This is a genomic window from Rhodobacter sp. SGA-6-6 (assembly GCF_011043545.1).
Classification (GTDB): Bacteria; Pseudomonadota; Alphaproteobacteria; order Rhodobacterales; family Rhodobacteraceae; genus Pseudogemmobacter.
Genome location: NZ_JAAKGP010000001.1, coordinates 278,176 through 331,031 on the forward strand (window position 1 = coordinate 278,176; position 52,856 = coordinate 331,031).

Sequence of the window (52,856 nt, forward strand, 5' to 3'; positions counted from 1 at the left end):
TCGGCGGCCCCTCGACGTAGCGGGCGGCATCCACCTCGGCCTGGGGCGCGAAGGTATGGTCCGCCCCGCAGGCGGCCAGGCCCAGAAGGGCCATCAGGGCAAGAGCCAGGCGCAGCATCGGATCAGGCGTTCGACAGCGCCAGCAGGATCAGCAGGAAGAGGATGACCACCACCGACCAGACGATCCAGCGGATGAAGCCCGCGAAGGTCCTTTCCTGCACACGGATATCCATCGTGCCGTGCTGATGAGTGCTGTGGGAATGGTCGGCCATCTGTCTTCGCGTCCCGTCTGCTGTTCGCTTTCGTCCTGCGATAGCCGATTCACGCCGCGGTGTCACGAGGGGTTGGCGCCCGTCAGACCGAGCCGTCGCCGGATTCGCCGCCGACCCAGCCCGAGTTCAGGGCAAAGCCGATCCGCCGCGGCGGCTCCTCCTCGCGCACCTTGGGCACGGCGCGCAGGATCACCGAAAGCTGGCTGACATGCTGGACCAGCTGGGTCTTCACCCCGTCCTCGTCGCGGCCGTAGAAGGTCACGATGTCGGGATCGAAATAGCCCAGGCCCTCGATCTGCAGCACGCCGGCATCGCTGCCGGCGAAGCCCATGGCGATCTCCTGGCTGGCATCCAGCTGCGACTCGAAGTTGCGGATGTAGAGGACCAGCCGCTCATAGGCCCATTCGGCGGGGCTTTTCGGCCGGTCGGCCGCGGGGGCGACGGCGGTGCCGGTCTTCGGTTTGCGCTTCTTCGCCGGCGCTGCCGCCCGCGTTCCTGCCCTTGCCTTCGCCGTCTCCGCCATCCGTCACAGCCTTTCCCAGAGATATGCGCCTGTTTCCCCAAGGGAACGGGAAACCTGCCCCCGGCGCAAGAGGCAGTTGAGATGCGCCATGGCCTCGACCAGCGCCAGCCCCTCCTCCGCCGGGCCGATGGGGCGCTTGAAGAGGACCGGGAAGCACTCCACCGCGGTGCGGGACGTGGCCAGGTGATCCAGCAGCCGGTCGAGGGCCGAGACATGGTTGTCGATCATCTGCTCCAGCCGGAACGGCAGGCCGGTGAAGGGCAGCTTGTGGCCCGGCAGGATCAGGTCGCCGTCGCGGGCATGGGGACGGAAGGCGGCGCAGCTGGCCAGCCATTCCGACAGCGGGTCGGCCTCGGGCTCGGTCGGGTAGACGCCGATGTTGGCCGAGATGCCGGGCAAAAGCTGGTCGCCGCCGAGGACGAGGCCCTGGGTCCAGAGCGTGGCATGGTCGGGCGCATGGCCTTGGCCCAGCCGGACGGTCCAGTCGCGGCCGGCAAGGTGCAGGCGGCCACCCTCCTGCATCCGGGTGAAGCCCTGCGGCATCGGATGGACCACATCGGCGAAGTTGAACGGCCGCTCGGCGGCGCGGGCGGCCAGCCTGTCGGGCGGCAACCCGGCGCGGGTCCAGAAGGCCATCGCCTCGGGCGTGGCCTGCGGCTGCAGGTCGAGGGTCAGCATCCTTGCATAGAGCCAGGCAGTGCGGGTGGCGTGCAGTTCCGCGCCCCGGGCCTGGAACCAGCCTGCCATGCCGACATGGTCGGGATGGTGGTGGGTCAGGATCACCCGCGTCACCGGCCGGCCGCGCAGCGGGCCTTGCAGGAGGCTTTCCCACAGCGCCTCGCCCCGGCGCGACTTCAGCCCGGTGTCGACGATGGCCCAGCCGGACCCGTCCTCCAGCGCGTAGATGTTCACATGGTCCAGCGCCATCGGCAGCGGCAGGCGCAGCCAGAGGATGCCAGGCACGACCTCACGCGCCTCGCCAAGGGCGGGAGGTTCGGGAAAAGGGTGGTGGATGGCGTCGGTCATGGGGCAGTCCTCGCCGGTTCTGCCGCCGGTTTCAAGCCGGAGACGGGCGCGCCTGTCCCCAAGGTCGATTGGGCGCTTCGCCCCCGGTGCGGCATCAGCCGGCAAGCGCCTCGGGCGGCAGGGCATAGAGGTCGGCCGCGCCTTGGCGGGAGCGGGCCAGCAGCGCGGCGTGTTCCGGCAGCAGCCGGCGGATCATCACCCGGGCCAGCGGCGCGCGCGCAGGGTCGGCCAGCGCAGCCTTCAAATGGAAGGCGCTGCCGAGGACCAGGGCGAAGGCGCGCAGGTAGGGCACGGCGCCGGCGAAGCGGTCGTTCAGGTCCTGGGCCAGCAGCGCCTCGGTCGCCTCGCGCAGGGTCTCGGCGGCCTGCCAGAGGTCGTTCGCCAGGTCGGGCAGGCGGGCGCGGGCGGCGGCGGCAAGGGTCTCGACCTCGCCGATCAGGCGGAAGGCGGCCTCGCCTCCGTCGGCCAGCTTGCGGCCCACCAGGTCCATCGCCTGGATGCCGTTGGTGCCCTCGTAGATCGCGGTGATGCGGGCGTCGCGCAGGAATTGCGCCGCGCCGGTCTCCTCGATGAAGCCCATGCCGCCGTGGACCTGCACGCCGGTATCCGCCACCCGGCAGCCGGTGTCGGTGCCGTAGGCCTTGGCGATGGGGGTCAGGAAGGCGGCGCGGACCTGCCATGCCGCATCCCCGGTCGCGTTGCCCATGTCGATCGCCACCGCACAGGCCAGCGCGATGGCGCGGGCGGCGAAGACCTCGGCCCGGGCCTCGGCCAGCATCCGGCGCACATCGGCATGGCCGATGATGCCGGGCACGCCCTCGGCCGTCGGCCCCTGCACCCGGTCCTGCGCATAGGCCACCGCCTTCTGCAGCGCGGCCTCGGCCACGCCCACGCCCTGCGCGCCGACGCCGAGGCGGGCGTTGTTCATCATGGTGAACATCGCCGCCATCCCCTTGTGCGGCCCGCCCACCAGCCAGCCCTTCGCGCCGTCGAACTGCATCACACAGGTCGGGCTGCCGTGGATGCCCAGCTTGTGTTCCAGGCTGACCACCTTCAGGCTGTTCGCCTGCCCTGGGTTGCCATCGGCATCGGGCAGCAGCTTCGGCACCATGAAGAGGGAAATCCCCTTCGTCCCCGGCGCGGCGTCGGGCAGGCGGGCCAGCACCAGGTGGCAGACATTGGCGGTGATGTCGCTGTCGCCCCAGGTGATGAAGATCTTCTGGCCGGTGATGGCATAGGTGCCGTCGCCCAGGGGCTCTGCCTTCGTGCGCAGTGCGCCCACGTCCGAGCCCGCCTGCGGCTCGGTCAGGTTCATCGTGCCGGACCATTCGCCCGAGATCAGCTTCGGCAGGTAGAGCGCCTTCAACTCGTCGGAAGCGTGATGCTCCAGCGCCTCGATCTGGCCCTGGGTCAAGAGCGGCTTCAACTGCAAGGCCAGGCAGGCGCCCGAGACCATCTCGTTCACCGCGGTGTTCAGCGCCATGGGCAGGCCCATGCCGCCGTGATCCGGGCTGGCGGCCAGGCCGATCCAGCCGCCCGCCGCGATGGCGCGGTAGCCCTCGGCGAAGCCGGGGGAGGTGCGGACCACGCCGTTCTCCAGCCGGGAGGGGTGCAGGTCGCCGGCCTGGTTCAACGGCGCCAGAACGTCGTCGCAGAGCTTCGCCGCCTCCGACAGGATGGCGGCGGCGGTGTCGGGGGTGGCCTCGGCGAAGCGGTCGGTTCCGGCGACGGCCGCGAAATCCACCACATGTTCCAGGATGAACCGATGGTCTTCGGCGGGGGCGCGGTAGGTCATGGGGGCTCCGGGCGATGCGAGATGCGGCTTGTGAAACGGGGCTTCTTGCGACTAAGGGCAGGCTAGCGCAAGCTGCAACCCCTTCAAGACGGACGCTGCGTCAGATGGACCGCACCGAGACCCTGCCCGCCGACGATGCCGGCATCGCCCGCGCGGCGGCGCTGCTGCGCGAGGGGCGGCTGGTCGCCTTCCCGACCGAGACGGTCTACGGCCTCGGCGGCGATGCCACCGACGACCGGGCGGTGGCGCGGATCTTCGAGGCCAAGGGGCGGCCGCGCTTCAACCCGCTGATCGTGCACCTGCCGGGGCTGGAGGAGGCCGAGGTGGTCGCCGTCTTCGACCATCGGGCGCGGGCGGTGGCCGGGGCGTTCTGGCCCGGGCCGCTGACGCTGGTGCTGCCCCTGCGCGAGGGCGCGGGGATTTCGCCGCTGGTCACCGCGGGCCTGCCGACGGTGGCGATAAGGGTGCCGGCGCATCCGGTGGCGCGGGCGCTGTTGCGTGCCGCGGGGAGGCCGGTGGCGGCGCCTTCCGCCAACCCTTCGGGCCGGGTGTCGCCGACGCGGGCGGCGCATGTGCTGGACGGGCTGGCCGGGCGGATCGCTGCGGTGGTGGACGGCGGCGCCTGCGCGGTGGGGGTGGAGTCGACGATCCTCGGGCTGGACGGGGAGCCGCGGCTGCTGCGCCCCGGCGGCATTCCGGCCGAGGCGCTGGAGGCCGCCTTGGGGCAGCCCCTGACCACCGGCGGCAGCGCGGCGAAGCCGAATGCGCCGGGCCAGCTCGCCTCGCATTACGCGCCGGGGGCAATGGTGCGGCTGAATGCGCGGGCGGCGGAGACCGGGGAGATTCTGGTCGGCTTCGGCCCGGTGAAGGGCGATCTGACGCTTTCGCCCGGCGGCGATCTGGTCGAGGCGGCGGCCAACCTGTTCCACATCCTGCGCGAGGCCGATGCGCTGGCGGGCCCGCAGGGCCGCATCGCCTTCGCCCCCATCCCCGGCCACGGCCTCGGCCGCGCGATCAACGACAGGCTGAGCCGGGCGGCGGCCCCGCGGGGGTAAGGCAACCGACATTTTGCACGGCGAGGCCGGGCGGGATCAGGCGAGGCACTGCCTCGCCCCCGCCCGTGCGCGGCGGGTCAACCGGAGACGGCAGTCACGAGAACCCCGGGAGGCCAGCGCCCGACCCGGCGGGCGAGAAGCGCCTGGCCCAAGGGCGGGGCGGGCGCTGGCCGGGCCTTGAGGGCCCGGCCGGACAAGGGGAGCCGTTGCACGGTGGCGAAGGCACGCGGCTTCGCCAAGGAAACCGGGTGGAACGGCGCGAAATGCTGCCCCCCGGTCCGGCATCCCGCAGCAGCGCCGCGACTTTTCCCCGTTAAATCATCGGGAATTCTATGCGATGATTCCCCCGCGCAGCGGAGCGCGGGCAAGGCCACCGCCCGGCAAGAGGCGGGCCGAGAAAGGGAACCTGGAGATGCTTAACGAATTCAAGACTTTCATCGCACGCGGCAACGTGTTGGATCTGGCCGTCGGTATCATCATCGGCGCGGCCTTCACCGCCATCGTCACCTCGCTGGTGGACGACCTGATCAACCCGCTGATCGGCCTGGTCATCGGCGGCGTCGATTTCAGCGCGCTCAGCTTCGGCCTCGGCGATGCCCAGTTCATGTATGGCAACTTCATCAACGCGGTGATCAAGTTCCTGATCGTGGCCTGGGTGGTGTTCCTGCTGGTCAAGGCGGTGAACCGGCTGCTGCCGAAGAAGGAAGAGGCCCCGGCGGCGCCTGCCGGCCCCTCGGACAACGACCTGCTGAAAGAGATCCTGATCGAGCTGAAGAAGAAATAGCCAGGGAAGAACGGCCCGCAGTCCCGGCTGCGGGCCGCCGATATCAGGCCGCGGCGGCCGGGCGCGGCCGGAAGTTCCAATACCAGATCCGATAGGCCCAGAGGGCGAGCAGAGGGCCGAAGTGGATCAGGGCAGGGGTCCAGCCGCCCCAGTCGTGAAGGGCAGCCCAGTGGATCAGCACCAGCACGGCCGCCGGCCAGGCCAGGCGCTGCAGCCCCTTCCATCCCCCGCGCAGCCAGCGCTGCGACAGGCCGTTCGAGGTCAGCCCCAGCGGCAGGAACAGCAGCATCGCCAGCCAGCCGGTCCAGATGAAGGTTTCGGGCAGGGCGGCGACGATCCGGTCGAGCGAGCCGCGGTCGATGACATAGACCGCCGTATGCAGCGCAGCGTAGAGGAAGGCCGCCACCTCGATGTCGCGGCGGTGGTGCATCAGCCAGCGCGGCCACTGGCGGCCCCGGAACAGCAGCATCAGGCCGGAGGCCATCATGCCGACGATCATGAAGCGCGCAGCCCATTCGCCGGTGGGATGCAGCAGGCGGTGGAAGGCCCGCGCGTCGTCGCCCGTCAACGGGCCGATCATCGACATCGCCGGCAGCGCAAGGACGACCCACAGCACGAGGGTCGACGGACTGTAACCAAGAATTTTCATGGGGCACCTTCGGTCTGGTGCCCCATATACGCCGCGGCGCGGCGGTTCCGTCGTTCAGAGCGCCAGCGCCTCGGCCGCGGGGATCGAGGGCAGGTTCAGCGCCGCGCCCACCGCCTCGTAGGTCAGCTTGCCGGCATGGACGTTCAGCCCGGCCAGCAGGTGCCGGTCCTCGGCGCAGGCGCGTTTCCAGCCCTTGTCGGCCAGGGCCAGCATGAAGGGCATGGTGGCGTTGCCCAGCGCCTGGGTCGAGGTGCGGGCCACCGCGCCGGGCATGTTGGCGACGCAGTAGTGCATCACCCCGTCGACCTCGTAGATCGGGTCCTGGTGGGTGGTGGCGCGGCTGGTCTCGAAACAGCCGCCCTGGTCGATCGCCACGTCGACCAGCGCCGAGCCCGGCTTCATCTCCTTCAGCTGCGCCCGGGTGACCAACTTGGGCGCCGCCGCGCCGGGGATCAGCACCGCGCCGACCACCATGTCGGCCGTCCTGATCAGTTCGGCCAGCGCGCCGGCGCTGGAATATTGCGTCACCAGCTTGCCGTGGAAGATGTCGTCCAGATAGCTCAGCCGGGGGACCGAGCGGTCCAGCACCGTCACCCGCGCGCCCATGCCGACGGCGACCCGCGCCGCCGCGGTGCCGACCACGCCGCCGCCGACGATCACCACATTGGCCGGCGCCACGCCGGGCACCCCGCCCAGCAGGACGCCGGAGCCGCCGTTGGCCTTCTGCAAGGTCCAGGCGCCGACCTGCGGCGCCAGCCGGCCCGCCACCTCGGACATCGGCGCCAGAAGGGGCAGGCCGCCGCGGGCATCGGTCACCGTCTCGTAGGCGATGCAGGTCGCGCCCGAGGCCAGCAGGTCGCGGGTCTGGTCGGGGTCCGGCGCAAGGTGCAGGTAGGTGAACAGCACCTGCCCCTCGCGCAGGCGCTTGCGCTCCGCCGCCTGCGGCTCCTTCACCTTCACGATCATCTCCGACCGCGAGAACACCTCCTCGGCGGTATCGACGATCCGCGCCCCGGCGGCGATGTAATCGGCATCGGTGAAGCCCGCGCCGAGACCGGCGTTCTTCTCGATCACCACCTCATGGCCATGGGCGATGGCCTCGCGCGCCGCGTCGGGAGTCATCCCGACGCGGAACTCCTGCGGTTTGATTTCTTTCGGACATCCGATCTTCATTCTTCTCTCCCTGTCGGCCTTCGCGGCCTGTGGGGGCAGGGTGCGGCAGAATCGCCGCCGATGTTTTGATTTTTGTCTGGCGCAGGGTCCGCGATGCGGTAGAAATTTCGCAGAAACCTTGCCCGTGCAGGAAAAATCGCCGTGGACAGTGCCCTTGACGCGACCGACCGCAGGATTCTTGCAGCCTTACAGAAGGAAGGCCGCATCACCAATGCCGAGTTGAGCGAGCGGGTGAACCTCTCCCCCTCCGCCTGCCACCGCCGGGTGCAGCGGCTGGAGGAAGAGGGCTTCATCGCCGGCTACGTGGCGCTGGTCGATGCCCGGAGGCTGGGCAAGCCGACCACCGTCTTCGTCGAGATCACGCTGGAATCCCAGGCCGAGGAACTGCTGGACGCCTTCGAGCGGGCGGTGGCGAAGGTGCCGGACATCCTGGAATGCCACCTGATGGCGGGGACGGCCGACTATCTGCTGAAGATCGTCGCCGAGGACACCGAGGATTTCGCCCGCATCCACCGCCAGCGCCTCAGCCGCCTGCCCGGGGTGCGGCAGATGCAGTCCAGCTTCGCCCTGCGCGAGGTGGTGCGGACCACGGCGCTGCCGGTGTAGGACGGGTTGCGGCCGAGGGCCGGCCGGCCTATCTTTCGCCCGTGCCGCAAGGCACGCATGGAGTGTGGATGTCCGAGCTTGCATGACAGGGCTCTCCGGAACCCGGAGAGCCGCGTGAACCGTTAGTCGCCCGCCGCATTGCGGTCGGGTGGGGTTTTCGTCTGTCATCCACGAGCATCCATGAACATCTCGCGTTCCGAACAGCGTGCCCTGCACGTTCTGGCCCTTGGCGGCCATATCCTCCACAGCCGCAGCAAGGGCCGCAAGGTCACCGAAATCCTCTGCCTGACACGCGAGGGGCTGGTCCTGTCGGACTGCACCCTGAGCATCTTCCAGTCGCTGCGCCGCAAGGGGTTGATCGAATCCCGCGCGGGATCGCCCTACCGGATCTCGCTTGCGGGCCGCCGGGCGGTGCGGGCGCAACTGGACAACCAAGGCTGAGCGCGCAGCGGAGCGGCAGTTGCCCCCTTGAACTTGCCGCGCCGCCGCGACAGGTTCTGCAACCGCCGTCGCGTGGACGGGCATATCGGGCGGTCGGCCCGGGAAAGGTCGGGGATGGAGGCGGGGCGCAAACTGCTGGCCGAAGGTCTGGGGACGGCGTTTCTGGCCGCGGCGGTGATCGGCGCCGGGATCATGGCGGGCGGGCTGACCGACAATGCCGCGCTGGCGCTGCTGGTGACGGCGGCGACATCGGCGCTGGCGCTCTACGTGATGATCACGGTGATGATGCCGGTCTCGGGCGGGCATCTGAACCCGGCGGTGACGCTGGCCTTCGCCCTGCGGCGCGAGATCGCCCCCGCGCAGGCGGTGGCCTATGTCGCGGCGCAGGTTGCGGGCGGGATGGCCGGCATCCTGCTGACCCATGCGATGTTCGGGCTGCCGCTGGCGCAGGTGTCGCAGACCGCGCGGAGCGGCGGCGGGCTCTGGCTGGCCGAGGGGGTGGCGACGTTCGGGCTGATCCTCGTCATCCTCGGCGCGCTGAACGCGCGGGCGAACGTGGCCGCCATCGTCGCCGCCTTCATCGGCGCGGCCTACTGGTTCACCGCCTCCAGCGGCTTCGCCAATCCCGCGCTGACGCTGGTGCGCGCCTTCACCGACACGCCGGGCGGCATCCGGCCGGCCGACGTGCCGGGCTTCCTGATCGGCGAGACCCTGGGGGCGCTGCTTGCCGTCGCCCTTGGCGGCTGGCTGTTCAGCAGGACTGGCGCCGCTAGGGAAAGCTGACCCTTCGGCCTTGCGCGAAACGCAGGGCGGGCTTGCGGCGCCGGGACTTGTCGGCAGGGCACCGCAGGCCCAGCTTGGGGACGAGCAGGACATGCCTGCCCGGCAACCGGGAGGTTCCCATGGAACGCAACTTCACCCCCCTGTCCACCCTGCGCCGGATCGCGGCGAATGTCGCCGAGGCGCTGGACCTGATGTTCAACGCCGGCCCCCGCCTGGCCGAGCTTCGCCATCTGGCCACCGCCAGCGACAACCGGCTGTCCGCCCGCGGGCTGACCCGGCAGGGCGAACTGGCGCGCATCCTCGGCCGCCGCTGATCCCCTCTGCACCCAAAGGAAAACCCCCGGCCGATGGCGCGGGGGTTGACCTTGTATGGACCTCGCGGTCCCAGCTTCGCTAACGCCTCAGAGTGCGCCTTCGCGTTGAGCCTTCTTGCGGGCGAGTTTACGGGCGCGGCGGATCGCCTCGGCCTGTTCGCGCGCTTTCTTGACCGACGGTTTCTCGAAATGCTGCTTGAGCTTCATTTCGCGGAACACGCCTTCACGCTGAAGTTTCTTCTTCAGGGCCCGGAGGGCCTGTTCGACGTTGTTGTCGCGGACGCTGACCTGCATGTGGTTGTCACCACCTTCCTAAGCTAGAGTTGCACTGATGTGCAGGCTGGCGGCCTATAGCAAAGGCCGCCGGTCCTGTCCACCGTTCCGGCGGAAAGGAGGTCGACATGCCCGAAGACGCAACGCGCAAGGCGATTTTGCAGGCCGCATTGGCCCATGTGCCCTTCGACGGCTGGTCCGAGGCCACGCTGCGGGCGGCGGCCACCGATTCGGCCGTGCCCCTCGCGCTGGCCCGGGCGCTGTTCCCGCGCGGCGGGCTGGACCTGGCGCTGGACTACCACCGGGCCGGCGACCGGGCGATGGCAGAGGCGCTGGCGGCCGATGACCTGTCGGCCCTGCGCTTCCGCGACCGGGTGGCGCGGGCGGTGATGCTGCGGCTGGAAGGCGCCGACCGCGAACTGGTCCGCCGCGGCGCCGCGCTCTTCGCCCTGCCGCAGAATGCCGCCGCCGGGGCGCGGGCGGTCTGGGGCACCGCGGATGCGATCTGGGCCGCGCTCGGCGATACCGCCGACGACATCAACTGGTATTCCAAGCGCGCCAGCCTCTCGGCCGTCTACGGCGCCACGGTGCTGTTCTGGCTGGGCGACGAATCGACCGGCCATCAGGCCACCCGCGATTTCCTCGACCGCCGCATCGAGGGGGTGATGCGGTTCGAGAAGGCCAAGGCCGCCTTTGCCGCCAATCCGCTGGGCAAGGCCTTGCTTTCCGGGCCGTTCAAGGTTCTGGAAAGGATTCATGCGCCAAAAGCCGCGGACGACCTGCCGGGCCGGAACTGAGGGGAAGAGATGACACTTTCGCATTCGATGCTGGCGATGGAGATCGTCGCCCCCGGCGGGCCGGACGTGCTGAAACCCTGCTCGATGCCGGTGCCGGTGCCGGGCCATGGCCAGATCGTGATCCGGGTGGCCTTTGCCGGGGTGAACCGCCCCGACGCCCTGCAACGCGCCGGGGCCTATGCGCCGCCGCCCGACGCCTCGCCGCTGCCGGGGCTGGAATGTTCCGGCACGGTGGTGGAATGCGGGCCGGGGGTGACGCGCTGGTCGATCGGCGACAAGGTCTGCGCCCTGCTGCCGGGCGGCGGCTATGCCGAATATGCGGTGACGCACGAAAGCCACGCCCTGCCGCTGCCCGACGGGATGTCGCTGAAGGAGGCCGCCTGCCTGCCGGAGACCTGCTTCACCGTCTGGTCCAACGTGGTGATGCGCGGGCGGCTGGAGGCGGGGCAGAAGCTCTTGGTCCATGGCGGCACCAGCGGCATCGGCACCACGGCAATCCAGATCGCCAAGGCGCTCGGCGCAAGGGTCTTCGCCACCGCGGGGTCGGACGACAAGGTGAAGTTCTGCAAGGATCTGGGCGCCGAGGAGGCCTGGAACTACCGCGACCGCGACTGGTCGCAACTGATGGCGCAGGCCGGCGGGGCGGATGTGATCCTCGACATGGTGGGCGGGTCCTATATCCCGCGCAACATCAAGGCGCTGGCCAATGACGGCCGGTTGGTGCAGATCGCCTTCCTGCAAGGCGCGAAGGCCGAGCTGAACTTCGCCGAGGTGATGACCCGGCGGCTGACCATCACCGGCTCGACCCTGCGGCCGCAGAGCGAGCAGGCCAAGGCCCGGATCGCCGCGCAGGTGGAGGCGCAGGTCTGGCCGATGATCGCCCGCGGCGCGCTGAAGGTGGTGCTGGACAGCGAATTCGCCCTGACCGAGGCCCCGCAGGCGCATTGGCGGATCGAATCCTCCGGCCATATCGGCAAGATCGTGCTGAAGGTGGAGGAATAGAGGCGGCGAGTGGCGGGGTGAACCCCGCCACTCCTTCGGTATCCGCGGGCGGGAGAAGGCGAGGCACTGCCTCGCCCCTGCCCGTGCGGACGGGTTCAACCGGAGACCTGTCGGCACGAGACCGGATGAGGCCAGCGCCCGACCCGGCGGGCGAGAAGCGCCCGCCGAGGGCGGGGCGGGCGCTGGCCGGGCCTTGGGGGCCCGGCCGGTCCCGGTTGATCCGTTACGCCATGGCGAAGGCACGCGCCTTCGCCAAATCATGCCGGAAAAAACGGACCCGCCTACCGCACCGCCTCCAACACCGCGTCCTGCAGCTTGCAGTCGCGGATCGTGTCGGCGCCGCAGCGGCGGGGCTCCAGGTCTTTCGTCAGGCACAACCGGACCTCCTGGATCATCCCGTCCTGGCAGGTGACGGTGATCTGGTCGCGCTTCAGCCCGGGGTTCGACTCGAGGAACGCCCCCTCGATCACCGAGGCCGGAACCTCCAGCGTCTTCGACATCCGGGCGAAGACCGGCGGGATGACGATGCCCTCATAAGCCCGCCGGGCGGTGCGGAAATAGTCCTCCGGCGCCAGGCCCGAACAGCGGCCGTGCTTCTTCCACTGGTAGAAGGCCAGCCCTGCGCCGCCCATCACATCGGCCATCGCCGCGGTCTCGCCCCTTGTCGGATCGCGCTCGGCCGTGCGGCAATACTGCGGCCAGCCCCTTTCGTGCTGCGGCCAGAGGCCGTGCAGCACGAAGGTCAGCCCCCTGCCCCGGTTGCATTGCGGATCGTCGCGGGCATCGCCCTCCAGCGCGCACCAGGCCGAGGACCAGGACAGCGACAGGACATAATAGTCGAAGTCCCCCGCCCGCTCGCCATCGGCCTGCACCGGCCCGGCCAGCAGCGCCGCGAGGAACGCGAAAGCCCAACGCATTTTGACTTTTCCTTCACCCGGATTGGCACTATATGGACGGGGAATTCCCCGACATGGAGAACTCGCGGGCCAGGCCCGCAGCCGTTTTCCCGGCCCGGGAGAGATTTGTAAAGGAGCCAGAGATGAACAAGCCGATCATGGCGCGCGCGACCGCTGTCTGGCTGGTGGACAACACCACGCTGACCTTCCGGCAGATCGCCGAATTCTGCGGGATGCACGAGCTGGAAGTGCAGGGCATCGCCGACGGCGACGTGGGCGGCGGGGTGAAGGGCTTCGATCCCATCGCCAACAACCAGCTGGACCCGATCGAGATCGAACGCGGCCAGGCCGATCCGCTCTACAAGCTGAAGCTGAAATACAACGCCGCCGCCGTGGGCGAGGACAAGCGCCGCGGCCCGCGCTACACGCCGCTCTCCAAGCGGCAGGACCGGCCGAACGCCATCCTCTGGCTGGTCAAGTTCCACCCCGAGCTGTCGGACGGCGCCATCGGCAAGCTGGTCGGCACCACCAAGCCCACCATCCAGTCGATCCGCGAGCGCACGCACTGGAACATCCAGAGCATGACGCCGATCGACCCGGTGGCGCTCGGCCTGTGCAAGCAGTCGGAGCTGGACGCCGCGGTGCAGGCCGCCGCCCGCAAGAAGGCCGCCGAGGGCACGGTGATGAGCGACGACGAACGCCGCAAGCTGGTGTCGACCGAACAGTCGCTGGGCATGGCGCCGGAAGAACCGAAGATGCCCTCGGGCCTGACGGGGCTGGAGGTCTTCGGCGACGAGGAGAAGGACGACAGCCCGGCCTCGGACTTCTCGGACGCCGACAGCTTCTTCAACCTGCCCGGCGGGCAGGACGACGACGAGGACGAGGAAGACCACCGCCGCTGAGCGCCGGCTCGATTGCCGAGACGAAGACCCCGGGACCGCCAGTCCCGGGGTTTTTCCTTGATGACGGGCTTTGTCATTGGACCCGGGCGCCGGGGCCGGGCATGATCAGCGGCATCGAAAGACCTTTCAACCCTCTGATCCTACGGTCCTTTTTCATCACGCTGGCGGCGATTGCCGCCGACCAGGTTCCTCCCGGTGCCTCCGCCCCGGTCCGGCAAGTCCCCCGCCGGACCGGGGTTTTTCCTTTCGTGGCACCGCTTGCAAAATCCGATAGCATCGCTAGATTGCTTGCATGAACAGCAAGCATCGCCGCACACTGGAGACCGTCTTCACCGATCCGGTCTCGGGCACGATCAACTGGTCGGATGTGGAGGCGCTGCTGATCTGGGCCGGGGCGACGCTGGTCTAAGGGCGCGGCTCGCGCGTCCGCTTCGTCTGCGGGCAGGAGGTGGAGACCTTCCACCGCCCGCATCCGGCGAAGGAGGCGAAACGCTATCAGGTCCGCGCGGCGCGGGACTTTCTGGAACGCATCGGGGTAAGGCCATGAATTCCATGAGCTACAAGGGCTATTCGGCCCGCATCGACTATGACGACGAGGACGGCCTCTTCGTCGGCCGGATCGCCGGCATCCGCGACGGGGTAGGCTTCCACGCCGACACGGTGGAGGGGCTGCGCGAAGCCTTTCACGAAGCCGTCGAGGATTATCTGGAGACCTGCGTCAGGGTGGGGAAGGAGCCGCAGCGGTCCTTCTCGGGCCAGATGATGTTCCGGGTGGACCCGGAGGTGCACCGCAAGGCGGCGCTGGCGGCGGAACTGGCGGGGAAAAGCCTGAACGCCTGGGCGGAAGAGGTGCTGGAGAAGGCGGCGGAGCAGTAACTACTATTTTTTCTTAAATATCTTTACTCGAATCAGAGGGCGCTTTATATGGAGGATACGGATAGCATCTCCACCACAAGGAGTTACCCAATGAAAACCATCGAGATTGATTTCGATGTCCACCGCCTCATTGAGCTTGAACGACAAGGCTTCGACGAACCCGAGAATTCCGCTCTGCGCAGATTGCTGAAGCTTCCCACCTCCAACGCTCCGTCTACCCCGACCAAGGCGGCAGCCGGCTCAGAGGGTCCGGAAGAAACGACGGATGCGGGCATGGCTTGGTCGTGGAAGGGAGTAGTGCTTCCGCATGGCACTCAACTCCGCATGGAATATCGAGGGCAAATGGTGCGGGGGCAAGTTCAGAACGGAAAATGGGTGGTGGCGGGTAAGCCCTACACCAGCCCTTCGGACGCTGCTGGATCATCTGTAAAAACTAAGCGTGGCGACAGGCCAAGCTTGAATGGCTGGGTCTATTGGGAGGTCAAGCGACCCACCGATACTTCTTGGCGCAAGCTCAATAGTCTTAAATGAGGGCCAACGGACGGCGGCTGGACTCTTGAGACTTCAGCCGCCGTGCTTCACCATCACATGCCTTACCACCGTATAGTCCTCCAGCGCATAGGAACTCATGTCCTTGCCGTAGCCGCTTTGCTTCAGGCCGCCGTGGGGCATCTCGTTCACCAGCATGAAATGGGTGTTGATCCAGGTGCAGCCGTAGCGCAGCCGCGCCGCGGTGGCCATGGCGCGGCCGACGTCGCGGGTCCAGACCGAGGAGGCGAGGCCGTAGTCGCTGTCGTTGGCCCAGGCGACGGCCTGGTCCACCTCGGAGAAGGGCGTGACCGAGACGACGGGGCCGAAGACCTCGCGGCGGACGATCTCGTCCTCCTGCCTTGCGCCGGCCACCACGGTGGGGCGGTAGTAGAAGCCCTGCTCCATCGCCTCGCCGCCGGTGGTGACCTGGACATGCGGCAGTTCGCGGGCGCGGTTGACGAAGCTGGCCACCCGGTCGCGCTGGCGTTGGCTGATCAGCGGGCCGATCTCGTTCGTGCTGTCGTCCTCGGCCGCAAGGGTGATCGAGGCGGCGGCGGCGGTCAGGTCGGCCACCAAGTTGTCGTAGATCTTGCGGCCGGCGTAGACCCGGCAGGCGGCGGTGCAGTCCTGCCCGGCGTTGTAGAAAGAAAATGCCCGCAGCCCCTCGACCACCGCTTCAAGGTCGGCGTCATCGAAGACCACCACCGGGGCCTTGCCGCCGAGTTCCAGATGGGTGCGCTTCACCGTCTTCGCCGCGGCGTCCAGCATCTTGCGGCCCGTCGCCACGTCGCCGGTCAGCGAGATCATGTCCACCTGCGGATGATGGATCAGGTGATTTCCCACCGTCTGCCCGCGCCCGGCGACGACGCTGACCACGCCCTCGGGCAGTTCCTCGGCCAGGATTCTCGCCAGCTTCAAGGCGGTCAGCGGCGTCTGTTCCGAAGGCTTGAACACCACGGTATTGCCGCCGCCGAGGGCCGGGCACAGCTTCCAGGCCATCATCATCAGCGGGTAGTTCCAGGGCGCGATGGAGGCGACCACCCCGACCGGATCGCGGCGGATCATGCTGGTGTGGCCGGGCAGGTATTCGCCGGCCAGCGCGCCGGTCATGCAGCGGACGGCGCCGGCGAAGTAGCGGAAGCAGTCGACGGTGGCCGGGAGTTCATCCCCCTTCGCGGCGTTGATCGGCTTGCCGCAGTTCAGCGCCTCCAGCGCGGCGAAATCCTCCGCCTCGGCCTCGATCCGGTCGGCGATGCGCAGAAGCGCGGCCGAGCGTTCGCCGGGCGTGGTGCGGGACCAGCTGTCGAAAGCCTTGCGGGCGGCGGCGACGGCGCGGTCCACCTGCGCAGTGGAGGCCTCGGGAATGTCCACGATCAGCGCGCCGGTGCGGGGGTTCAGGATCGGCTCCGGCGTCTCCTGTCCGGGCTCGAAGGCAGAGCCGATGAGAAGCTGGCTGTCCATGTCTCACTCCCTCATTTGCCCGCGCCGGCGGTGTCGGAGCCGCCGCGGGTCAGGTAATAGGCTGCAAGGATCGGCAGGAAGGTGGCCGCGAAGACGACGATGGCGACCACGTTGGTGACCGGCCGCTGCCGGGGCCGGATCAGTTCGTTATACATCCAGATCGGCAGGGTGGATTGCTGACCGGCGGTGAAGGTGGTGACGATCACCTCGTCGAAGGACAGGGCGAAGGCCAGCATCCCGCCCGCCAGCAGGGCGGAGCCGAGGTTGGGCAAGAGGATATGGCGGAAGGTCTGGAAGGCATTGGCGCCGAGGTCGGCGCTGGCCTCCATGATGCCGCCGGACAGCCGGCGCAGGCGGGCCACCGCGTTGTTGTAGACGATGACGATGCAGAAGGTGGCGTGGCCCAGGACGATGGTCCAGGTGCTGAAGGGGATGTCCATGACGCCGAAGGCGCTGCGCAGCGACATGCCGGTGATCACTCCGGGCAGGGCGATCGGCAGGATGACCAGCAGGCTGAGCTGGTCGCGGCCGAAGAAGCGGGCACGGGCCATGGCCCCGGCGATCAGGGTGCCGAGGATCATCGCCAGCACGGTGGAGATGGCGGCAACCCGCAGCGACAGCCAGAGCGGCGGCCAGATGTCCTCGCGCCCCCAGGCGACGCCGAACCATTGCGTGGTCAGGCCGGGGGGCGGGAACTGGTAGGTGCGTTCCTCGGTGGTGAAGGCATAGAGAAAGATCAGCAGGATCGGCAGGTGCAGGAACAAGAGCCCGCCGAGCGCGGCGATCTTCAGGCCGAGGGGGGCGCGGGGGGCATCAGAGCGCATCGAAGGCCCCCGCCCGCTTGGCGGCCGTCAGATAGGCCAGCATGATCAGGATCGGCACCACAGCGAAGGCCGCCGCCAGCGGGATGTTCCCGGCGGTGCCCTGCAACTGGTAGACCGCCATGCCGATGAAATTGGCCGAATTCCCCACGATCTGCGGGATGATGTAGTCGCCCAGCGTCAGCGAGAATGTGAAGATCGACCCGGCGATCACCCCGGGCATCGCCAGCGGCAGCACCACGCTGCGGAAGGTCTGGGCGCGGGTGGCGCCAAGGTCGGCGCTGGCCTCCAGCATCGAGACCGGCACCCGCTCCAGCGCCGCCTGCATCGGCAGGATCATGTAGGGCAGCCAGACATAGACGAAGACCGCGAAGGTGCCGACGGGCGAGGTGGAGAGCGAGGAGCTTTCCAGCCCGGGCACGGAGAGGATGCCGTCGATGATCCAACTCGTATGCGTCCGCTCGGCGGCCCAGGTCAGGATGCCCTCCTTCGCCAGGATCAGCTTCCAGGCATAGACCTTGACCAGGTAGCTGGACCACAGCGGCAGCATGACGCCCAGGTAGAAGGCGGCCTTCCAGGGGCCTTTCGCATAGCGGGCGGCGAAATAGGCGATGGGGAAGGCCAGCGCGGCGGAGGCCAGGGTGACGGCGGCGGCCATCAGCACGGTGCGGGTGATGATGTCCAGGTTCTGCGCCCGGAACAGCTCGGCATAGGTCTTGAGGGTGAATTCCTCCTTCACCACGCCGGAGAATTCGTCGATCGAGTAGAAGCTTTGCAGCAGCAGCGCCGCCAGCGAGCCGAGGTAGACCACCCCCAGCCACAGGAGCGGCGGGCTGACCAGCAGCAGCAGGAGCACCCAGGGCCGCCGCCAGAACAGCGCCGTCAGCCGGTCGCCCGGGCCGCGGGCGGGAAGGATCGCGCCGCTCATGCCGCAAGTCCTTGGCTGGCCGGGCCGGGGGCCAGCCCCCGGACCCCCGGAGTATTTCCGTCAAGAGGAAGCCGCAAAGGTCCAGTGAACTTCCTCTTGATCCAAATACTCCGGGGGGAGCCGGAGGCGGGGGGCAGCGCCCCCCTCTGCGGGTGCGGCAAGGCGGCAAGGGCGGCCATCACGCGCCCTCCATCAGGTGCAGCGCGCTCGGGTCGAAGGCGATGCTGCGGGTCTCCCCCTCCGCCGGCAGCGGCTGGCCGGCGGGGACCAGGGCGGCGACTTCGGTCTCGGCCACGCGGATCACCACCCGGGTGGCGGCGCCGAGGTAGCGCAGCGCGGTCACCGGGCCGGAGACCGGGCCGGTGACCGCGAGCCGCACTGTCTCGGGGCGGAGCGAGGACCAGCGGGCGGGGCCGCCGAGGGCCTGGGTCAGCGCCGGCGGCAGCACGTTGGACGATCCGACGAAATCGGCGACGAAGCGGCTGGCCGGACGGTCGTAGATCTCCTGCGGGGTGCCGATCTGGGCGATCTTCCCCTCGTTGAACACCGCAAGGCTGTCGGCCATCGACAAAGCCTCGTGCTGGTCGTGGGTGACAAAGACGAAGGTCAGCCCCAGCTTCACCTGCAGCGCCTTCAACTCGTCCTGCATCGCCTCGCGCAGCTTCAGGTCCAGCGCGCCGAGCGGCTCGTCCAACAGCAGCACTCGCGGCTCGTTCACCAGCGCCCGGGCCAGCGCGACCCGCTGGCGCTGGCCGCCGGACAGCTGCGCCGGCTTGCGGTCGCCGTAGCCTTCCAGATGGACAAGCGCCAGCATCTCCTCGGCCTTCGCATAGCGCGGCGCCCGGGCCATGCCCTTGACCATCAGCCCGTAGGCCACGTTGTCGCGGACGTTCAGGTGCGGGAACAGCGCATAATCCTGGAAGACGGTGTTGACCGCCCGCAGATGCGGCGGCGTGGTCGAGACATCCTCGCCGAAGATGCGGATCGCGCCCCCCGTCGGCTGTTCGAAGCCCGAGATCAGCCGCAGGCAGGTGGTCTTGCCCGAGCCGGAGGGGCCGAGCATGGCGAAGAACGACCCCTCGGCGATGGTCAGGTCCACGCCGTCGACCGCCTTCACGGCGCCGAAGTGACGGGATACGTTGAGGAATTCGACGGCTGCGGTCATGGGACAGGCATTCCGTAGGGTGCGCATCCCTGCGCACCGCCGGTTGCGGAAAGCGGGTGCGCCGGGCGGCGCACCCTGCGGGGCGAAGTCAGCGGCCGCCGATCACGCCGATATAGTCCGAGACCCAGCGGTAATAGGGCACGCAGGCGCCCTCGCCCAGCGAGCAGTTGGCGACCGGGGTGGTCCAGAACCGGATCTTGTCGAAGTCGTCCATGCCGTTGGCGTGGCAGCTTTCCGCCGTCGACATGCCCGACCCGTCGGTGCAGGCCGCGGGGACCGAGGGGTTGGCGCCGAACCAGACCGCGAGGTCGGATTGCAGGTTCGACGACAGCGTGTGCTCCATCCACATGTAGGCGCAGTTCGGGTTCTGCGAGTCGACATGCATCATTGTGGTGTCGGCCCAGCCGGTCGCGCCCTCCTCGGGGATCACGCTGGCGACGGGCTGGCCGTCGGCCTTCAGCAGGTTGACCTGGAACGGCCAGGAGCCGGAGGCGACCATGCCCTCGTTCTTGAAGTCGTCGATCTGGATGAAGGCGTCGTGCCAGTAGCGGCTGACCAGCCCGCGCTGGCCGCGCAGCAGGTCCAGCGCGGCCTTGTATTGGTCCTCGGTCAGTTCGTAGGGGTTCTTGATCCCCAGTTCCGGCTTGTGCGCCATCAGGTATTGCGCGGCGTCGGCGATGTGGATCGGCCCGTCATAGGCCTGCACCCGGCCCTTGTTCGACTGGCCGTCGGGCAGGGTCTGCTCCTCGAACACCACCGACCAGGAAGTGGGCGCCTCCTTGAACACCTCGGTGTTGTAGAGGAGGACGTTCGGCCCCCACATGTAGGGCACGCCGTAATGCACCCCGTCCACCGTGTGCCAGGAGGCATCCTTCAGCCGGTCGTCCAGGTTCTTCCAGGACGGCACCAGGTCGATGTTCACCGGCTGGACCTTGCCGCCCGCCACCAGCCGCAGCGAGGCGTCGCCGCTGGCCGTCACCAGGTCGAAGCCGCCCTCGTTCATCAGCGCCACCATCTCGTCCGAGGTGGCGGCGACCTTGACGCTGACCTTGCAGCCGGTCTTCTCCTCGAATTTCGTCACCCAGTCAAAGGCCGGGTCGGTCTCGCCGCGCTCGACATAGCCGGCCCAGGCGACGATGTTCAGCGCGCCCTCGCCGGCGCCGATCTCGGTCATCTGGGCGAAAGCGGGCGAAAGGCCGGTCAGGACGCCAAGCGCCGTGGTGGCCATGAGCTTCATGGTTTTCATCTCGAACTCCCTGTTCTGTGGCCCGCGGCGGCGCGGGACGTTCTGTGGCCCGCGGCAGCTGCGGGACGCCGGATTTCCGGTCATGCGGGAAGGTTAGGAAAGGCGGCAGTTTTCGCAATAACAAAACGTGGATGCCTGCAATCGGTTTTCCCGATGAGAAATTCCGGTCTCCCCGGCGGCGCGGGATGTGCTAGGCTGCAAGCGACACTTGCGGGAGGGCGCCATGAAAGCCTTGTTCGGTGCGGTGTTCATGGTGACCGTGGTGATGACGGGCGGGGCGGCGCTGGCCTGCAGCCAGCCCGCGGGGGCGGCCGGGATCGAGGCCGATCTGGCCGGCTGGATCAACGCCGAGCGGACGAAGAAGGGCCTGTCGAAGCTGGGCAACTCGGGCAGCCTGAAGAAGGCGGCGCTGGCCCATGCCTGCGACATGATCAAGCGCGGCTTCTTCTCGCACGAGGGGCCGGGCGGGCCGAACCTGCAGAAGCGGCTGCGCACGGCCGGCTATTCCTACAAGGCGGCGGTCGAGAACATCGCCAAAAGCTCGGCCGGGGGCGCCGAGCCGGCGAAACGGCTGTGGCGGAAATCCAGCGGGCACTGGAACAACGTGCTGAACCGCAAGATCGACGAGATGGGCGTCGCGGTTGCGACGGACGGGACCAGCGTCTTCTACGTCTTCGTCGGCGGCAGGAACTGACCGCTAGCGGCTGGCAATGGCGGACTGGGCCGAGCGGATGAAGTTGTGCGCCGGGCGCGACAAGGGCGTGCCGCGGCGCCAGGCCAGCCCCACCTGCACCGAGGGCAGGTCGCCCGAAACGTCGCGGATCTCGATCCGGTCGCCTTCCAGCGACCAGGGCCGGTAGACCAGGCTGGGCAGAATGGCGAGGCCGGCGCCGGTGGCGACAAGGCTGCGCACCGCCTCGACGCTGCGGGTGCGGAAGGCGATCTCGGGCTTCACCGGCAGGGCGGCGGTCAGGCGGCGGGTCGATTCCTCGATCTCGTCCACCATCAGCTGGATCAGCGGCTGGCCGGCCACATCCTCCAGCGCGATGGCCTCCTGCTGCGCCAGCGGATGGCCGAGCGGCAGCCAGAGCCGATAGGGCGAGACCAGCAGCGTCTCGACATGCAGCGCGGTGCGGTCGCGCACCGACGAGGTCAGCATCACCGCCACGTCCAGCTCGCCGCCGATCAGCAGGTGCTGCAGGTAGTCGCCGTTGTCCTCGATCACGTTCAGCTCCACCCGCGGATGGGCGCGGCGGAAGCGGGACAGGATGTCGGACAGCACATAGCCGGCAACCAGCGAGGTAACGCCCAGCGACAGCCGGCCGCGGGCGGTTTCGGCCTCGTCGCGGAAGGCAGACCGGGCGGTGGCGACATCGGCGAGGATCTGGCGGGCGTGGCGCAGGAAGGCGCTGCCCTTGTGGGTGATCTCCAGCCCCCGTGCCTGCCGGTCGAACAGCGAGACGCCGAGGTCGTCCTCCAGCGCCCGGATCGCCTCGGTGACCGAGGATTGCGAGATGGAAAGGGCGCGGGCGGCCCCGGTGACCGATCCCGCCTCGGCCGCGGCGATGAAGAACTGCAACTGGCGCAGGGTGAAGGCCATGGTCAGGCGGGGCGGGACAGGGTCATGTCCTGATCCTGACTCCGAATCTTGGCGGCGAGAAGGGTGATCAGGTCGGACCGCGTGACGATCCCGGTCAAGAGCCCGCCCTCGACGATCGGCACGCTTTGCTGGTGGCCGTCGGACAAGAGCGGCAGCAGGTCGACCAGGCCCGCCGTGGGCGGCAGGGCGACGGCAGGTTGCGCAAAGTCGGTGGCGGTCAAGGAGGGGTCGGCCTCGATCAGGTCGCGGTCCTGGATGATGCCGAGGAAATGGCCGGCGGCATCGCGCACCGGCAGGGTGTTGAAGCCGTGGCGGCGGAAGGCCAGCGCGATCTCGTGCTCGGAGGCGCCGGGAGACATGGCGATCACGTCGCGCGACATCACGTCGGCGGCGGTCAGCCCGCCCAGATGGCGGGCGGTGGCCTCGGCCTCAGCCGCCTCCAGCGCGCGGCCGAGGTCTTCGGGGCCGAGGTTGGGCGACAGCCGCAGCCGGGTCAGGATGGTCTGCAGGTCCTCGGCTCGCAGGCCGAGACGGCGCTCGGCCGCCGGGTCGGCGGTGCCGTGGGGGCTGGCGGACTGCCGGAACGGATAGACCCGGCCGGTCAGCCGGTTCCAGACCAGCCCGCAGATCACCAGCAGCACCGCGCCGTCCGCCACTGGCGACAGCGCGTAAAGCGGCCCGGGCAGCGCGGCGGGATCGGCGGTCAGCGCGATCAGCAGCGCCAGCGCGCCGGCGGGCGGGTGCATGGCGCGGAACAGCGCCATCATCAGAATCGCCCCGCAGACCGCCAGTCCGGCGGCCAGAAGCTGCGCCGCCGGCAGGCCCTGCGGCACGGCATGGACCGCCGCCACCGCCACCAGCGCCGAGACCACGCTGCCCGCCACCACCGACCAGGGCTGCGCCAGCGGAGAACTCGGCACCGCGAAGATCAGGAAGACCGAGGCGCCGAAGGGCGCGATCAGCGCCGGCACCGGCCCGCCCGGCAGTTGCCCGAGCAGCAGCCCGGTCAGCAGCAGCGCCAGCCCTGCCCCCAGGGCGGCGCGCAGGATGTCGCCCGCGCCGGGGCGCGGCATGGCGGGCCCGAGGCCGCGGAGGATGCGGTTCATGCCGCGGCCCCTTCGGGCCAGACGCCACGGTCCAGCAGCACCCACCCCTCGCCCGGCGGCGGAGGCGGGTCCGCGCCCTCCTCCCAGAGCCAGAGCTGCACATGGTCGGGCCGCGCGGGGGCATCGGCGGCGGCGAGGATGCGCCAGTCCAGCCGAAAGCCCTCATCCAGCAGCCCCTCGGCGTAGAAGGCGATTTCCTCGGCCTCCAGTTCCTCGGTCGGCTCACTTGGCCAGCCGCCGGCTTCCCAGAACACCAGCGCCTCCACCTCCGGGTCGCGCTGCGCCAGCCGGGCGAGCGGGGCAAGGAAGGCCTGGGCGGGGGTGGGCACGGGACGGACAGCGGCCATGGGGCATCCTTCGGAATCGGGCGCGCAAATTGTGGGGAGGGACGGTTTGCGTCAAGGCCGGGATATGACGGAAATCCCGCGGTTTCCGACATCCGCCTCAGCGGCGGGTCAGGGCGATGCGCAGCAGGCAGCGCTCCATCAGCGCCATGCCCGGCGCGCGGGAGGACGACCGCAGCGTCAGGTCGGCCTCGACCAGCTGGGCGATGGCGCCTTCCAGCGCCTTCAGCGGCCAGCCCTTCGCCTGCGCCTGCATCTGGTCGCGCCGGGGGCCGAAGGCGCGGGCCTTCATCAGCCCGGATTGCAGCCCGCCCGGATCGGTGACGGCGATGTGCAGGCCGCGGAAGTGCCGCAGCGCGCCGATGCAGATGGTGACCGGCAGCACCCCCTGCCCCTCGATCCGCCGCATCAGCAGGCCGAGGTCCCGCGCCCGCCCCTCGGCGGCGGCGCGGATCAGCTCGTCCACCTGGGTGTCGATGGTGGCGGGGGCCATGGCGGCGACTTCCGCCGGGGTCAGCTCGGTCTCGTCGCCGTGCTTGTAGAGCGCGATCTTCTCCAGAGTCTGGCGGAAGTCGCCCGGATCCAGCGCGCGGGAAAGCGTGGTAAGGTCGGCCATGGCGGGGCCGGAGATGCGGGTCAGGCCGGCCTTGCGCAGCTCCGCCTCGATCTCCTCGCGCGAGGGCGGCTCGTCGTAAAGCCCGATGCAGACCGCGTTCGGCGCCTTCTCGAACAGGCCTTTCAGGCTGTTCTTGCCCGGCAGCGCCCCGGCCGCGACGACGATGTTGGCGTCGCCCGGCTTCCATTCGGCCAAAGCGGTGGCGATGGTCTCGGTCAGCCCCTCGGTCGCATCCTCGACGAAGGCGACGCGGGGGCCGGGGAAGAAGCCGACCTCCTTGATCGCGTCCAAGAGCAGCGAGGCATCCTTGCGCAGGTCGGCGGCGGCGATGCGGGACAGCCGCATCTCGCCCTCGCCCGCCGGGCCGATCAGGGCGGCCACGGCCTCCTGCCGCTTCAGCGCCACCCGCATCGGATCGGCGCCGAAGATCAAGAGGCCCGCGCGCGCCGGATCGGGCCGGGCGCAATAGCGCGCGGCCTCGGCGCCCTTCAGGATCACGGCAGTTTCGCCGCCTCGGCGATCAGCCGGGCGACGACCTGATCGGCCAAGAGCCGCATCAGCCGGAAGGCCGCGTCTTCCTCCGCCGCCAGCCCGGCGACGGTGGACCCGGTGGCGGCATAGGCGGTGAAGCTCTGCACCCGCCCGCCGGTGATCCGCTGCCCGGTCGCGGCGTCGGAAAGCGTCCAGTCGATGGCGCCCTTCAGGTTGTAGCGGGTGATCCGGTTGTCCGGGGTGATGCCGACGCCCACCGATTCCGTGGCGATGGAATAGGCCAGGTCGTAGCGGTGCACCTCGGTCCGGCCGAGGCGTTCCTCGATCCGCTCCACGAAGTCGAAGCCGTTCTTGTCGGAAGGATCGGCCGCCCGCACCGCGCCGGTCAGCCGCGTCGCCGCGCCGCCCGGCGCATAGGCCGGGGTGAAGCCGCAGGCGGCAAGGGCCAGCGGCATCAGGAGAAGGCTGCGGCGGCTATGCGACGACATTGATGATGCGCCCCGGCACGACGATGATCTTCTTCACCGGGTTTCCGGCAAGGAACTTGATCACATCCTCGTTCGCCAGCGCCAGCTTTTCAACCTCCGCCCCGGGCATGTCCTTCGGCACGCTGATTTCCGCCCGCCGCTTGCCGTTGATCTGGATCGGCAGCGTCACGCTGTCGTCCACCAGCAGCGCCGGGTCGGCCTTGGGCCAGGGCGCCTTGGCGCAAAGCCCCTCGCCGCCCTGATGGGCCCAGATCGATTCCGCGATATGCGGGGTCATCGGCGACATCAGCCGGGCGAGGGTGCGGATCGCCTCCTTCATCACCGGGGTGGAGGCATCGGCACGGGCGATGGTGTTGGTGAAGGCATACAGCGCGGCGATGGCCTTGTTGAAGGCGAAGCCGTCGATGCTGCGGGTGACCTCGTCGACGGCCCGGGCGGTGGCCCGGCGCAGGTCGTCGTCCGCCGCGCCCTTGTGGTCGGCCGGCATCTGGCCGATGCGGTCGCAGAGGCCCCAGACGCGGGACAGGTGCTTGTAGGCGGCTTCCGCTCCGCTGGCGGTCCATTCCACGTCGCGCTCGGGCGGGCTGTCGGACAGCACGAACCAGCGCGCGGTGTCGGCGCCGAAGCGGGCGATGATGTTCATCGGATCGACGACGTTCTTCTTCGACTTCGACATCTTGGCCGAGGGCACGACCTCGACCAGAAGTCCCTCGTCACTCAGGCCCTGGATCCAGGCATCCACGTCGGCGATCGTGTCGGCCTCGGGCGGCGGCACATCGCCCAGCACGACGACCCTGCGGTCGGCCACGGCAAGAACCGTCACGTCCTCGGGCAGGTGATAGACCGGGCGGCCCTTGTCGTCGGTGGTCCTGTAGATCTCGTGCGTCACCATGCCTTGGGTGAACAGCGCATCGAAGGGCTCGATAGCCTTCTGCGGCAGGTGGCCGGTCTTGTGCATCGCCCGGGCGAAGAAGCGGGAATAGAGCAGGTGCAGGATCGCGTGCTCGATGCCGCCGATATACTGGTCGACGTTCATCCAGTAGGCGGCATCCTCGGCCACGGTCGGAGTGGCCGCGCGGGGCGCGGTGAAGCGGGCGTAATACCAGGACGAATCCACGAAGGTGTCCATGGTGTCGGTCTCGCGCTTCGCCGGCGTGCCGCAGGCCGGGCAGGGCACGTCGCGCCAGGTGGGATGGCGGTCCAGAGGATTGCCGGGCTGGTCGAAGCTGACGTCATACGGGAGTTCGACCGGCAGGTTCTGCTTCTTCTCCGGCACCACGCCGCAGGCGGGGCAATGCACAACCGGGATCGGGCAGCCCCAGTAGCGTTGCCGCGAAATCCCCCAGTCGCGCAGGCGGAACTTGGTGACGCCCTTGCCGTAGCCGTTCGCTTCGGCATGGGCGATGGCGGCGGCGACGCCCTCGTCGCCGGTCTGCACCTCCGGTCCGGCGAAGCCGCGGACGTAGCGGACGCGCTCGGATTTCATCGGCACGTAGGCCTCGGCCAGCGGCGCCTCCTCGGTGCCTTCGGCGACGAAGACCGGCGGGATCGGCAGCCCGTATTTGCTGGCGAAGTCGAAGTCGCGCTGGTCATGCGCCGGGCAGCCGAAGATGGCGCCGGTGCCGTAGTCCATCAGGATGAAGTTGGCGATCCAGACCGGCAGTTCCCGATCCGGGTCCAGCGGGTGTTTCACCCGGATGCCGGTGTCGTAGCCGATCTTCTCCGCCGTCTCGATCTCCTCGGCCGAGGTGCCGCCGCGGCGGCATTCCGCCACGAAGGCCGCGACCTTGGGGTCGCCCTCCAAAGCCTTCGCCAAGGGGTGATCCGGCGAGATCGCCGCGAAGCTGGCCCCCATCAGCGTGTCCGGCCGGGTGGTGTAGACCTCCAGCCGCTCGAATCCCTCCGGCGCCCCCACCGTCTCGAACGCGAATTGCAAACCGCGCGACTTGCCGATCCAGTTGGCCTGCATCAGCCGCACCTTCTCGGGCCAGTTCGCCAGCCCGTCCAGCGCCGACAGCAGCTCCTCGGAATAGTCGGAGATACGGAAGAACCACTGCGTCAGTTCCCGCCGCTCCACCGGAGCGCCCGACCGCCAGCCCTTGCCGTCGATCACCTGCTCGTTGGCCAGCACGGTCATGTCCACCGGGTCCCAGTTGACCACCGCCGCCTTGCGGTAGACCAGCCCGGCCTCCAGCATGTCGAGGAACATCGCCTGCTGCTGGCCGTAGTATTCCGGGTCGCAGGTCGCCAGCTCGCGCGACCAATCGATGCTCAGCCCCAGGGGCCGCATCTGCGCCTTCATGTCGGCGATGTTGCCGTAGGTCCAGTCCTTCGGATGGCCCCCCCGCTCCATCGCCGCGTTCTCGGCCGGCATCCCGAAGGCGTCCCAGCCCATCGGGTGCAGCACAGAGAAGCCGCAGCTGGCCTTGTAGCGCGCCACCACGTCGCCCATGGTGTAGTTGCGCACATGCCCCATGTGGATGCGGCCCGAGGGATAGGGGAACATCTCCAGCACGTAATACTTCGGCTTCGACGGATCGCGGCGCGCGGTGAAGGCCCCGGCCTCCTCCCATGCGCTCTGCCATTTGGGTTCGATCACCGAGGGATCATAACGCGACATCGACGGGCCTCATGCAGGATTCAGCGGCCGGATTACACCGGCTGAACAGGCAAGGTCCACCCCTGCCCATTTTCTGTCTCCAAATATCCCGGGGGTGCGGGGGCTGGCCCCCGCTGCGCCGTCAGAGCTTGGAATCGCGGATGCGCAGCTGCCGCGCGCGGGTCAGGATCGCGTCCTCGACCGCCCGCTGGGTTTCCACCGAGACCGGCCCGCCGCCCCGCGACTGCAGGGCGACCTTCAGGCTGCGGGCGTCCAGCGCCGGATCCTGCACATAGATCGTCGCGCGATAGGCGCGGCCGCCGCCAGGGGGGGTGCCGTAGCCGGTGACGATGACGCCGGTGAAGGGGTCCACCGATTCGATGGGCAGGAAGTTCAGCACTTCCAGGCTGGCCTGCCAGAGATACTTGTTCACCTCGACCGTGGTGTTCGGGTCGTCGGCGTTGGAGAACAGGTCCCAGATCGTGCTGCGCCGCTTGTCCTCGCCGCTCGCCTTGGCGATGGCGGCGCGCTTCTCGTCGGCGGCCTGCCGGCTTTCGAACTCGCCCTCGGTGATCACGCCGTCGCGCGCGCCGCCGAACAGGCCCGAGCCGCCGCCGCCGCAGCCCGCAAGAACCAGAAGAACGGCCATCGCCAGGGGTGCGCTGACAAGGTTCGACAGGGACATGCGGCCTCCGAGTGCTTTCCGGCTGTCTAGCCCGTCCGCCGCAGGCGAACAAGGCTTTTCCCCAGCAGCGTTACGCGCGGGCGCGGGCGCGTTGGCCCGTATAGACGGCCCGGCGGTGGGGGAAACCCGACTGTGACATGTCTGCACCATCGCCCGCGGGATTCCCGGCAGCCCCGGCCGTCGCCGTTGCAATCCCGGCGGCATCGGACGAAATACGACCCATACCCAATTCGGATTCCCCTGAGTTGGGCATCCTTGAATCAACGAGGGAAAACGATGAAGAAAGTTCTTCTTGCTACCACGATGCTGGCGGGCACCGCCGGCTTCGCTTCCGCCGAAGTGGCGATCTCGGGCTACGCCGAAATCGGTATCTGGGACAACGGCGTTACCGACGTGCAGTTCTGGCATGACCTTGACGTGACCTTCACCATGACCGGCACCACCGACGGCGGCCTGGAATTCGGTGCCACGGTCGACCTGGACGAAGCTGGCAACCTGGGTTCGTCGACCCATGACAACGGCGGCGAAGTCTGGGTTTCGGGTGCGTTCGGCAAGCTGACCATGGGTGACACCGATGGCGCGCTGGACTGGGCCCTGGCCGACATGGACGGCGGCATGACCTCGATCGCCGACGACCACTCCACCTACACCGCCTGGTTCGGCGGCTCGGATATGGACGGCAATGGCGCCCACGACAACCAAGTCGTCCGCTACGAGAACACCTTCGGCAATGTCGGCTTCGCGATCTCGCTGGAGCAGAACGATAACGGCCTGGTCGTCGGCGCTCTGGACCCGACCATCGGCGTCGGTGTGAAATACACCGCCGACATGGGTGGCACCGACGTGGCTCTCGGCCTCGGCTACCAGCAGACCGAAGACGCTGGCGGCAAATTCTCCGCCGTCGGTGTGTCGGCTGCGGCGCAGATGGCTGGCGGCTTCGGCGGCAAGATCGGCTACATCAAGTTCAACGACTCGAACTGGGACAGCCACCTCGGCCTGGAAGTTTCCTACAAGTCGGGCCCGATCGGCGTTGCCGTCAACTACGGTAAAATCGATTATACCGCTGGCGGCGACGTCGACGGTTGGGGCGCTGTCGCCAACTACGATCTGGGCGGCGGTGCCGTCGCGATGTTCGGCTACGGCGACGACGAAGATGCCGGCGGTGTCCGCACCTGGTCGCTGGGTCTCGGCCTGTCGTTCTAAGTCGAACGATCACCTGATCGGGAAAGGGCGGGCCATTGGCTCGCCCTTTTCCTTTCCGGCGCTTGCTTTCCTTTGCCCGCGCGCCCCGCTAGGGTGCGGCCGAGCAGAAAAGGACGGATGGCACATGCCCAAGGCCCCCACCCACGCCCCCTCGGCCCGGGACATCAAGGACAGCTATGCCCGCGGCATGGCGGCGATGCAGGCGGGCAAGCCGGGCGAGGCCCTGCAGATCTTCGGGGCGATCCACGACGCCAACCCCCGCATCCCGGAGGTGGAGTTCCAGATCGCCCGCCTGTTCACCGCCACCGACCGCATCGACCGCGCCCTGTCCCATGCCGCCGCCGCCGCCGCGCTGGCCCCCGCGCAACCCGCGGTCTGGGCCGCTTTCGCCGAAGCCGTGGCGCTGGACGGCGGGACCGAGCCGCGCAGGGAGTTCCTGCGGTTGCTGAACGCCTCTCCCCTGCCGCCGCCGCAGAAGGCCGCGCTGGCCGACCGTTTCGGCGCCGGGGCCAAGGGCACCGTCCCGGCCGGCGGGCAGCCGGTGAAACAGGCGCTGGCGCGGATGACCAGCCTTTTCAACGGCGGCAAGGCCAAGGAAGCCGAGGCCGAGGCCGCCCGTCTGCTGGCCCAACATCCCGATTGCGCTATGGCCCACAGCATCCGCGGCTCCGCCCTCGCCGCCCTCGGCCGGGCCGAGGAGGCGCGCAAATCCTGGCGCGCCGCCGTCGCCCGCGCGCCAGACCTGTTGCAGGCGCTGGCCGGTCTCGGTCTCCAGGCGGTGACCGACGGCAAGCCCGCCGCCGCCCTGCGCTGGCTGGACCGCGCGCTGGCACTGGCGCCCGACTCGGTCGAGGTGCAGCGGGCGCGCGGCAATGCGCTGACCGCGCTCCGCGACTATCCCGCCGCCCATGCCGCCTTCGCCGAAGTGGCGCGGCTGACCAGGCGCAAGGCCGCCCTGCCGCTGATGATGCTGGCGCAGGCCGCCAGCCACCTTGGCCGCGACGACGAGGCCGAGGCCACCTACCGCGAGGCGCTGGCGCTGGAGCCGGGCAATGCCGCCATCCGCGGCGCCTTCGCGGTGTTCCTGCAGGGCCTCGGCCGCTTCCCCGAAAGCGAGGAGCAGCTTCTCGCCGCCATCGCCGCCGCCCCGGGGATGGGAGAGCCCTACCGGCTCTACTACGCCTCGCACAAGGCGCAGGCCGGGGAGCCGATGCTGGCCGAGATGGAGCGCCATTTCGCCGATCCGGCGACCGGCGACACCGACCGCCGCTCCTTCGGCTTCGCCATCGCCAAGGCGCTGGAGGACGTGAAGGACCACGCCCGGGTCTTCGACTTCCTCGACCCCGCCAACGCCCTGATGCGGAAGGCGCACCCCTACGACATCGCCGAGCGCGAGCGTCAGGTCGAGCAGCTGATGGCGGCCATGGAGGGGATGGACTGGACCCGCCGGGTCGAGGGCACGACCGACGCCGCGCCGATCTTCGTCACCGGGATGCCGCGCTCCGGCACCACGCTGGTGGAGCAGATCATCGCCAGCCACTCCCGTGTGACCGGGGCGGGGGAACTGGCGGACAATACCATCTCGGCCATGCGGCTGCTGCCGGGAGCGGGCGGCAGGCTGCGGCCGGCCACCGCGATCCCCGACGAGGACTTCGCCCGGCTGGGGCAGGACTACGCCGCGATGATGCGCGAGCGGTTCCCCGAGACGCCGCAGATCACCGACAAGTCGATCCAGACCTACCTGACGCTCGGCCTGATGAAGCTGGCGATGCCGAACGCCCGTTTCATCGTGGTCCGCCGCGACCCGCGCGACACCCTGCTGTCGATCTACAAGAACGTCTTCCCGGAAGGCACGCATCTCTACGGCTACGACCAGGTGGACCTTGCGCGGCATTACACCACCTTCACCCGCATGGTGGAATTCTGGCGCAAAAGGGTGCCGGGCTGGTTCTACGAAGTGCAATACGAGGCGCTGGTGGAAGAGCCGGAGGCGCAGAGCCGCGCGCTGATCGCCGCCTGCGGGCTGGAGTGGGAGGATGCCTGCCTGAACTTCCATCAGAACACCCGCAAGGTGGAAACCCTGTCGGTGTTCCAGGTGCGCCAGCCGATCTCGAAAGGCTCGGTCAAGGCCTGGGAACGCTACGGCGACCGGCTGAAGCCGATGCTGGACCAGCTGCGGCGCGACGGGCATATCGGGGAGTGACGATGGGACTGGCGGAAATCGCGGCCCGGATGCGGGCGGCCGAAGCGGCGGCGGGGCGGGCGGAAGGCTCGGTCCGGCTGATCGCGGTGTCGAAGGTGCAGCCGGCGGAGCGGGTGGAGGCGGTGCTGGACGCCGGCCATCGCCTGTTCGGCGAGAACTACGTGCAGGAGGCGGCCGGGAAGTGGCCGGCCTGGAAGGCGCGGTTCCCGGGGGTGGAGCTGCACATGATCGGCCCCTTGCAGACCAACAAGGCCAAGGTGGCGGTGGAACTGTTCGACGTCCTCCATACCGTCGACCGGCCCTCGCTGGCCGAGAAGCTGGCCCGGCTGGCCGATTCCCGCGGGGTCTCGCCGCAGTTGTTCGTGCAGGTGAACACCGGGGAGGAGCCGCAGAAGGCCGGCGTGCTGCCCGCCGACGCCGATGCCTTCGTGGCCGCCTGCCGCGGCATGGGCCTGCCGGTGGTTGGCCTGATGTGCATCCCGCCCGAGGGCGAGGACTCCGCCCCCCATTTCGCCCTGCTGAAAGCGATGGCCGAGCGGAACGGGTTGACCGGCCTGTCGATGGGGATGAGCGGGGATTTCGAAAGCGCCATCGCCCATGGCGCGACGCATGTCCGGGTGGGCAGCGCCATCTTCGGGGAACGGGATTACGCCCGGTAGGGCGGGGTTCACCCCGCCTACGCCCGGACCACCAGCCGGCACCCCGGCGCGATCCGCCGGGCGATCCACAGCAGGTCCTCGCGCGCAAACGCCACGCAACCCGCCGTGGGCGCTCCCGGGCGGCGCCAGATGTGGACGAAGATCGCCGAGCCGCGGCCGGGAACCGCCCGGGGGAAGTTCCAGTCGGTGTAGAGCACCAGATCGTATTGCGGATCGGCCCGCCGCAGCGCCTCGTGCGAGAAGCGGTGCGGCGCCCGGACCGGGTGGTTGTAGCGCGGATCGGCCGGATCGTCCGACCACAGGTCGCGCGGCCCGATGGGCCGCAGCCAGCCCGGCACCTGCCGCCGCGCCAGCCGGTCGGGCCGGTAGAAGCCGCCGAGGATGCGGTGCACCCCGGCCGGGGTGGCGCCGTCGCCCTCGCGCTTGTCGCAGGTGGTGCCGGAGCGGCCGATGGAACAGGGAAACCGGCGGCCGAGGAACAGCGCGCCCATCGGCGTGACCACCAGGTCGCCCCTCACAGCAGATGCCCGGATTTCGCCGCCTTCACCGCCAGATAACCGGCGTTCTCGGCCGTCAGGCCCACCTTCAGCGGCACCCGCTCCACCACCTTCAGCCCGCAGCTTTCCAGCATCGCCACCTTGCGCGGGTTGTTGGTCAAGAGCCGCACCTGTGCGAAGCCCATCTTGCGCAGGATCTCGGCGCCGATGCGGAAGTCGCGCTCGTCGTCCTCGAACCCCAGGCGGTGGTTGGCCTCAACCGTGTCGAAGCCCTGGTCCTGCAGGGAATAGGCGCGCATCTTGTTGGCCAGGCCGATGCCGCGGCCCTCTTGGTTGAGGTAAAGCAGCACCCCCGCCCCCGCCTCGCCCATCTGCGCCAGCGCCGCGCGCAGCTGCGGGCCGCAGTCGCATTTCAGGCTGCCGAGGACATCGCCGGTGAAACAGGCCGAATGCAGCCGCGCCAGCACCGGGGCGGCGCGGTCGGGCCGGCCGACCTCGATGGCGTAATGCTCGTCGCCGCCGTCCTCGGGCCGGAAGATGTGGACGCGGCCGGCGCCGGCGGCGGCCATCGGCAGGCGGGCGGCGACCACTTCCTCCAGCGGCGACAGCCGCGCCAGTTCGGCCGCGATCTCGTCCAGCCGCAGGAAGGTGAGGCCGTGGTCAGCGGCCAGCGCCAGCGGATGCTCCACCCGCACCAGCAGGGCGGCGGGCAAGAGCCGGGCCGATTTCGCCAGCAGCAGCGCGGCGCGGTGCAGCGCGGGTGAGCCATCGCGCAGCGGCCGCAGCGGGCCCTTCATCGGCACCCGCAGGTCGTCGGCCGGATCGGCCAGCGCCGACAGCCAGTCCAGCGCCGCGCGCTCGGGCAGGGCGACGCGCAGCAGGTCGCCGTCATAGGGCGGGGTCTTCAGCGTCTCGGCCCTCCGGGCGGTCAGCGCCAGCTCGGGCTGGCCGAAGCCGCGCAGCGCATCCAGCCGTGCCGGGTCCAGGGACTCCACCGCCACCGCCAACGCGGACTCGCCGCCGCCGGCCAACACCACCGGCACGCCCATGCGCAGGTCGCCCCGCGCGCGGGTCAGCCGTTCCAGGATGGAGGGGCCAAGCGTCATGTCCCCTGTGTAGGCCGCATTTCGCCGGACCGGAAGCCCGGCCGGACAGGACCCGGAGATGACAATCCTGAAACATTCCCGCGCCCACCGACACGACGGCGTGAGCGGATTGTCACGACTCTTGCCGGAGTTGCGACTGGCGCGCATCTGATCCCCGAAGACACGGAAACGGAGACCGCAATGGCCCAGCTTCGCAAAATCCTTCTGGTGGACGACGACGACGACCTGCGCGAGGCGCTGTCCGAGCAACTGGTGATGACCGAGGATTTCGACGTGTTCGAGGCCCGCACCGGCGCCGAGGGCATGGAGAAGGCCAAGGCCGCGATCTACGACCTGGTGATCCTGGACGTGGGCCTGCCCGACACCGACGGGCGCGAGCTGTGCCGGCGGATGCGCAAGGCCGGGGTCAAATGCCCGGTGCTGATGCTGACGGGGCATGATTCGGACGCCGATACCATCCTCGGCCTCGACGCCGGGGCGAACGACTATGTGACGAAGCCGTTCAAGTTCCCGGTCCTCCTGGCCCGCATCCGGGCGCAGCTGCGCACGCATGAGCAGTCCGAGGACGCGATCTTCCAGCTGGGTCCCTATACCTTCAAGCCGGCGCAGAAGATGCTGGTCGACGAGAAGGACAAGAAGATCCGGCTGACCGAGAAGGAGACCAACATCCTGAAATACCTCTACCGCGCGCAATCGGGCGTGGTGGCGCGGGATGTGCTCTTGCACGAGGTCTGGGGCTACAACGCCGGGGTGACCACCCATACGCTGGAGACCCACATCTACCGCCTGCGCCAGAAGATCGAGCCCGATCCTTCCAACGCACGGCTGCTGGTGACGGAAAGCGGCGGATACCGGCTGGTCGCCTGACTGCCGTATTGTTGCCGAATTCACTAGTTATTAGCATCCGGACATCAGGATTGTCCTGATCTTCATCGTTCCCCTTGCCGTGCCGGGGTCATGACACGGCATCCTCCCTGTTGGACTGGCCGGGCTTTGCGCCCGGCCTTTTTTTTGCGCTCCGCAATCCCCGCCCGCAATCCCCGGTTGTGGCCGAAAAGCCATGGCCGCCGGTAAACTGACCCGGCTGCATACGCAAGCTGCGCATTCCGTGGTATACGATGGGCACCTCCCTGTTGGACTTCGGCCCGGCTTCCCAGTCCGGGCTTCTTTTTGCCCGGGTTGCGGCCCGCGGCCCCGCGGCCTAGTCTCCGCCCCCGAACGACAGGAGACGCCGATGCCCTTCACCCTTGCCACCTGGAACATCAACTCGGTTCGCCTGCGCGAGGGGCTGGTGGCGAAGCTGATGGCCGAGGAAGCGCCGGACATCCTCTGCCTGCAGGAATGCAAGAGCCCGGTCGACAAGATCCCCTTGGATCAGTTCCGGGCGCTTGGATACAACTGGATCGTGGCGCGCGGTCAGAAGGGCTACAACGGCGTGGCGATCCTGTCGAAGCTGCCGCTCGCCGATGCCGGCGACCGCGACTATGCCCGGCTTGGCCATGCCCGGCATGTGGCGGCGCGGCTGGAGAACGGGGTGGTGATCCACAACTGCTATGTCCCCGCCGGCGGCGACATCCCCGACCGCGCGCAGAACGTGAAGTTCGGCCAGAAGCTGGATTTCCTGACCGACATGCGCGACGCCTTCCACGCCGACCGGCCCGGGAAGTCGATCCTCGTCGGCGACCTGAACATCGCCCCGCGCGAGGACGACGTCTGGAACCACAAGGCGCTGCTGAAGATCGTCAGCCATACGCCGGTGGAGGTGGAGCATCTGGGCCAGGCGCAGGAAGCCGGCAACTGGGTCGACGTGACCCGCAAGGACATTCCCGACGGCCGGCTCTACAGCTGGTGGAGCTATCGCGCGCCCGACTGGAACGCCGCCGACAAGGGCCGCCGGCTGGACCACATCTGGGCGACGCCCGACATCGCCAATGCCGCCCACGGCAGCCGCATCCTGCGCGGCGTGCGCGGGTGGGAGCAGCCCTCGGACCACGCCCCGGTCTTCGCCACCTTCGACCTGTAAGCGGCGCGGGATACGATTTTTCGCCGAAAAATCGTGCCCTCGGGTCAGCCGCCCGCCATCAGCGCCTTCAGCAGCGCCTGCGCCTCGGGCGCATCCCAGGCGGCGTCGCCGATCAGCCGGCCGACTTCCTGCCCCTCGGGGTTCAGGATCAGCGTCACCGGCAGGCCCGCCACCCCGATCTGCCGGGCCAGCCCGCTTTTCGGGTCGCGCAGGGTGACGAGATGGACGATCCCCGCCTCCTCCCAGAACCGGGCGATCGCCTCGGGCGGGTTGCGCCCGGTGGCGACAGGGACCACGGCGATTTCCGGCATCGCCGCCTGCAGCCGGTCCAGCGCCGGCATCTCGGCCCGGCAGGGGCCGCACCAGGTGGCCCAGAAGTTCAGCACCACCCATTGGCCGCGGTAGGCGGCAAGGCTGGCCTCCTCGTCGGTCATCGACAGCAGCGGCGCCTCGGGCAGGGCCACCGGGTCCGCCCCCGATTCCACCAGCGTCAGCTTGGCCATGTCGCCGGTCAACAGCGCCGACAAATCCTCGGCCGCCGCCGGGTTTGCACCAAGCGCGAGGCCCGTATAAAGAACCGCCAGCAGTTTCCGCATCACCCGCCCCTTGCCCCGAAGGCCCACCATGACCGCTTCCGACCAGACCAAAGCCGCCAACCAGATGTGGGGCGGGCGCTTCGCCGAGGGGCCGGACGCGATCATGCAGGCGATCAATGCCTCGATCGGGTTCGACAAGCGGCTCTACGCGCAGGACATCGCCGGGTCGCGCGCCCATGCCGCCATGCTGGCCGCCACGGGCATCCTGAGTGATAGCGACGCGCAGGCCATCGGGGAAGGGCTGCTCACGGTGTTGTCAGAGATCGAATCCGGGGCCTTCGCCTTCAAGGTGGAGCTGGAGGACATCCACCTGAACGTGGAGTCGCGGCTGACCGAGATCGTCGGCGAGGCCGGCAAGCGCCTGCACACGGCGCGGTCGCGGAACGACCAGGTGGCGGTGGACTTCCGGCTCTGGGTCCGCGACCAGTGCGATGCGGTGATCGAGGCGCTGGCCGGGCTGATGCGGGCCTTCGTGGCGCAGGCGGACCAGGGGGCGGACTGGGTGATGCCGGGCTTCACCCATCTGCAGACCGCGCAGCCGGTGACCTGGGGCCATCACATGATGGCCTATGTCGAGATGTTCGCCCGCGACCGCTCGCGCTTCCAGGACGCCCGCAAGCGGATGAACGAATGTCCGCTCGGCGCCGCGGCGCTGGCCGGGACGGGGTTCCCCATCGACCGGCACATGACGGCGCAGGCGCTCGGCTTCGACCGGCCGACGGCCAACAGCCTCGACTCCGTCTCCGACCGCGATTTCGCGCTGGAGTTCCTGTCGGCGGCCTCGATCTGCGCCATGCACCTGTCGCGCTTCGCCGAGGAGCTGGTGATCTGGTCCTCGGCGCAGTTCCGCTTCGTCCGGCTGTCGGACCGCTGGACCACCGGGTCCTCGATCATGCCGCAGAAGAAGAACCCCGACGCGGCGGAGCTTCTGCGGGCCAAGCTGGGCCGCATCCTCGGCGCCACCGTGGCGCTGTTCACGGTGATGAAGGGCCTCGCGCTGACCTATTCCAAGGACATGCAGGAAGACAAGGAGCAGGTCTTCGACGCTGCCGACAACCTGATGCTGGGTCTGGCCGCAATGACCGGCATGGTGGGCGACATGGCCGCCAACCGCGACACGCTGAAGGCCGCCGCCGCCAGCGGCTTCTCCACCGCCACCGACTTGGCCGACTGGCTGGTCCGCAGCCTGAACCTGCCGTTCCGCGAGGCGCATCACGTCACCGGCACGCTGGTGGCGCTGGCCGAGAGCAAGGGTTGCGACCTGCCCGAACTGCCGCTGGAGGCGATGCAGGCGGTGCATCCCGGCATCACCGGCGAGGTGTTCTCGGTGCTGGGGGTGGAGAACTCGGTCCGCTCGCGGATGTCTTACGGCGGCACCGCGCCCGATCAGGTGCGGGCGCAGATCGCGCGCTGGAAAGAACAGTTGAAGTGACAAGCGGGCGGTGGCGGGCGATACCTTGGGCCGACCCGCCCCCCGACCCGCCCGGAGAGGCCCCATGCCGCGCCTTCTGATCCTGCTCCTTACCCTGCCGCTTTCGGCCTGCATCGGCCCGCAGCTCGGCGCCGACATCTCGGTCGGCCCTTATGGCACCTATGTCAGCCCTTCGGTCTCGGCCGGGCTGGAGGGCGGCGGGGTCATCACCTACAGCCCGCCCTGAGGTTTCCCATGCGCCCGATCCTTCTCCTTTCCCTCCTCGCCCTCGCCGCCTGCGGCGCCGACGGTGCGCCGGTCGCCCCCGGGCAATCCGGCAGCCAGCCGGGGTTGACCGTCTCCGGCCAGGTCCAGGTCGGCATCGCCAGCCGCTGAGGAAGCCCCGAAGCCTTCAAAGGCTCCGCCCCGATTCTTCGCAGAAATCGGTGCTTTGCAGCATCGGGGCGCCCGTCTATACCGGCGGCGCGGACAGGGCGGAAAGGCGTTGCGATGGACCATTTTCTCTATCAGGGCGGCATCCTCCATGCCGAGGATGTGGCGATCCCCGACATCGCCGCCGCCGTGGGCACGCCGTTCTACGTCTATTCCACCGCCACCCTGACCCGCCACTTCCGCCTGTTCACCGAGGCGCTGGCGCCGCTGCCGCATCTGGTCTGCTTCGCCATCAAGTCGCTGTCCAACGTGGCGGTGTTGAAGGTCCTGGGCGACCTCGGCGCCGGCATGGATGTGGTTTCCATCGGCGAATACCTGCGGGCCAAGGCGGCCGGGGTGCCGGGCGAGCGGATCGTGTTCTCCGGCATCGGCAAGACCCGGGCGGAGATCCGCATGGCGCTGGAAGGCGGCATCCGGCAGTTCAACGTGGAATCGGAACCCGAGATGCGGGCGATTTCCGAGATCGCCACCTCGATGGGCGTCGTCGCCCCCATCGCCATCCGCGTCAACCCGGACGTGGACGCCAAGACCCATGAGAAGATCGCCACCGGCAAGTCCGAGAACAAGTTCGGCATCCCCATCGCCAAGGCCCACGCCGCCTATGCCGAGGCCGCGGCCCTGCCCGGGCTGCGCATCGTCGGCGTCGATGTCCATATCGGCAGCCAGCTGACCGACCTTGCCCCCTTCGAGGCCGCCTTCAGGAAGGTGCGCGAGCTGACCCTTGCCCTGCGCGCCGACGGCCACCGGATCGAGCGGCTGGACCTCGGCGGCGGGCTCGGCATCCCCTACACGCGGTCGAACGACGCGCCGCCGCTGCCCACCGACTACGGCGCGATGATCAAGCGGGTGCTCGGCGACCTGGACGCCGAGATCGAGATCGAGCCGGGGCGGCTGATCTCGGGCAATTCGGGCCTGCTGGTGGCCGGCGTCATCTATGTGAAGAACGGCGAGGGGCGGGATTTCCTGATCCTCGACGCGGCGATGAACGACCTCGTCCGCCCCTCGATGTATGGCGCGCATCACGACATCCTGCCGGTGGCCGAGGGCGCACCGGGCGCGCCGACGCAGCCCTTCGACGTGGTGGGCCCGGTCTGCGAGACCGGCGACACCTTCGCCAAGGCCCGCGAGCTGCCGCTGCTGGCCGAGGGCGATCTGGTCGCCTTCCGCAGCGCCGGGGCCTATGGCGCGGTGATGGCGTCGGAATACAACTCGCGCCCGCTGATCCCCGAGGTGCTGGTGCAGGGGCATCAATTCGCCGTCATTCGGGAAAGGCCGACCTATGACGAAATGATTTCGCGGGATAGACTGCCGGAATGGTTGTGACTCCCCTCGCCCGAGGCCCCGAATGACCGGCAAGACCCCGCCCGAGGCCCTGAAGGCCCTGGTCTGGCCCCTGCGGCTGACCCGCCTGGGGCTGTGGGCGGAGCGGATCGTGCGGGCGTTCTGGCCGCTGTGGACGCTGGTGCTGCTGACCTTCTCGGCGCTGGCCTTCGGGTTGCAGGACTTCGGGCCGCTGCTCTGGGTGCAGATCGCCGCCGCCGTCGTGGGGCTGGCCGCGCTGGTCGCCGTGGTCTGGGGCTGGCGACACTTCCGCCGCCCGACCGAGGCCGAGGCGCTGGCCCGGCTGGATTCGACGCTTCCGGGCCGGCCGCTGTCCGCCCTGCAGGACACCCAGGTCATCGGCGCCGACGACCCGGCCTCGCTGGCGGTCTGGCGGGCACATCAGCGGCGGATGGCCGAGCGGGCGGCAGGGGCGAAGGCGGTGGCGCCGGACCTGAAGCTGTCCTCCCGCGATCCCTATTCGCTGCGCTATGTCGCGCTGACCGCGGCAGTGATGGCGGCGCTGTTCGGCTCGCTCTGGCAGGTGTCCTCGGTCGCCGGCGTGGTGCCCGGCCCGGCCGAGGCGGCGGCGGGCGGGCCGTCCTGGGAAGGCTGGGCGCAGCCGCCCGGCTATACCGGCAAGCCCTCGATCTACCTTGCCGACGTGACCGCCCCCACGCTCGAGGTGCCCGTCGGCACCCGCATCCAGATCCGCCTCTACGGCACCGAGGGCGCGCTGTCGGTGGACCAGACCATCGCCCAGGTCTCGCCCGAGCCCGCCGCCGCCGAGGCCGCGCCGAAGCCGGACGGCATGGCCGGGCTGACCAGCCTCGTGGTCAGCCAGTCGGGCCGGCTGGCCGTCGAAGGCCCCGGCGGGCGGGAATGGCAGATCACCGCCACCCCGGACGGCGCCCCGGCGGTGGAAGTCGCCGGCGAGATGAAGCGCGAGGCCGACGGCACCTTCAAGCAGGGCTACAAGGCCAGCGACGATTACGGCGTGGTGGCGGGCAAGGTGACGATCACCCTGGACCTGGCCAAGGTCGACCGCCGCTACGGGCTGGCGGTTGAGCCGGAAGCCATCGCCCCGGTGGTGCTGGACCTGCCGATGCCGATGAAGGGCGGGCGCAAGGAGTTCAGCGAGATCCTGGTCGACGACCTGTCGAAAAGCCCGCTGGCCAACATGCCGGTCAGCATGGTCTTCACCGTCACCGACGCCGCCGGGCAGGAGGGCGCCTCGGCCCCGCATGAGGTGGTGCTGCACGGCCGCCGCTTCTTCGATCCCGTCGCCGCGGCGGTGATCGAGATGCGGCGCGACATCCTGTGGAACCGCACCAACGCCCCGCGCGCCACGCAGATCCTGAAGGCGGTGACCAACCGGCCCGAGGATTTCCTGCGCTCGCAACGCGCCGCGCTGCACCTGCGGGTGGCGCTGCGCGAGCTGGACAAGATCAAGGGTGACATGACCGTCGAGCAGCGCGACGCCATGGCCGAAAAGCTGTGGACCATCGCCCTGATGTTCGAGGAGGGCGACCTCTCCTCGGCGCTGGAGCGGCTGCAGCGGGCGCAGGACCGGCTGGAGGAGGCGATCCGCAACGGCGCCTCTCCCGAGGAGATCGACCAGCTGATGAAGGAACTCCAGCAGGCGATGAAGGACTACACCCGCGAACTGGGCGAGGAAGCGCAGCGCAACCCCGAGGGGATGCCGCAGGACGGCCAGGGGCGCGAGATCACCGGCGACCAGTTGCAGCAGATGCTGGACGAGATCGAGCGGCTGATGAAGGAAGGCAAGACCGCCGAGGCGATGGCGCTGATGGAACAGCTGCGCCAGCTGATGGAGAACCTTCAGGTGACGCAGGGCCAGGGCGGCGAGGGCGAGGGCAACGGCCCGATGCGCGACCTCGGCGAGACGCTGAAGGACCAGCAGGGCCTCTCCGACGACGCCTACCGCGACATGCAGCGCGGCCGCGACGGGCAGGAGCCGGGACAGGACCCGGGCGAACTGGCCGACCGCCAGCGCGAATTGCGCGACAGGCTGGGCCAGTTGCAGGACCAGAAGCTGCCGGGCGACGGCACCGAGAAGGGCGAATCCGGCCGCGATGCGCTGGATCGTGCCGAGGAATCGATGAAACAGGCCGAGCGGTCGCTGGAAGAGGGCGACCTCGACGGCGCGCTGGACCATCAGGCCGACGCGATGGAAGCCATGCGCGAGGGCATGAAGGACTTCGGCGAGGCGCTGGCCGAGGAACGCCGCGAAAATGGAGAGGACCCCGGCGGCACCGACCGTGCCGACCGCGCCGATCCCGAAGGCCGCGATCCCCTGGGCCGCGAGCCGGGCGATGCCGCCCGCATCGGCAGCGACCGCAACATGGTGCAGAACGACCCGGACAAGCGCGCACAGGAGCTGATGGACGAAATCCGCCGCCGCTCGGGCGAGGCGGAGCGTCCGGCGGAGGAACTGGATTACCTCAAGCGGCTGCTGGACCTGTTCTGAGGGTCAGGCCGGTTCGTTCGTCGGGAACTTCGTTCCTCCTCGCCAGCGAGGAGTGCATGAAATGCAACGACGAGCGCCGCCCTCAGGCAGGCTCGCCCTTCAGCATGGCGGTGGCGGAGTTCATCTTGTCGTTCAGCCACAGCCGCAGGCCATCGACGAAGGCGACATAGCTGTCCAGCGTGCCCTTCATCGACGGGAACTGCTCGGCCAGTTGCGGCGCCATGACGTAAACGGCGGCGGCGGCGACCAGCAGCAGGATCACCAGCGAAAAGCCGGTGCGAAAGCTGCTGCGCCCGCGCGTCAGGTCCGGCAGCGCATCCACCTCGGCATCCAGCGCGGCGGCGTCGCCGGGCTGGAGGGTGGAGTTGATCTCCTCGACATCCGGCAAGAGGTCGCGCCGCGCGGCGGGCCGGGCGGGCTGCGGCGGCGGGGCATCGGGATCCTCGCCCTTCAGCATCGCCAGCCGGCGCTGCGTCGGCGACAGCGCGGCGGGCGGCGGGTCCACCCCAAGCTCGGGCTGCACCTGCATCTGGCCCTCGGCCTCGGCCTTGCGGGCGCCGGCGCGCTGCGCCTCGGTGCGGCGGGCCTCGGCCTCGCGCTCGGCCTCCTCGCGCAGGACGGCCAGCACATCCTCGTCCAGCTCGCGCCGCGGCGCGGCCGGCTCGACCGACGCCTGCACCCCGGCCGCGACGGCCGGCGCGGGCTCTCCCGCCACCGCCGCGCCTATGGCCGCGGCCAGCGCCTCGTCGGTATCTTCCGCAACGGGGTCCGCAGGCGCCACGTCCTCGGTGGGCAGGTCGTCGCCGAACAGCGCCGCCTCTTCCTCGGCGGCGGCTTCGATGTCGGGGGGCAGCTGGAACCAGGCATGGCCGCAGGCCGAGCACTGGACATCGCGTCCGCCTTCGGGGATCGCGTCGTCCGGCACCTCATACTTCGCATCACAGTTCGGGCAAACCAGCCGCATCAAAACCCCCCGGCCGCTCCGTGCCGTTCCATCGCCGTTGTAGCAACGATATGGCGGCACTCCAAGACTTTGTGTCCCGGTCTTGTCTAATGGTAAACCCTCGTGCGATTGAAAGCACAATCGCCGCGGTCCATCCTGGCCCCCGGACGGTTCGGAACGGGTGCGGGCACAGTGATCGCCTTCGAGAATGCGGCCTACAACTACGGCGGCGGAGAGCTGCTGTCCGAGGTCAGCCTGCGGCTGGCGCCCGGGTCGTTCCACTTCCTGACCGGGCCTTCCGGCGCCGGCAAGACCACCCTGCTGAAACTGGCCTATGCCGAGCTGCTGCCTACCGCCGGCCATGTCACCCTGTTCGACCGCGAGGTGCGGGGCCTGTCCCGCGACGACATCGCCCATACGCGGCGGCGGATCGGCGTGGTGCATCAGGACGTGCAGTTCCTCGACCACCTGCCGCTGGCCGCCAATGTGCAGCTGCCGCTCACGGTGGCCGGAAAAGGCGGCGACCTGCGCGACCTGAAGGACCTGCTGTCCTGGGTCGGCCTCGGCCACCTGGCCGATGCGCTGCCCCCCACCCTGTCGGGCGGCGAGCGGCAGCGGGCGGCGCTGGCGCGGGCGGTGATCATGGACCCCGATGTCATTTTGGCCGACGAGCCCACCGGCAACGTCGACTGGGAGATGTCGCTGCGCCTGCTGACCCTGCTGGTGGAGCTGAACCGGATGGGCAAGACCATTGTCGTCGCCACCCATGACCTGAACCTGATCCGCCAGGCCAAGGCGCAGGTGCCGGCGCGGGTGCTGCGGATCTCGCGGCGGCGGATCCAGCTGGCGGGGGCGGACCTGTGACCCTGCCGCCCGCCCTCCGCCGCCTGATGGACCTGGGCAAGCAGGCCGACCGGGTGGTGCCGCCGTCCGGCCACACCGCCTGGCTGACCACCTTCACCGCCGGCGCAATGACCTTCCTCTGCATCTTCGCGCTGGCGCTGTCGCTGGCCTCGGGCCGGCTGGCCAGCCGCTGGTCGGACGCGCTGGCCCGCACCGCCACCATCCGGCTGGCCGCGCCGCCGGACCAGATGCAGGTGCAGACCGACGCCATCCTGTCGCTGCTGTCCACCACCCCGGGGGTGGAAAGCGCCCGGGCGCTCACCGATGAAGAGGCGCGCCACCTGCTGGAGCCGTGGTTCGGCCCCGACCTGCCGGTCGAGGCGCTGCCGATCCCCCGGCTGATCGAGGTGGTGGAGGCCGACCCCGGTTACGACGGCGAGGGGCTGCGCCAGCGGCTGGCGGCCGAGGCCCCCGGCGCGGTGCTGGACGACCACACCCGCTGGCGCCGGCCTTTGGCCGAGGCGGCGGGGCGGCTGCGGCTTCTGGGCGGGCTGTCGATCCTGCTGATCGGCGCGACCATGGCGGCGATGATCACGCTGGCCGCCAATGCCTCGCTGGCCGCGAACGCGCAGGTGATCCGGGTCTTGCGGCTGGTCGGCGCCAGGGACAGCTACATCGCCCGCGCCTTCGTCCGCCGCTTCACCCTGCGCGCGCTGACCGGCGCCGCCATCGGCGCGCTGGCCGGGCTGATCGGCGTCGCGCTGCTGCCGGATGCCGATGCCGCCGGCGGCTTCCTCACCGGGCTCGGCTTCACCGGCGCGGGCTGGCTCCTGCCCTTCCTGCTGCCGCCCCTGGCCGCGGTGGTGGCCTTCGCCGCCACCCGCCGCGCCGCCTTCCAGAAACTGCGAGAGCTGCCATGACCGCGATCCGCTGGGTGCTGTCCCTGATCTTCATCGTGCAGATGTATCTGGCGATGGCCGTGCTGGCCGTGGTCTTCGCCCCCTGGGCGCTGTTCTCGCGCAACGGCGCCTTCGCCGCCGCCCATACCTTCTGCCGCTGGGTGCGCTTCACCGCGCGGGTGCTGTGTGGGCTGCGGTCGGAGATCCGCGGCACGCCGCCCACCGGCGAGGTGGTGGTGGCCGCCAAGCACCAGAGCTTCTTCGACATCATCCTGATCTTCTCGTCCCTGCCCCGCGGCAAGTTCATCATGAAGCGCGAACTGATGTATGCCCCCTTCCTGGGGCAATACGCCCTGCGTCTCGGCTGCGTGCCGGTGGACCGCGGCAAGCGCGGCGCGGCCATCGCCAGGATGAAGGCCGATGTCGCCAAGGGCGCGGCGGAGCCGGGCCAGCTGATCATCTACCCCCAGGGCACCCGCGTCGCCCCCGGCGTGGCGAAGCCCTACAAGGTGGGGACCGGGCTGCTCTACGAACAGCTCGGCCAGCCCTGCGTGCCGGTCGCCACCAACGTGGGGGTGTTCTGGCCCAAGCGCGGCATCCTGCGCAAGCCGGGCCTCGCCGTGGTGCAGTTCCTGCCGGAGATCGCCCCCGGCCTGCCGGTCCCCGAGTTCATGCAAAGACTGGAGCGCGAGATCGAGACCCATTCCGACATGCTGCTGGCCGAGGCCGGCTTCCGGGGCGGCTGATGGCAACGCAGGCCGCCACCATCGCGCATATGCTGGACACGCTGTCGGCCCTGCCGCTGACCAGCCGCAGGATGTTCGGCGAATATGCGCTGTATCTGGACGGCAAGACGGTGGCCTTTGTCTGCGACGACACGCTCTTCATCAAGCCCACCCCCGGCGCGCTGGCCATGCTGCCCGGGGCCGAACGCGGGCCGGCCTATCCGGGCAGCAAGGACTACATCATCGGCTCCGACCTGCTGGATGAGCCGGACCTGTGCTGCCAGGCGCTGCGCGTGGTGTGGGAGGACAGCCCGGCCCCGAAGCCCAAGGCCCCGCGCCGGCGCAAGGGGCCCTAGCTCAGCGGGCAGTCCATCACGTCCAGGTCGACGGCCACCCGCGCCTCGGGCCCGTAGGTCATGCCGGAGACGTTGATGTAAAGCGCACCCCTGTCGGTGAAGATGTCGCTGTCCTTGATCGGAAGGGTGGTGAAGTCCCGGTCCAGTTTCCAGCCCGAGAACAGCGCGCAATCGGTCTCGAACCGCAGGACATAGCCGTTGAAGGCGGAATCGTAGAACCAGCCGCCGCCGCTGTCGGGATAGGTGATCTCCACCCTTTGCGGGCCGATCTCGACCTGCATCGGCACCACCTGCAACCCGCTGTAGATGCCCTCGGGGGCGAAGTCGAACTCCACGCCGTCGCCCACCACCACGGTATGGCCGGGGGCTTCCAGGAAGGGCAGCGCCGGGTCGTCCCAGGCCATCACCAGAAAGGTCACCGGCCGCCCCTCCAGCGTGCCCGCCCCGGCCGGAGTGGCCAGAGCCGCCGCCAGAAGGCAGGCGCGGATCACGCCGCCAGGCCCTTGGACCCCATCGCCAGGAATTTCTCGCGCCGGTCCTTGAGGATGGCTTCGCGCTTCTTGCCCGACAGCTCCTTCAGCATCGCCTCGATGGCCTTGCCGACGGCATCCACCGCCTCTTTCGGCGCCCGCTGCGCCCCGCCCACGGGTTCTTTCACCACCCGGTCGATCAGGCCCAGCTTCTGCAGGTCCTGCGCCGTCAGCCGCAAAGCCTCGGCTGCCTCGCGCATCTTCTCGGCGTCCTTCCACAGGATCGAGGCGCAGCCCTCGGGGCTGATCACCGAGTAGACCGAGTGTTCCAGCATGGCGATGCGGTTCGCGGTGGCGAAGGCCACCGCCCCGCCCGAGCCGCCCTCACCGATCACCACCGAGATCAGCGGCACGCCGAGCGACAGGCATTTCTCGGTCGACCGGGCGATGGCCTCGGCCTGTCCGCGTTCCTCGGCGCCCTTGCCGGGATAGGCGCCGGGGGTGTCAACCAGGGTGATCACCGGCAGGTTGAAACGGTCGGCCAGGTCCATCAGCCGGATCGCCTTGCGATAGCCCTCGGGCCGGGCCATGCCGAAGTTGCGCTCGATCCGGGTCTTGGTGTCGTGGCCCTTCTCGTGGCCGATCACCACGACGGGGCGGTCGTTGAACCGCGCCAGCCCGCCCATCACCGCATGGTCGTCGGCAAAGGCGCGGTCGCCGGCCAAGGGCGTGTATTCGCTGAACAGCCCCTCGATGTAGTCCTTGCAATGCGGCCGGTCCGGGTGCCGCGCCACCTGGCATTTCTGCCAGGCGCTGAGGTTGTTGTAGAGATCGCGCAGCGCGGTCTCGGCCTTGCGGTCCAGCGCCTCGGCCTCTTTCGAGACGTCCATCCCCTCGCCCTGCCGCGCCATCGCCCGCAGTTCCTCGGCCTTGCCCTCGATCTCGGCCAGGGGCTTCTCGAACTCAAGGTAGATCATGCGGAGGACCCTCTTTTGCAGGTTTCCTATATGGCCGGAGAGGGGCCGGAGCGCAACCGGGCAACCGGACCGTCAGCGGCTGAGGGACGTTCCCGGAGAAGAGCCCGCCTGGTCGGGCGGGATCAGGCGAGGCACTGCCTCGCCCCCGCCCGTGCGCAGCAGCGGCACCCGGAAACATTGGTCAGGCTAAACCCCGAGAGGCCAGCGCCCGACCCGGCGGGCGAGAAGCGCCCGCCGAGGGCGGGGCGGGCGCTGGCCGGGCCTTGGGGGCCCGGCCGGACAAGGGGAAACGTAGCGCCGTGGCGAAGGCGATGGCCTTCGCCAGGGAAGCGTTCCTAGCGGCTCAGCCCGCCCGGCAGGTCGGGCATGTCCAGCGCCGAGAAGCCGTAGTGGCGCAGCCAGCGCAGGTCGGATTCGAAGAAGGCGCGCAGGTCGGGGATGCCGTATTTCAGCATGGCGATGCGGTCGATGCCCATGCCGAAGGCGAAGCCCTGCCATTGATCGGGGTCGATCCCGCCCGCCGCCAGCACCTTGGGGTGCATCATGCCGGAGCCCAGGATCTCCATCCACTTGTCGCCCTCGCCGATCCGCAGCTGGCCGCCGACGTTGGAATAGCGGATGTCGACCTCGGCCGAGGGTTCCGTGAAGGGGAAGTGCGAGGCGCGGAAGCGCAGCTCCACCTTGTCGACCTCGAAGAAGGCGCGGCAGAATTCCTCCAGCGTCCATTTCAGGTTCGCCATCGAGATGTCGCGGTCGATGGCCATGCCCTCGACCTGGTGGAACATCGGGGTGTGGGTCTGGTCCATGTCCATCCGGTAGACCCGGCCCGGCGCGATGACGCGGACCGGGGCGCCCTGCTCCAGCATGGCGCGCACCTGCACCGGGCTGGTGTGCGTCCGCAGGACATGCGGCGGGCGGTTGTCGCCTTCCGCGCGGGCCATGAAGAAGGTGTCGTGCTCCTGCCGGGCGGGATGTTCCGGCGGGATGTTCAGCGCGTCGAAGTTATACCAGTCGGATTCCACCTGCGGCCCCTCGGCCACCGAGAAGCCCATGTCGGCGAAGATCGCCGTCAGCTCGTCCATCACCTGACTGACCGGGTGGATGGTGCCCTGCCGCCGCGGGCGGCCCGGCAGGGTGACGTCCAGCCATTCCGACTTCAGCCGCTCGTCCAGCGCGGCATCGGCCAGCGCCGCCTTGCGGGCGCGGAGCGCGGCGTCGATCTCGTCCTTCAGCGCATTCAGATGGGCGCCGGCGGCCTTGCGCTCCTCGGGGTCCATCTTGCCCAGCGTCGCCATCAGCGCGGAAATCTCGCCCTTCTTGCCGAGCGCCGCGACGCGGACCTCTTCCAGCGCGGCCTCGCCCGCGGCACCGGCCACGGCTGCGATGTATTTTCCACGGATTTCGCTCAGGTCCATCTCGGCCCCCAGTCTGATGCGGCCCCGGGGTTAGCGGGGCGGGGGCGCGATTGCAAGGGGCGGGCGTCAGGCCAGCCGCGCCAGCGGGGCGTGGGTCACCGGCCGCCAGCCGGCGAAGCCGTGGTGGGGGCGATGCGCCACCCAGCCCAGCCGGAGGCGCGGAAGTCCGGCCATCCCGGCCACCAGCCGCTGCGCCTGCGGCGGCAGGGCGAAGCGGGCGGTGGGGAAGGCGCCCGCGGCCAGCGCGGCGGACAGGCGGTCGGCGAAGGCCCGCGCCGCGTCCTCGTCGAAGCCGGGCGGGCATTCCCCGCAGTGGAAGCCCGCCGCCCGGGCCTTGGCCAGGATCAGCAGCGCCGTCGCGCGGTCGCAATCCTCGCGCGAGGTGATCGCATCGGCCGCCAGCAGCAGGTCGATGCTGGCGCGGGGATCGGTAAAATCCAGGCCGAGGGCGAATTCGTGCCACATGTCCGGGCCTTCCGGCAGCAGGAAGGCAGTCAGGCCCTGGGGCAAGGGGAGCGTTTCATACATCGCAGGCACCATCAAAAATTACGCTGGCCCCGGTTTTACCAATGAATCGGGCACAATTGCGGCAGGATGGCGACTGTTCTGGCTGACAGCCCGGTCAGCGCAGGTGCGACTCCAGGAAATAAAGCTGCTTGTCCAGGTCGCCCGACAGGCCGGTCAGCAGGTCGGAGGTCACCATGTCCTTCTCTTCCTCGGCGGTCTCGATCCCCTCGCGGGCGGCATTGGAGACCATCGCCAGCGATTCCGCCAGCACCTTGACCACCGCCATGCCGTCGCGGGTATCCTCGGGGAATTCCGGCAGACGGGTGGCCTTGGCCGCATCCGACAGCCGTCCGGTGACGAAACCGCCAAGCGCCGCGGTCCGCTCGGCCACGGCGTCGATATGGCCCTCCAGCGCCTCGTGCAGCTTGTCGAAATGCAGGTGCAGCCCCATGAAATGCGGCCCCGTCACGTTCCAATGCGCATGTTTGGTCCGCGCCGCCATGTCGGTCAGGTCGGCGAGCATCTGGTTCAGGAAGGCTTCCACCTTCTTGCGGTTGGCGCGGGCGATGTCGATGCGGGTGGGGGCGTTGCGGGTGGGGGCATTCGCGGCCATCTGGTCCTCCGGCGGCTGGGACGTTTTGCCGGACAACGCCCGGGAGGGCCAGATGGTTCCCCGAAAAGCCAAGACCCCGCCCGGATCGGGGGCGGGGTCTCGAAATTCCGTCGGAGCGGCAGGCCTCAGGCCAACGCGGCGCGGGCCTTGTCGGCGATGGCGTTGAACGCCTCCGGCTCGTGCACGGCGAGATCGGCCAGCACCTTGCGGTCGACCTCGATCCCGGCTTTCGCCAGGCCGTTGATCAGCCGCGAATAGGTCAGCGCCGGGTCGAAGATGCGGGCAGCGGCGTTGATGCGCTGGATCCACAGGGCGCGGAACTGGCCCTTCTTCGCCTTGCGGTCGCGGGTGGCGTATTGCTGCGCCTTGTCGACCGCCTGGGTGGCGGTGCGGAAGTTGGTCGAGCGGGCGGCGTAATAGCCTTTCGCCTTCTTGATCACCTTGCGGTGGCGGGCGTGGGTGACGACGCCGGATTTGACGCGGGACATCTTCTGGCCTCCTTAGCGGTTATACGGCATGTATTTCTTGACGATCTTCTCGTCCGCGTCGCACAGGACCATGGTCCCCGAGGCGTCGCGGATGAATTTCGTCGTGCGCTTGATCATGCCGTGGCGCTTGCCGGCCACGCCTGCCTTCACATGGCCGTTGGCCGTGAAGGAGAACCGCTTCTTCGCAGCGGATTTGGTCTTCATCTTGGGCATTTCACTCTCCAGTGTTCGCGCGCGGCACGGCATGCCACATTCGCCGGCCGCGCGGGTCTTTCCGAAGCCGTCCCTATAGGGGCGGGGCGGCAGGGGCGCAAGGGGATTCGTAGGGGCGTCAGTTGGTGTAGCGGCCGACCACGCCCAGCATCACCTGCGGGATGTCCTTGAAGGCATAGCCGCCCGGCTTCTGCGTCAGCGCCATCACGATCAGCCCCGCCGCCGCGATCAGGATGATGGCGGCGAAGCGGGGGGCGCGGCTTTCGGTCCAGGCCGACATCAGCGAGGGGATCGTCAGCACGGCCAGAACGATGCCGACCGTCAGGAAAAGATCGGTGTCCATGGACCCCTCGCAACCGATGACGCTGCGAAATGCTAGAGCGGATCGGGTTTTCCCGCAACCGATGCGTGGGCGCGCGGGGAAGGAGGACCAAGACCCCTCCCCGCCCGGCCTCAGCCCGGATCGACCTTGGAGATCAGCCGCTCGTCGCAGGGCGCCACCCGCAGGATGTTGGTGGTGCCGACCACGTTGAACGGCACCCCGGCGGTGACGACGATATGGTCGTCCTCGCGCGCGAAGCCGTCGGCCCGCGCCGCCCGCACGGCCGAGATCACCGCGCCCTTGAACCGCTCCTGCTCGGGCACGATCACGCAATGCGCGCCCCAGGTCAGCGCCACCCGGCGGGCGGTTTCGACCAGCGGAGTCAGGGCGATGATCGGGACCGAGGGCCGCTCCCGCGCCACCAGGCTGACGGTGCTGCCCGACTGGCTGAAGCAGGCGATGGCCTTGATGTTGGTCGCCTCGGCGATCTCGCGCGCCGCCGCCACGATGCCGTCGGCCACGGTCTCGCGCTTCACCCGGCGGCTGGACTCGATGATGCTGCGGTAGGTGCCGTCCTTCTCGACCGACTTGGCGACGTTGTCCATCGTGGTCACCGCCTCGATCGGGAACTTGCCGGCCGCCGATTCCGCCGACAGCATCACCGCATCGGCGCCCTCGTAGATCGCCGTCGCCACGTCCGAGACCTCGGCCCGGGTCGGCATCGGGTTCTCGATCATGCTCTCCAGCATCTGCGTCGCAACGATCACCGGCTTGGCCGCCGCCCGCGCCCCGCGCACCAGCCGCTTCTGGATCGGCGGCACCGAATGCACCGGCAGCTCCACCCCCAGGTCGCCCCGCGCCACCATGATCCCGTCCGAGACCTTGAGGATCTCGTCATAGGCCTTCACCGCGGCGGGCTTCTCGATCTTGGACAGGATCGCCGCACGGCCCCGGGCCAGCTTGCGCGCCTCCAGCACGTCCTCGGCCCGCTGCACGAAGGACAGCGCCAGCCAGTCCACCCCCAGCTCGCAGACGAATTCCAGGTCGGCCCGGTCCTTGTCCGACAGCGCCGCCAGCGGCAGCACCACGTCCGGCACGTTCACGCCCTTGCGGTTCGAGATGGTGCCGCCCACCGTCACCGTGCAATCGGCGAAGTCGGCGCCGCAGGACACCACCTTCAGCCGGATCTTGCCGTCGTTGACCAGCAGCGTGGCGCCCGGCTCCAGCGCCGCGAAGATCTCGGGATGCGGCAGCTGCACCCGCCGCGAATCGCCCGGCGTCGGGTCCAGGTCCAGCCGGAAGCCGTCGCCGTCCTCCAGGTCGTGCGCGCCGGCGGCGAAGGTGCCCACCCGCAGCTTCGGCCCCTGCAGGTCGGCCAGGATGCCGATCGGGCGGCCGAGGTCCTGCTCCACCTGCCGGATATGCACATGCCGGGCGCGGATGTCGTCATGGGTGCCGTGGCTCATGTTCAGGCGGAACACGTCGGCCCCCGCCTCGAACAGCGCACGGATCATCTGGTAGTCGCTGGAAGCCGGCCCGAGCGTGGCCACGATCTTCACGTTGCGGTGACGGCGCATCAGCCATCCCTCCTTGTTCTGCTTCGGTTCAACGTGGGCCGCGTGCGTTATGGCGCAATCCTTTGCCTCCCGCAACGCCCGGGTTGCGTTCCTTCGCCGCCGCCATGGGCTGGACGCCGCGAATCCGATGGATTACCCCAATGCACAAAGGGAATTAGGGGGTTAGCGAGTGCCGTTTCATCTGGAAGGAGAAGACCGTCCCGGCCGCTGGCTGGTGACCTGCGACCATGCCGCCAACAAGGTGCCGGACTGGGTGTCCGGCGGCGACCTCGGCATCGCGGCCGAGGACATGGCGCG

General features: G+C 69.3%; 61 protein-coding genes (2 of these 61 only partly in view). 27 read left to right on the forward strand and 34 right to left on the reverse strand.

Going from position 1 to position 52,856, the window contains the following annotated elements; genetic code table 11:
• The 5 genes from G5B31_RS01285 to G5B31_RS01305 all read right to left on the reverse strand — a co-directional run.
• Positions 1-118: the 5' end (the start) of a hypothetical protein gene (locus G5B31_RS01285; RefSeq protein WP_165013005.1), read on the reverse strand. It extends 506 nt beyond the left edge of the window; only the first 118 of its 624 coding nucleotides appear in the window; the start codon lies at positions 116-118; the stop codon falls past the left edge of the window.
• A 4-nt stretch (positions 119-122) separates the two neighbouring features.
• Positions 123-272, reverse strand: a complete 150-nt coding sequence (locus tag G5B31_RS01290; RefSeq protein ID WP_165013007.1) for an aa3-type cytochrome c oxidase subunit IV — start codon at positions 270-272, stop codon at positions 123-125.
• Positions 273-354: 82 nt separating this feature from the next.
• Positions 355-795 carry a DUF6173 family protein gene (locus G5B31_RS01295; protein ID WP_165013009.1) on the reverse strand — a complete coding sequence of 147 codons (441 nt, stop codon included), beginning with the start codon at positions 793-795 and terminating at the stop codon, positions 355-357.
• 3 nt (positions 796-798) lie between these two features.
• Positions 799-1,821: an MBL fold metallo-hydrolase gene (locus G5B31_RS01300; RefSeq protein WP_165013011.1), complete on the reverse strand. Its 1,023-nt coding sequence runs from the start codon at positions 1,819-1,821 to the stop codon at positions 799-801.
• Positions 1,822-1,915: 94 nt separating this feature from the next.
• Complete coding sequence (locus G5B31_RS01305) at positions 1,916-3,616, reverse strand: acyl-CoA dehydrogenase (protein WP_165013013.1); 1,701 nt, start codon at positions 3,614-3,616, stop codon at positions 1,916-1,918.
• A 104-nt stretch (positions 3,617-3,720) separates the two neighbouring features.
• Here G5B31_RS01305 and G5B31_RS01310 point away from each other — a divergent pair, with 104 nt between their 5' ends.
• Both G5B31_RS01310 and mscL read left to right on the forward strand, forming a co-directional pair.
• Positions 3,721-4,671 carry an L-threonylcarbamoyladenylate synthase gene (locus G5B31_RS01310; RefSeq protein WP_165013015.1) on the forward strand — a complete coding sequence of 317 codons (951 nt, stop codon included), beginning with the start codon at positions 3,721-3,723 and terminating at the stop codon, positions 4,669-4,671.
• Positions 4,672-5,077: 406 nt separating this feature from the next.
• Positions 5,078-5,455 carry a large-conductance mechanosensitive channel protein MscL gene (gene mscL / locus G5B31_RS01315; protein ID WP_276616097.1) on the forward strand — a complete coding sequence of 126 codons (378 nt, stop codon included), beginning with the start codon at positions 5,078-5,080 and terminating at the stop codon, positions 5,453-5,455.
• 43 nt (positions 5,456-5,498) lie between these two features.
• Here the strand turns inward: mscL and G5B31_RS01320 are convergent, their stop codons facing one another.
• Both G5B31_RS01320 and ald read right to left on the reverse strand, forming a co-directional pair.
• A complete protein-coding gene (locus G5B31_RS01320; protein WP_165013019.1) occupies positions 5,499-6,104 on the reverse strand; it encodes a sulfite oxidase heme-binding subunit YedZ in 606 nt (201 codons plus the stop codon).
• Positions 6,105-6,158: 54 nt separating this feature from the next.
• On the reverse strand, positions 6,159-7,277 hold the full coding sequence (gene ald, locus G5B31_RS01325) for an alanine dehydrogenase (RefSeq protein ID WP_165013021.1): 1,119 nt from the start codon (positions 7,275-7,277) through the stop codon (positions 6,159-6,161).
• A gap of 141 nt (positions 7,278-7,418) precedes the next feature.
• On the opposite strand from ald, the gene G5B31_RS01330 reads away from it, so the two are divergent.
• From G5B31_RS01330 to G5B31_RS01345, 4 genes are all read left to right on the forward strand, one after another.
• Positions 7,419-7,883, forward strand: coding sequence for an Lrp/AsnC family transcriptional regulator (locus tag G5B31_RS01330; RefSeq protein ID WP_165013023.1), 465 nt, complete (start codon positions 7,419-7,421; stop codon positions 7,881-7,883).
• Positions 7,884-8,063: 180 nt separating this feature from the next.
• Positions 8,064-8,324, forward strand: a complete 261-nt coding sequence (locus tag G5B31_RS01335; protein WP_165013025.1) for a YjhX family toxin — start codon at positions 8,064-8,066, stop codon at positions 8,322-8,324.
• Positions 8,325-8,438: 114 nt separating this feature from the next.
• Positions 8,439-9,107, forward strand: coding sequence for an aquaporin (locus G5B31_RS01340; protein ID WP_165013027.1), 669 nt, complete (start codon positions 8,439-8,441; stop codon positions 9,105-9,107).
• Between the two features lie 119 nt (positions 9,108-9,226).
• The gene (locus tag G5B31_RS01345; RefSeq protein WP_165013029.1) at positions 9,227-9,421 is read left to right on the forward strand and encodes a hypothetical protein; all 195 of its coding nucleotides are present in this window, start codon (positions 9,227-9,229) and stop codon (positions 9,419-9,421) included.
• An 87-nt stretch (positions 9,422-9,508) separates the two neighbouring features.
• On the opposite strand, the gene rpsU is transcribed toward G5B31_RS01345, so the two are convergent.
• Positions 9,509-9,715 carry a 30S ribosomal protein S21 gene (rpsU, locus tag G5B31_RS01350; RefSeq protein ID WP_082400860.1) on the reverse strand — a complete coding sequence of 69 codons (207 nt, stop codon included), beginning with the start codon at positions 9,713-9,715 and terminating at the stop codon, positions 9,509-9,511.
• A 107-nt stretch (positions 9,716-9,822) separates the two neighbouring features.
• On the opposite strand from rpsU, the gene G5B31_RS01355 reads away from it, so the two are divergent.
• Both G5B31_RS01355 and G5B31_RS01360 read left to right on the forward strand, forming a co-directional pair.
• Positions 9,823-10,491, forward strand: a complete 669-nt coding sequence (locus G5B31_RS01355) for a COQ9 family protein (RefSeq protein WP_165013031.1) — start codon at positions 9,823-9,825, stop codon at positions 10,489-10,491.
• A 9-nt stretch (positions 10,492-10,500) separates the two neighbouring features.
• Positions 10,501-11,493 carry an NAD(P)H-quinone oxidoreductase gene (locus tag G5B31_RS01360; protein WP_165013033.1) on the forward strand — a complete coding sequence of 331 codons (993 nt, stop codon included), beginning with the start codon at positions 10,501-10,503 and terminating at the stop codon, positions 11,491-11,493.
• Between the two features lie 281 nt (positions 11,494-11,774).
• On the opposite strand, the gene G5B31_RS01365 is transcribed toward G5B31_RS01360, so the two are convergent.
• Positions 11,775-12,410, reverse strand: a complete 636-nt coding sequence (locus G5B31_RS01365; protein ID WP_165013036.1) for a ribonuclease T2 — start codon at positions 12,408-12,410, stop codon at positions 11,775-11,777.
• A 122-nt stretch (positions 12,411-12,532) separates the two neighbouring features.
• Here G5B31_RS01365 and G5B31_RS01370 point away from each other — a divergent pair, with 122 nt between their 5' ends.
• From G5B31_RS01370 to G5B31_RS01385, 3 genes are all read left to right on the forward strand, one after another.
• A complete protein-coding gene (locus G5B31_RS01370; RefSeq protein WP_165013038.1) occupies positions 12,533-13,291 on the forward strand; it encodes a DUF1013 domain-containing protein in 759 nt (252 codons plus the stop codon).
• A 543-nt stretch (positions 13,292-13,834) separates the two neighbouring features.
• Positions 13,835-14,167 (forward strand): type II toxin-antitoxin system HicB family antitoxin, encoded by a 333-nt coding sequence (locus tag G5B31_RS01380; protein WP_165013040.1) that lies wholly within the window; start codon positions 13,835-13,837, stop codon positions 14,165-14,167.
• 90 nt (positions 14,168-14,257) lie between these two features.
• Positions 14,258-14,698: a hypothetical protein gene (locus G5B31_RS01385; protein WP_165013042.1), complete on the forward strand. Its 441-nt coding sequence runs from the start codon at positions 14,258-14,260 to the stop codon at positions 14,696-14,698.
• Positions 14,699-14,731: 33 nt separating this feature from the next.
• Here the strand turns inward: G5B31_RS01385 and G5B31_RS01390 are convergent, their stop codons facing one another.
• The 5 genes from G5B31_RS01390 to G5B31_RS01410 form a co-directional block, all read right to left on the reverse strand.
• Complete coding sequence (locus G5B31_RS01390; protein WP_165013044.1) at positions 14,732-16,159, reverse strand: gamma-aminobutyraldehyde dehydrogenase; 1,428 nt, start codon at positions 16,157-16,159, stop codon at positions 14,732-14,734.
• An 11-nt stretch (positions 16,160-16,170) separates the two neighbouring features.
• The gene (locus G5B31_RS01395) at positions 16,171-16,983 is read right to left on the reverse strand and encodes an ABC transporter permease (protein WP_165013046.1); all 813 of its coding nucleotides are present in this window, start codon (positions 16,981-16,983) and stop codon (positions 16,171-16,173) included.
• On the reverse strand, positions 16,973-17,908 hold the full coding sequence (locus G5B31_RS01400; protein ID WP_165013048.1) for an ABC transporter permease: 936 nt from the start codon (positions 17,906-17,908) through the stop codon (positions 16,973-16,975). Before G5B31_RS01400 ends, G5B31_RS01395 begins: the two co-directional genes overlap by 11 nt.
• Positions 17,909-18,086: 178 nt before the next feature.
• Positions 18,087-19,073, reverse strand: a complete 987-nt coding sequence (locus G5B31_RS01405) for an ABC transporter ATP-binding protein (protein WP_165013050.1) — start codon at positions 19,071-19,073, stop codon at positions 18,087-18,089.
• An 88-nt stretch (positions 19,074-19,161) separates the two neighbouring features.
• The gene (locus G5B31_RS01410) at positions 19,162-20,319 is read right to left on the reverse strand and encodes an ABC transporter substrate-binding protein (protein ID WP_165013052.1); all 1,158 of its coding nucleotides are present in this window, start codon (positions 20,317-20,319) and stop codon (positions 19,162-19,164) included.
• Between the two features lie 223 nt (positions 20,320-20,542).
• Between G5B31_RS01410 and G5B31_RS01415 the strand changes: the two genes are divergently transcribed.
• Entirely contained in the window at positions 20,543-21,013 is a 471-nt protein-coding gene (locus G5B31_RS01415) for a CAP domain-containing protein (RefSeq protein WP_165013054.1), read from the forward strand.
• A gap of 3 nt (positions 21,014-21,016) precedes the next feature.
• Here the strand turns inward: G5B31_RS01415 and G5B31_RS01420 are convergent, their stop codons facing one another.
• The 7 genes from G5B31_RS01420 to G5B31_RS01450 form a co-directional block, all read right to left on the reverse strand.
• Positions 21,017-21,919 (reverse strand): LysR family transcriptional regulator, encoded by a 903-nt coding sequence (locus G5B31_RS01420; RefSeq protein WP_165013056.1) that lies wholly within the window; start codon positions 21,917-21,919, stop codon positions 21,017-21,019.
• Between the two features lie 2 nt (positions 21,920-21,921).
• Entirely contained in the window at positions 21,922-23,025 is a 1,104-nt protein-coding gene (locus G5B31_RS01425) for an HPP family protein (protein WP_165013058.1), read from the reverse strand.
• Complete coding sequence (locus tag G5B31_RS01430) at positions 23,022-23,372, reverse strand: hypothetical protein (RefSeq protein ID WP_165013060.1); 351 nt, start codon at positions 23,370-23,372, stop codon at positions 23,022-23,024. The genes G5B31_RS01425 and G5B31_RS01430 overlap by 4 nt, the downstream gene beginning before the upstream one ends.
• Before the next feature lie 97 nt (positions 23,373-23,469).
• Positions 23,470-24,483: a DNA polymerase III subunit delta gene (gene holA / locus G5B31_RS01435; protein ID WP_165013063.1), complete on the reverse strand. Its 1,014-nt coding sequence runs from the start codon at positions 24,481-24,483 to the stop codon at positions 23,470-23,472.
• Positions 24,480-24,965, reverse strand: coding sequence for an LPS assembly lipoprotein LptE (gene lptE, locus G5B31_RS01440; RefSeq protein WP_165013065.1), 486 nt, complete (start codon positions 24,963-24,965; stop codon positions 24,480-24,482). Before lptE ends, holA begins: the two co-directional genes overlap by 4 nt.
• Positions 24,952-27,585, reverse strand: a complete 2,634-nt coding sequence (leuS, locus tag G5B31_RS01445) for a leucine--tRNA ligase (protein WP_165013067.1) — start codon at positions 27,583-27,585, stop codon at positions 24,952-24,954. The genes lptE and leuS overlap by 14 nt, the downstream gene beginning before the upstream one ends.
• 121 nt (positions 27,586-27,706) lie before the next feature.
• Positions 27,707-28,249, reverse strand: a complete 543-nt coding sequence (locus G5B31_RS01450) for a DUF3576 domain-containing protein (RefSeq protein WP_165013069.1) — start codon at positions 28,247-28,249, stop codon at positions 27,707-27,709.
• A gap of 276 nt (positions 28,250-28,525) precedes the next feature.
• On the opposite strand from G5B31_RS01450, the gene G5B31_RS01455 reads away from it, so the two are divergent.
• The 3 genes from G5B31_RS01455 (at position 28,526) to G5B31_RS01465 (ending at position 32,314) form a co-directional block, all read left to right on the forward strand.
• Positions 28,526-29,452 carry a porin gene (locus G5B31_RS01455; protein ID WP_165013071.1) on the forward strand — a complete coding sequence of 309 codons (927 nt, stop codon included), beginning with the start codon at positions 28,526-28,528 and terminating at the stop codon, positions 29,450-29,452.
• Positions 29,453-29,576: 124 nt separating this feature from the next.
• Positions 29,577-31,655, forward strand: a complete 2,079-nt coding sequence (locus G5B31_RS01460; RefSeq protein ID WP_165013073.1) for a sulfotransferase — start codon at positions 29,577-29,579, stop codon at positions 31,653-31,655.
• Positions 31,656-31,657: 2 nt separating this feature from the next.
• A complete protein-coding gene (locus G5B31_RS01465; protein WP_165013075.1) occupies positions 31,658-32,314 on the forward strand; it encodes a YggS family pyridoxal phosphate-dependent enzyme in 657 nt (218 codons plus the stop codon).
• Between the two features lie 17 nt (positions 32,315-32,331).
• Here G5B31_RS01465 and G5B31_RS01470 read toward each other — a convergent pair whose 3' ends face one another.
• Both G5B31_RS01470 and ribA read right to left on the reverse strand, forming a co-directional pair.
• The gene (locus tag G5B31_RS01470; RefSeq protein WP_165013741.1) at positions 32,332-32,805 is read right to left on the reverse strand and encodes a L,D-transpeptidase; all 474 of its coding nucleotides are present in this window, start codon (positions 32,803-32,805) and stop codon (positions 32,332-32,334) included.
• Between the two features lie 23 nt (positions 32,806-32,828).
• Positions 32,829-33,917, reverse strand: a complete 1,089-nt coding sequence (ribA, locus tag G5B31_RS01475) for a GTP cyclohydrolase II (RefSeq protein ID WP_165013077.1) — start codon at positions 33,915-33,917, stop codon at positions 32,829-32,831.
• A 180-nt stretch (positions 33,918-34,097) separates the two neighbouring features.
• On the opposite strand from ribA, the gene G5B31_RS01480 reads away from it, so the two are divergent.
• The gene (locus G5B31_RS01480; protein WP_165013079.1) at positions 34,098-34,784 is read left to right on the forward strand and encodes a response regulator transcription factor; all 687 of its coding nucleotides are present in this window, start codon (positions 34,098-34,100) and stop codon (positions 34,782-34,784) included.
• Between the two features lie 367 nt (positions 34,785-35,151).
• Positions 35,152-35,940, forward strand: a complete 789-nt coding sequence (locus tag G5B31_RS01485) for an exodeoxyribonuclease III (RefSeq protein WP_165013081.1) — start codon at positions 35,152-35,154, stop codon at positions 35,938-35,940.
• Positions 35,941-35,984: 44 nt separating this feature from the next.
• On the opposite strand, the gene G5B31_RS01490 is transcribed toward G5B31_RS01485, so the two are convergent.
• A complete protein-coding gene (locus G5B31_RS01490) occupies positions 35,985-36,539 on the reverse strand; it encodes a TlpA disulfide reductase family protein (RefSeq protein WP_165013743.1) in 555 nt (184 codons plus the stop codon).
• A gap of 25 nt (positions 36,540-36,564) precedes the next feature.
• Between G5B31_RS01490 and argH the strand changes: the two genes are divergently transcribed.
• From argH to G5B31_RS01515, 5 genes are all read left to right on the forward strand, one after another.
• Positions 36,565-37,968 (forward strand): argininosuccinate lyase, encoded by a 1,404-nt coding sequence (argH, locus tag G5B31_RS01495; protein WP_165013083.1) that lies wholly within the window; start codon positions 36,565-36,567, stop codon positions 37,966-37,968.
• Positions 37,969-38,032: 64 nt separating this feature from the next.
• A complete protein-coding gene (locus G5B31_RS01500) occupies positions 38,033-38,194 on the forward strand; it encodes a hypothetical protein (protein ID WP_165013085.1) in 162 nt (53 codons plus the stop codon).
• Between the two features lie 8 nt (positions 38,195-38,202).
• Positions 38,203-38,343 (forward strand): argininosuccinate lyase, encoded by a 141-nt coding sequence (locus G5B31_RS01505; protein ID WP_165013087.1) that lies wholly within the window; start codon positions 38,203-38,205, stop codon positions 38,341-38,343.
• Between the two features lie 114 nt (positions 38,344-38,457).
• Positions 38,458-39,723, forward strand: coding sequence for a diaminopimelate decarboxylase (lysA, locus tag G5B31_RS01510; protein WP_165013089.1), 1,266 nt, complete (start codon positions 38,458-38,460; stop codon positions 39,721-39,723).
• Between the two features lie 22 nt (positions 39,724-39,745).
• Positions 39,746-42,211 (forward strand): DUF4175 domain-containing protein, encoded by a 2,466-nt coding sequence (locus G5B31_RS01515; protein WP_165013091.1) that lies wholly within the window; start codon positions 39,746-39,748, stop codon positions 42,209-42,211.
• Between the two features lie 82 nt (positions 42,212-42,293).
• Here the strand turns inward: G5B31_RS01515 and G5B31_RS01520 are convergent, their stop codons facing one another.
• Positions 42,294-43,175, reverse strand: a complete 882-nt coding sequence (locus G5B31_RS01520; RefSeq protein ID WP_165013093.1) for a zinc-ribbon domain-containing protein — start codon at positions 43,173-43,175, stop codon at positions 42,294-42,296.
• A gap of 171 nt (positions 43,176-43,346) precedes the next feature.
• Between G5B31_RS01520 and G5B31_RS01525 the strand changes: the two genes are divergently transcribed.
• From G5B31_RS01525 to G5B31_RS01540, 4 genes are read left to right on the forward strand one after another with little or no spacing between them, the layout of a single operon-like run.
• The gene (locus tag G5B31_RS01525; protein WP_165013095.1) at positions 43,347-44,018 is read left to right on the forward strand and encodes an ATP-binding cassette domain-containing protein; all 672 of its coding nucleotides are present in this window, start codon (positions 43,347-43,349) and stop codon (positions 44,016-44,018) included.
• Between the two features lie 26 nt (positions 44,019-44,044).
• On the forward strand, positions 44,045-44,917 hold the full coding sequence (locus tag G5B31_RS01530; RefSeq protein ID WP_165013745.1) for an ABC transporter permease: 873 nt from the start codon (positions 44,045-44,047) through the stop codon (positions 44,915-44,917).
• Positions 44,914-45,642 carry a 1-acyl-sn-glycerol-3-phosphate acyltransferase gene (locus G5B31_RS01535; protein WP_165013097.1) on the forward strand — a complete coding sequence of 243 codons (729 nt, stop codon included), beginning with the start codon at positions 44,914-44,916 and terminating at the stop codon, positions 45,640-45,642. The genes G5B31_RS01530 and G5B31_RS01535 overlap by 4 nt, the downstream gene beginning before the upstream one ends.
• Positions 45,642-45,977, forward strand: a complete 336-nt coding sequence (locus G5B31_RS01540; RefSeq protein ID WP_165013099.1) for a TfoX/Sxy family protein — start codon at positions 45,642-45,644, stop codon at positions 45,975-45,977. The genes G5B31_RS01535 and G5B31_RS01540 overlap by 1 nt, the downstream gene beginning before the upstream one ends.
• On the opposite strand, the gene G5B31_RS01545 is transcribed toward G5B31_RS01540, so the two are convergent.
• From G5B31_RS01545 to pyk, 9 genes are all read right to left on the reverse strand, one after another.
• Positions 45,974-46,468 (reverse strand): hypothetical protein, encoded by a 495-nt coding sequence (locus tag G5B31_RS01545; RefSeq protein ID WP_165013101.1) that lies wholly within the window; start codon positions 46,466-46,468, stop codon positions 45,974-45,976. The genes G5B31_RS01540 and G5B31_RS01545 overlap by 4 nt on opposite strands.
• Positions 46,465-47,424 carry an acetyl-CoA carboxylase carboxyltransferase subunit alpha gene (locus G5B31_RS01550; protein WP_165013104.1) on the reverse strand — a complete coding sequence of 320 codons (960 nt, stop codon included), beginning with the start codon at positions 47,422-47,424 and terminating at the stop codon, positions 46,465-46,467. Before G5B31_RS01550 ends, G5B31_RS01545 begins: the two co-directional genes overlap by 4 nt.
• A gap of 335 nt (positions 47,425-47,759) precedes the next feature.
• Entirely contained in the window at positions 47,760-48,839 is a 1,080-nt protein-coding gene (gene pheS / locus G5B31_RS01555) for a phenylalanine--tRNA ligase subunit alpha (protein ID WP_394352105.1), read from the reverse strand.
• 66 nt (positions 48,840-48,905) lie between these two features.
• Positions 48,906-49,367 carry a DUF4274 domain-containing protein gene (locus G5B31_RS01560; RefSeq protein ID WP_165013106.1) on the reverse strand — a complete coding sequence of 154 codons (462 nt, stop codon included), beginning with the start codon at positions 49,365-49,367 and terminating at the stop codon, positions 48,906-48,908.
• A gap of 94 nt (positions 49,368-49,461) precedes the next feature.
• A complete protein-coding gene (gene dps / locus G5B31_RS01565) occupies positions 49,462-49,959 on the reverse strand; it encodes a DNA starvation/stationary phase protection protein Dps (protein ID WP_165013108.1) in 498 nt (165 codons plus the stop codon).
• 125 nt (positions 49,960-50,084) lie between these two features.
• On the reverse strand, positions 50,085-50,447 hold the full coding sequence (gene rplT, locus G5B31_RS01570; protein ID WP_165013110.1) for a 50S ribosomal protein L20: 363 nt from the start codon (positions 50,445-50,447) through the stop codon (positions 50,085-50,087).
• 12 nt (positions 50,448-50,459) lie between these two features.
• Positions 50,460-50,660 (reverse strand): 50S ribosomal protein L35, encoded by a 201-nt coding sequence (gene rpmI, locus G5B31_RS01575; protein ID WP_165013112.1) that lies wholly within the window; start codon positions 50,658-50,660, stop codon positions 50,460-50,462.
• 118 nt (positions 50,661-50,778) lie between these two features.
• Complete coding sequence (locus G5B31_RS01580; RefSeq protein WP_165013114.1) at positions 50,779-51,003, reverse strand: hypothetical protein; 225 nt, start codon at positions 51,001-51,003, stop codon at positions 50,779-50,781.
• A gap of 110 nt (positions 51,004-51,113) precedes the next feature.
• Positions 51,114-52,559 carry a pyruvate kinase gene (gene pyk / locus G5B31_RS01585; protein WP_165013116.1) on the reverse strand — a complete coding sequence of 482 codons (1,446 nt, stop codon included), beginning with the start codon at positions 52,557-52,559 and terminating at the stop codon, positions 51,114-51,116.
• A 169-nt stretch (positions 52,560-52,728) separates the two neighbouring features.
• On the opposite strand from pyk, the gene G5B31_RS01590 reads away from it, so the two are divergent.
• Positions 52,729-52,856, forward strand: partial view of an N-formylglutamate amidohydrolase gene (locus G5B31_RS01590; protein WP_165013118.1) — the 5' end (the start) only. Its footprint extends 610 nt past the window's final position; only the first 128 of its 738 coding nucleotides appear in the window; it begins with the start codon at positions 52,729-52,731; the stop codon falls past the right edge of the window.

Coding starts and splice junctions, on each gene's coding strand:
- G5B31_RS01515 (WP_165013091.1), top strand. CDS start 39,746: ATGACCGGCAAGACCCCGCCCGAGGCCCTGAAGGCCCTGGTCTGGCCC.
- G5B31_RS01290 (WP_165013007.1), bottom strand. CDS start 272: ATGGCCGACCATTCCCACAGCACTCATCAGCACGGCACGATGGATATC.
- G5B31_RS01355 (WP_165013031.1), top strand. CDS start 9,823: ATGCCCGAAGACGCAACGCGCAAGGCGATTTTGCAGGCCGCATTGGCC.
- G5B31_RS01530 (WP_165013745.1), top strand. CDS start 44,045: ATGGACCTGGGCAAGCAGGCCGACCGGGTGGTGCCGCCGTCCGGCCAC.
- G5B31_RS01455 (WP_165013071.1), top strand. CDS start 28,526: ATGAAGAAAGTTCTTCTTGCTACCACGATGCTGGCGGGCACCGCCGGC.
- G5B31_RS01395 (WP_165013046.1), bottom strand. CDS start 16,983: ATGCGCTCTGATGCCCCCCGCGCCCCCCTCGGCCTGAAGATCGCCGCG.
- lptE (WP_165013065.1), bottom strand. CDS start 24,965: ATGTCGTCGCATAGCCGCCGCAGCCTTCTCCTGATGCCGCTGGCCCTT.
- G5B31_RS01450 (WP_165013069.1), bottom strand. CDS start 28,249: ATGTCCCTGTCGAACCTTGTCAGCGCACCCCTGGCGATGGCCGTTCTT.
- G5B31_RS01550 (WP_165013104.1), bottom strand. CDS start 47,424: ATGATCTACCTTGAGTTCGAGAAGCCCCTGGCCGAGATCGAGGGCAAG.
- G5B31_RS01405 (WP_165013050.1), bottom strand. CDS start 19,073: ATGACCGCAGCCGTCGAATTCCTCAACGTATCCCGTCACTTCGGCGCC.
- ribA (WP_165013077.1), bottom strand. CDS start 33,917: ATGACGCTTGGCCCCTCCATCCTGGAACGGCTGACCCGCGCGCGGGGC.
- G5B31_RS01520 (WP_165013093.1), bottom strand. CDS start 43,175: ATGCGGCTGGTTTGCCCGAACTGTGATGCGAAGTATGAGGTGCCGGAC.
- G5B31_RS01535 (WP_165013097.1), top strand. CDS start 44,914: ATGACCGCGATCCGCTGGGTGCTGTCCCTGATCTTCATCGTGCAGATG.
- pyk (WP_165013116.1), bottom strand. CDS start 52,559: ATGCGCCGTCACCGCAACGTGAAGATCGTGGCCACGCTCGGGCCGGCT.
- pheS (WP_394352105.1), bottom strand. CDS start 48,839: ATGGACCTGAGCGAAATCCGTGGAAAATACATCGCAGCCGTGGCCGGT.
- G5B31_RS01310 (WP_165013015.1), top strand. CDS start 3,721: ATGGACCGCACCGAGACCCTGCCCGCCGACGATGCCGGCATCGCCCGC.
- G5B31_RS01295 (WP_165013009.1), bottom strand. CDS start 795: ATGGCGGAGACGGCGAAGGCAAGGGCAGGAACGCGGGCGGCAGCGCCG.
- rpsU (WP_082400860.1), bottom strand. CDS start 9,715: ATGCAGGTCAGCGTCCGCGACAACAACGTCGAACAGGCCCTCCGGGCC.
- G5B31_RS01340 (WP_165013027.1), top strand. CDS start 8,439: ATGGAGGCGGGGCGCAAACTGCTGGCCGAAGGTCTGGGGACGGCGTTT.
- G5B31_RS01485 (WP_165013081.1), top strand. CDS start 35,152: ATGCCCTTCACCCTTGCCACCTGGAACATCAACTCGGTTCGCCTGCGC.
- G5B31_RS01400 (WP_165013048.1), bottom strand. CDS start 17,908: ATGAGCGGCGCGATCCTTCCCGCCCGCGGCCCGGGCGACCGGCTGACG.
- G5B31_RS01370 (WP_165013038.1), top strand. CDS start 12,533: ATGAACAAGCCGATCATGGCGCGCGCGACCGCTGTCTGGCTGGTGGAC.
- G5B31_RS01345 (WP_165013029.1), top strand. CDS start 9,227: ATGGAACGCAACTTCACCCCCCTGTCCACCCTGCGCCGGATCGCGGCG.
- G5B31_RS01505 (WP_165013087.1), top strand. CDS start 38,203: ATGCGCCCGATCCTTCTCCTTTCCCTCCTCGCCCTCGCCGCCTGCGGC.
- G5B31_RS01420 (WP_165013056.1), bottom strand. CDS start 21,919: ATGGCCTTCACCCTGCGCCAGTTGCAGTTCTTCATCGCCGCGGCCGAG.
- leuS (WP_165013067.1), bottom strand. CDS start 27,585: ATGTCGCGTTATGATCCCTCGGTGATCGAACCCAAATGGCAGAGCGCA.
- G5B31_RS01540 (WP_165013099.1), top strand. CDS start 45,642: ATGGCAACGCAGGCCGCCACCATCGCGCATATGCTGGACACGCTGTCG.
- G5B31_RS01480 (WP_165013079.1), top strand. CDS start 34,098: ATGGCCCAGCTTCGCAAAATCCTTCTGGTGGACGACGACGACGACCTG.
- G5B31_RS01410 (WP_165013052.1), bottom strand. CDS start 20,319: ATGAAAACCATGAAGCTCATGGCCACCACGGCGCTTGGCGTCCTGACC.
- G5B31_RS01390 (WP_165013044.1), bottom strand. CDS start 16,159: ATGGACAGCCAGCTTCTCATCGGCTCTGCCTTCGAGCCCGGACAGGAG.
- G5B31_RS01365 (WP_165013036.1), bottom strand. CDS start 12,410: ATGCGTTGGGCTTTCGCGTTCCTCGCGGCGCTGCTGGCCGGGCCGGTG.
- G5B31_RS01415 (WP_165013054.1), top strand. CDS start 20,543: ATGAAAGCCTTGTTCGGTGCGGTGTTCATGGTGACCGTGGTGATGACG.
- G5B31_RS01305 (WP_165013013.1), bottom strand. CDS start 3,616: ATGACCTACCGCGCCCCCGCCGAAGACCATCGGTTCATCCTGGAACAT.
- G5B31_RS01385 (WP_165013042.1), top strand. CDS start 14,258: ATGAAAACCATCGAGATTGATTTCGATGTCCACCGCCTCATTGAGCTT.
- dps (WP_165013108.1), bottom strand. CDS start 49,959: ATGGCCGCGAATGCCCCCACCCGCAACGCCCCCACCCGCATCGACATC.
- G5B31_RS01460 (WP_165013073.1), top strand. CDS start 29,577: ATGCCCAAGGCCCCCACCCACGCCCCCTCGGCCCGGGACATCAAGGAC.
- G5B31_RS01380 (WP_165013040.1), top strand. CDS start 13,835: ATGAATTCCATGAGCTACAAGGGCTATTCGGCCCGCATCGACTATGAC.
- G5B31_RS01580 (WP_165013114.1), bottom strand. CDS start 51,003: ATGGACACCGATCTTTTCCTGACGGTCGGCATCGTTCTGGCCGTGCTG.
- rpmI (WP_165013112.1), bottom strand. CDS start 50,660: ATGCCCAAGATGAAGACCAAATCCGCTGCGAAGAAGCGGTTCTCCTTC.
- G5B31_RS01470 (WP_165013741.1), bottom strand. CDS start 32,805: ATGGGCGCGCTGTTCCTCGGCCGCCGGTTTCCCTGTTCCATCGGCCGC.
- G5B31_RS01300 (WP_165013011.1), bottom strand. CDS start 1,821: ATGACCGACGCCATCCACCACCCTTTTCCCGAACCTCCCGCCCTTGGC.
- G5B31_RS01335 (WP_165013025.1), top strand. CDS start 8,064: ATGAACATCTCGCGTTCCGAACAGCGTGCCCTGCACGTTCTGGCCCTT.
- G5B31_RS01560 (WP_165013106.1), bottom strand. CDS start 49,367: ATGTATGAAACGCTCCCCTTGCCCCAGGGCCTGACTGCCTTCCTGCTG.
- argH (WP_165013083.1), top strand. CDS start 36,565: ATGACCGCTTCCGACCAGACCAAAGCCGCCAACCAGATGTGGGGCGGG.
- G5B31_RS01430 (WP_165013060.1), bottom strand. CDS start 23,372: ATGGCCGCTGTCCGTCCCGTGCCCACCCCCGCCCAGGCCTTCCTTGCC.
- G5B31_RS01425 (WP_165013058.1), bottom strand. CDS start 23,025: ATGAACCGCATCCTCCGCGGCCTCGGGCCCGCCATGCCGCGCCCCGGC.
- G5B31_RS01465 (WP_165013075.1), top strand. CDS start 31,658: ATGGGACTGGCGGAAATCGCGGCCCGGATGCGGGCGGCCGAAGCGGCG.
- rplT (WP_165013110.1), bottom strand. CDS start 50,447: ATGTCCCGCGTCAAATCCGGCGTCGTCACCCACGCCCGCCACCGCAAG.
- G5B31_RS01320 (WP_165013019.1), bottom strand. CDS start 6,104: ATGAAAATTCTTGGTTACAGTCCGTCGACCCTCGTGCTGTGGGTCGTC.
- G5B31_RS01360 (WP_165013033.1), top strand. CDS start 10,501: ATGACACTTTCGCATTCGATGCTGGCGATGGAGATCGTCGCCCCCGGC.
- lysA (WP_165013089.1), top strand. CDS start 38,458: ATGGACCATTTTCTCTATCAGGGCGGCATCCTCCATGCCGAGGATGTG.
- G5B31_RS01500 (WP_165013085.1), top strand. CDS start 38,033: ATGCCGCGCCTTCTGATCCTGCTCCTTACCCTGCCGCTTTCGGCCTGC.
- ald (WP_165013021.1), bottom strand. CDS start 7,277: ATGAAGATCGGATGTCCGAAAGAAATCAAACCGCAGGAGTTCCGCGTC.